The 57,671-nt window shown below is 70.0% G+C and carries 43 protein-coding genes (1 of these 43 running past the window's edge); 25 read left to right on the top strand and 18 right to left on the bottom strand.

What is annotated here, in order from left to right:
- Nucleotides 1–325: 325 nt before the first annotated feature.
- Entirely contained in the window at nucleotides 326–1,396 is a 1,071-nt protein-coding gene (locus tag OHT52_RS05225; RefSeq protein WP_443046500.1) for a hypothetical protein, read from the top strand.
- A 101-nt stretch (nucleotides 1,397–1,497) separates the two neighbouring features.
- On the opposite strand, the gene OHT52_RS05220 is transcribed toward OHT52_RS05225, so the two are convergent.
- The gene (locus OHT52_RS05220) at nucleotides 1,498–2,817 is read right to left on the bottom strand and encodes a D-arabinono-1,4-lactone oxidase (RefSeq protein WP_328718953.1); all 1,320 of its coding nucleotides are present in this window, start codon (nucleotides 2,815–2,817) and stop codon (nucleotides 1,498–1,500) included.
- Nucleotides 2,818–3,106: 289 nt separating this feature from the next.
- On the opposite strand from OHT52_RS05220, the gene OHT52_RS05215 reads away from it, so the two are divergent.
- Nucleotides 3,107–4,234, top strand: a complete 1,128-nt coding sequence (locus OHT52_RS05215) for a ferrochelatase (protein ID WP_328718952.1) — start codon at nucleotides 3,107–3,109, stop codon at nucleotides 4,232–4,234.
- 156 nt (nucleotides 4,235–4,390) lie between these two features.
- Entirely contained in the window at nucleotides 4,391–5,191 is an 801-nt protein-coding gene (locus OHT52_RS05210; protein WP_328718951.1) for an inositol monophosphatase family protein, read from the top strand.
- A gap of 178 nt (nucleotides 5,192–5,369) precedes the next feature.
- On the opposite strand, the gene OHT52_RS05205 is transcribed toward OHT52_RS05210, so the two are convergent.
- Nucleotides 5,370–5,555: a hypothetical protein gene (locus OHT52_RS05205; protein ID WP_328718950.1), complete on the bottom strand. Its 186-nt coding sequence runs from the start codon at nucleotides 5,553–5,555 to the stop codon at nucleotides 5,370–5,372.
- A 382-nt stretch (nucleotides 5,556–5,937) separates the two neighbouring features.
- On the opposite strand from OHT52_RS05205, the gene OHT52_RS05200 reads away from it, so the two are divergent.
- The 4 genes from OHT52_RS05200 to OHT52_RS05185 all read left to right on the top strand — a co-directional run bounded on the left by OHT52_RS05200 (nucleotide 5,938) and on the right by OHT52_RS05185 (nucleotide 9,522).
- Nucleotides 5,938–6,591, top strand: coding sequence for a response regulator transcription factor (locus OHT52_RS05200; protein WP_275491683.1), 654 nt, complete (start codon nucleotides 5,938–5,940; stop codon nucleotides 6,589–6,591).
- A gap of 5 nt (nucleotides 6,592–6,596) precedes the next feature.
- Nucleotides 6,597–7,838 carry a sensor histidine kinase gene (locus tag OHT52_RS05195; RefSeq protein WP_328718949.1) on the top strand — a complete coding sequence of 414 codons (1,242 nt, stop codon included), beginning with the start codon at nucleotides 6,597–6,599 and terminating at the stop codon, nucleotides 7,836–7,838.
- A 406-nt stretch (nucleotides 7,839–8,244) separates the two neighbouring features.
- Nucleotides 8,245–8,541 (top strand): DUF4193 domain-containing protein, encoded by a 297-nt coding sequence (locus OHT52_RS05190; protein ID WP_003965732.1) that lies wholly within the window; start codon nucleotides 8,245–8,247, stop codon nucleotides 8,539–8,541.
- Nucleotides 8,542–8,553: 12 nt separating this feature from the next.
- Nucleotides 8,554–9,522, top strand: a complete 969-nt coding sequence (locus OHT52_RS05185) for a hypothetical protein (RefSeq protein ID WP_328718948.1) — start codon at nucleotides 8,554–8,556, stop codon at nucleotides 9,520–9,522.
- Nucleotides 9,523–9,578: 56 nt separating this feature from the next.
- Here the strand turns inward: OHT52_RS05185 and OHT52_RS05180 are convergent, their stop codons facing one another.
- Entirely contained in the window at nucleotides 9,579–10,046 is a 468-nt protein-coding gene (locus tag OHT52_RS05180) for a DUF3093 domain-containing protein (RefSeq protein WP_328718947.1), read from the bottom strand.
- Nucleotides 10,047–10,104: 58 nt separating this feature from the next.
- Between OHT52_RS05180 and OHT52_RS05175 the strand changes: the two genes are divergently transcribed.
- From OHT52_RS05175 to OHT52_RS05125, 11 genes are all read left to right on the top strand, one after another.
- A complete protein-coding gene (locus OHT52_RS05175; protein ID WP_328718946.1) occupies nucleotides 10,105–10,689 on the top strand; it encodes a PaaI family thioesterase in 585 nt (194 codons plus the stop codon).
- Nucleotides 10,686–11,216 (top strand): dUTP diphosphatase, encoded by a 531-nt coding sequence (gene dut, locus OHT52_RS05170; protein ID WP_328718945.1) that lies wholly within the window; start codon nucleotides 10,686–10,688, stop codon nucleotides 11,214–11,216. The genes OHT52_RS05175 and dut overlap by 4 nt, the downstream gene beginning before the upstream one ends.
- Nucleotide 11,217: 1 nt before the next feature.
- A complete protein-coding gene (locus tag OHT52_RS05165; RefSeq protein ID WP_328718944.1) occupies nucleotides 11,218–11,988 on the top strand; it encodes a DUF3710 domain-containing protein in 771 nt (256 codons plus the stop codon).
- Between the two features lie 383 nt (nucleotides 11,989–12,371).
- Nucleotides 12,372–12,461, top strand: a complete 90-nt coding sequence (gene kdpF / locus OHT52_RS05160; RefSeq protein ID WP_078075662.1) for a K(+)-transporting ATPase subunit F — start codon at nucleotides 12,372–12,374, stop codon at nucleotides 12,459–12,461.
- Between the two features lie 6 nt (nucleotides 12,462–12,467).
- A complete protein-coding gene (gene kdpA, locus OHT52_RS05155; RefSeq protein ID WP_328718943.1) occupies nucleotides 12,468–14,132 on the top strand; it encodes a potassium-transporting ATPase subunit KdpA in 1,665 nt (554 codons plus the stop codon).
- Nucleotides 14,129–16,258 carry a potassium-transporting ATPase subunit KdpB gene (kdpB, locus tag OHT52_RS05150; protein ID WP_443046499.1) on the top strand — a complete coding sequence of 710 codons (2,130 nt, stop codon included), beginning with the start codon at nucleotides 14,129–14,131 and terminating at the stop codon, nucleotides 16,256–16,258. The genes kdpA and kdpB overlap by 4 nt, the downstream gene beginning before the upstream one ends.
- Before the next feature lie 5 nt (nucleotides 16,259–16,263).
- Nucleotides 16,264–16,932, top strand: a complete 669-nt coding sequence (locus OHT52_RS05145) for a potassium-transporting ATPase subunit C (RefSeq protein WP_328718942.1) — start codon at nucleotides 16,264–16,266, stop codon at nucleotides 16,930–16,932.
- A gap of 221 nt (nucleotides 16,933–17,153) precedes the next feature.
- Complete coding sequence (locus tag OHT52_RS05140; RefSeq protein ID WP_328718941.1) at nucleotides 17,154–19,697, top strand: sensor histidine kinase KdpD; 2,544 nt, start codon at nucleotides 17,154–17,156, stop codon at nucleotides 19,695–19,697.
- 106 nt (nucleotides 19,698–19,803) lie between these two features.
- Nucleotides 19,804–20,496 (top strand): response regulator, encoded by a 693-nt coding sequence (locus tag OHT52_RS05135; RefSeq protein ID WP_328718940.1) that lies wholly within the window; start codon nucleotides 19,804–19,806, stop codon nucleotides 20,494–20,496.
- Between the two features lie 175 nt (nucleotides 20,497–20,671).
- Nucleotides 20,672–21,022 (top strand): OB-fold nucleic acid binding domain-containing protein, encoded by a 351-nt coding sequence (locus OHT52_RS05130; protein ID WP_328723620.1) that lies wholly within the window; start codon nucleotides 20,672–20,674, stop codon nucleotides 21,020–21,022.
- Nucleotides 21,023–21,025: 3 nt separating this feature from the next.
- The gene (locus OHT52_RS05125) at nucleotides 21,026–21,838 is read left to right on the top strand and encodes a DUF3159 domain-containing protein (RefSeq protein ID WP_328718939.1); all 813 of its coding nucleotides are present in this window, start codon (nucleotides 21,026–21,028) and stop codon (nucleotides 21,836–21,838) included.
- An 83-nt stretch (nucleotides 21,839–21,921) separates the two neighbouring features.
- Here OHT52_RS05125 and OHT52_RS05120 read toward each other — a convergent pair whose 3' ends face one another.
- Entirely contained in the window at nucleotides 21,922–22,743 is an 822-nt protein-coding gene (locus OHT52_RS05120; protein ID WP_328723619.1) for a phytanoyl-CoA dioxygenase family protein, read from the bottom strand.
- Nucleotides 22,744–22,873: 130 nt separating this feature from the next.
- On the opposite strand from OHT52_RS05120, the gene OHT52_RS05115 reads away from it, so the two are divergent.
- A complete protein-coding gene (locus tag OHT52_RS05115) occupies nucleotides 22,874–24,046 on the top strand; it encodes a LacI family DNA-binding transcriptional regulator (RefSeq protein ID WP_328718938.1) in 1,173 nt (390 codons plus the stop codon).
- A 140-nt stretch (nucleotides 24,047–24,186) separates the two neighbouring features.
- Here the strand turns inward: OHT52_RS05115 and OHT52_RS05110 are convergent, their stop codons facing one another.
- Both OHT52_RS05110 and OHT52_RS05105 read right to left on the bottom strand, forming a co-directional pair.
- Nucleotides 24,187–24,867 carry a potassium channel family protein gene (locus OHT52_RS05110; RefSeq protein ID WP_328718937.1) on the bottom strand — a complete coding sequence of 227 codons (681 nt, stop codon included), beginning with the start codon at nucleotides 24,865–24,867 and terminating at the stop codon, nucleotides 24,187–24,189.
- On the bottom strand, nucleotides 24,867–25,535 hold the full coding sequence (locus OHT52_RS05105) for a potassium channel family protein (RefSeq protein ID WP_266709960.1): 669 nt from the start codon (nucleotides 25,533–25,535) through the stop codon (nucleotides 24,867–24,869). The genes OHT52_RS05110 and OHT52_RS05105 overlap by 1 nt, the downstream gene beginning before the upstream one ends.
- A 491-nt stretch (nucleotides 25,536–26,026) precedes the next feature.
- Here OHT52_RS05105 and OHT52_RS05100 point away from each other — a divergent pair, with 491 nt between their 5' ends.
- Both OHT52_RS05100 and OHT52_RS05095 read left to right on the top strand, forming a co-directional pair.
- The gene (locus tag OHT52_RS05100; RefSeq protein ID WP_328718936.1) at nucleotides 26,027–28,075 is read left to right on the top strand and encodes an APC family permease; all 2,049 of its coding nucleotides are present in this window, start codon (nucleotides 26,027–26,029) and stop codon (nucleotides 28,073–28,075) included.
- Nucleotides 28,076–28,310: 235 nt separating this feature from the next.
- Nucleotides 28,311–29,639: a class I SAM-dependent RNA methyltransferase gene (locus OHT52_RS05095; RefSeq protein WP_328718935.1), complete on the top strand. Its 1,329-nt coding sequence runs from the start codon at nucleotides 28,311–28,313 to the stop codon at nucleotides 29,637–29,639.
- 145 nt (nucleotides 29,640–29,784) lie between these two features.
- Here OHT52_RS05095 and OHT52_RS05090 read toward each other — a convergent pair whose 3' ends face one another.
- From OHT52_RS05090 to OHT52_RS05060, 7 genes are all read right to left on the bottom strand, one after another.
- Nucleotides 29,785–30,720, bottom strand: coding sequence for a hypothetical protein (locus tag OHT52_RS05090; protein WP_328718934.1), 936 nt, complete (start codon nucleotides 30,718–30,720; stop codon nucleotides 29,785–29,787).
- Between the two features lie 57 nt (nucleotides 30,721–30,777).
- A complete protein-coding gene (locus tag OHT52_RS05085) occupies nucleotides 30,778–31,926 on the bottom strand; it encodes an AAA family ATPase (protein ID WP_328718933.1) in 1,149 nt (382 codons plus the stop codon).
- Complete coding sequence (locus tag OHT52_RS05080) at nucleotides 31,923–33,242, bottom strand: DUF262 domain-containing protein (protein WP_328718932.1); 1,320 nt, start codon at nucleotides 33,240–33,242, stop codon at nucleotides 31,923–31,925. Before OHT52_RS05080 ends, OHT52_RS05085 begins: the two co-directional genes overlap by 4 nt.
- Nucleotides 33,243–33,571: 329 nt before the next feature.
- On the bottom strand, nucleotides 33,572–36,511 hold the full coding sequence (locus tag OHT52_RS05075; protein WP_328718931.1) for a pPIWI_RE module domain-containing protein: 2,940 nt from the start codon (nucleotides 36,509–36,511) through the stop codon (nucleotides 33,572–33,574).
- 34 nt (nucleotides 36,512–36,545) lie between these two features.
- A complete protein-coding gene (locus OHT52_RS05070) occupies nucleotides 36,546–40,154 on the bottom strand; it encodes a hypothetical protein (protein ID WP_328718930.1) in 3,609 nt (1,202 codons plus the stop codon).
- A complete protein-coding gene (locus OHT52_RS05065; protein ID WP_328718929.1) occupies nucleotides 40,147–41,304 on the bottom strand; it encodes a restriction endonuclease-related protein in 1,158 nt (385 codons plus the stop codon). Before OHT52_RS05065 ends, OHT52_RS05070 begins: the two co-directional genes overlap by 8 nt.
- Nucleotides 41,301–42,926, bottom strand: a complete 1,626-nt coding sequence (locus OHT52_RS05060; RefSeq protein WP_328718928.1) for a PD-(D/E)XK nuclease family protein — start codon at nucleotides 42,924–42,926, stop codon at nucleotides 41,301–41,303. Before OHT52_RS05060 ends, OHT52_RS05065 begins: the two co-directional genes overlap by 4 nt.
- A 157-nt stretch (nucleotides 42,927–43,083) precedes the next feature.
- Between OHT52_RS05060 and OHT52_RS05055 the strand changes: the two genes are divergently transcribed.
- Nucleotides 43,084–44,574: a serine/threonine-protein kinase gene (locus tag OHT52_RS05055; RefSeq protein WP_328718927.1), complete on the top strand. Its 1,491-nt coding sequence runs from the start codon at nucleotides 43,084–43,086 to the stop codon at nucleotides 44,572–44,574.
- Nucleotides 44,575–44,581: 7 nt separating this feature from the next.
- Here the strand turns inward: OHT52_RS05055 and OHT52_RS05050 are convergent, their stop codons facing one another.
- The 4 genes from OHT52_RS05050 to OHT52_RS05035 form a co-directional block, all read right to left on the bottom strand.
- Nucleotides 44,582–46,579, bottom strand: coding sequence for an N-6 DNA methylase (locus OHT52_RS05050; protein WP_328718926.1), 1,998 nt, complete (start codon nucleotides 46,577–46,579; stop codon nucleotides 44,582–44,584).
- A gap of 342 nt (nucleotides 46,580–46,921) precedes the next feature.
- Complete coding sequence (locus OHT52_RS05045) at nucleotides 46,922–49,060, bottom strand: UvrD-helicase domain-containing protein (protein ID WP_328718925.1); 2,139 nt, start codon at nucleotides 49,058–49,060, stop codon at nucleotides 46,922–46,924.
- A 39-nt stretch (nucleotides 49,061–49,099) separates the two neighbouring features.
- A complete protein-coding gene (locus OHT52_RS05040) occupies nucleotides 49,100–50,311 on the bottom strand; it encodes an McrC family protein (protein WP_328718924.1) in 1,212 nt (403 codons plus the stop codon).
- Nucleotides 50,308–52,149: a DUF4357 domain-containing protein gene (locus OHT52_RS05035; protein WP_328718923.1), complete on the bottom strand. Its 1,842-nt coding sequence runs from the start codon at nucleotides 52,147–52,149 to the stop codon at nucleotides 50,308–50,310. Before OHT52_RS05035 ends, OHT52_RS05040 begins: the two co-directional genes overlap by 4 nt.
- Before the next feature lie 80 nt (nucleotides 52,150–52,229).
- On the opposite strand from OHT52_RS05035, the gene OHT52_RS05030 reads away from it, so the two are divergent.
- The 3 genes from OHT52_RS05030 to OHT52_RS05020 all read left to right on the top strand — a co-directional run bounded on the left by OHT52_RS05030 (nucleotide 52,230) and on the right by OHT52_RS05020 (nucleotide 55,879).
- Nucleotides 52,230–54,530 (top strand): DUF2786 domain-containing protein, encoded by a 2,301-nt coding sequence (locus OHT52_RS05030; RefSeq protein ID WP_328718922.1) that lies wholly within the window; start codon nucleotides 52,230–52,232, stop codon nucleotides 54,528–54,530.
- Between the two features lie 327 nt (nucleotides 54,531–54,857).
- On the top strand, nucleotides 54,858–55,697 hold the full coding sequence (locus OHT52_RS05025) for a helix-turn-helix domain-containing protein (protein WP_328718921.1): 840 nt from the start codon (nucleotides 54,858–54,860) through the stop codon (nucleotides 55,695–55,697).
- Entirely contained in the window at nucleotides 55,694–55,879 is a 186-nt protein-coding gene (locus OHT52_RS05020) for a DUF397 domain-containing protein (RefSeq protein WP_328718919.1), read from the top strand. The genes OHT52_RS05025 and OHT52_RS05020 overlap by 4 nt, the downstream gene beginning before the upstream one ends.
- 57 nt (nucleotides 55,880–55,936) lie before the next feature.
- Here the strand turns inward: OHT52_RS05020 and OHT52_RS05015 are convergent, their stop codons facing one another.
- Nucleotides 55,937–57,671: the final stretch of an Eco57I restriction-modification methylase domain-containing protein gene (locus OHT52_RS05015; protein WP_328718918.1), read on the bottom strand. 2,426 nt of this gene lie beyond the right edge of the window; the window shows 1,735 of its 4,161 coding nt (coding positions 2,427–4,161); its start codon lies beyond the right edge, outside the window; its stop codon occupies nucleotides 55,937–55,939.

Genomic DNA, 57,671 nt, shown 5'->3' with positions numbered 1-57,671 from the left:
GCGATGCGTCGGCGCCGCCGGTTCGAGTGCCGCCTTCGGCCCCCTCCCGCAGGACCCGGATCACCCTTGCGGGAGTCCGGCCCCAGGGCTCGTCACAGTACTCCATTCGGGCCACCGGGGTGGACCGGCACGCCGTCCGAGTTGTCGACGGGTGTCGACGGCGACGGTGGTTGACGACGGGCATGAGGATGGGTATACCCATTCGCCGCCCTTTTGCCCGTGGGGCGTGTCCCTGTTCACAGAATCACCAGAAACGGAACTATCCGCTTCGCCCAAAGGTCTCTTCCTGGTGCAGGGTGGGAGAGATGTCAAGCAAGGGCTGGTAATGGTTCAGAAGCCGGAAAGCGACACGGAACCGAAGGAAAGGCGCATAGATCTGAATGTGCCGCAGGTCGCCGGCAGCGCCGTGGCCGCGGTCGCGGCCGCGGTGGCGGCCTCGCAACTGGGGGTCTACGGAACGATCCTGGGCGCCGGCGTGATGAGCATCGTCGCCACCTGCGGAGGCTCCGTCTTCCAGCACTTCTTCCGCCGCACGGGCGAGCAGATCCGCGAAGTCACCGTGCAGGTGACCCACCCGGGGGGCCGTCAGGTCGCCGTGCGGACCCGCGAGACGACCCGCGGACGCCGCGGCGCCACGTACTTCCCGGAAGGTGCCGACGCCGACGGCGACCGTACGCGACTGCTGGATCTCACCGGTGAACCGGCCGGACCGGCGCGGGCAGGCGTCGTGGGCACCCGGGTGATCGATCCGGACCCCCGTACGCGTCCGCTCGGCCAGGACCAGGACCGGACCAGGCTGCTGCGCGGGGTCCCCGCCCCGGCCGGAGAGCAGGACGACGCCACCCGGCTGCTGCGGATCAGCGGCCCCGGCCTGCCGCCGGCAGAGCACGGACCGGACGAAGGGTTCTCGGAGGCGACCACCCACGGCTCCGCCCGCCGCAGCCGGCGCAAGCCCGTCGTGGCGGCCGTCGTGGTCTTCGTCGTGTCGATGCTCGGGATCACCGGGTTCGAGCTGGTCTCCGGCAACGACCTCAGCGGCGGCAGCGGCACGACCGTGGGCTCCGTCGTCCGGGGCAACGACCCGGGCACGGCCGACCCGGCGCCGGAGCCGTCGACCGGCGGCGATTCCCCCACCGGCACCGAGGGCACCGACGCCACCCCGGGCACCGGCACGGGGGAGGGCGGCGCGTCCGCCCCGGCGACCACCGAGGACGGCGGCGCGGCCACCACCCCCGCCCCCACGCCGACCGGTGGCGCCACCACCCCGGCCCCCTCGCCGACGCCGACCTCCCCGGCGGCCGGTGACGGCGCGAGCACCGCGCCCGGGCAGACGTCCGACACCGGCGGCACGGTCACACCGGACCCGGCCACCAGCGGCGACACCGGCGGGGAGTGACCCGCGTCCGCACCGATAGCGGCAGGACGACGGCCCCGGCCGCCACCCCACGAGGGTGGCGGCCGGGGCCGCTGTCGTCACCGCTGCCGGAATCCGGCCGGTCAGTCGCCCAGTACCCGCCGCAGATAGTCGTTGCCGAACAGCCGGTCCGGGTCCAGCCGGTCGCGTACCGCCGTGAACTCACCGAACCGCGGGTAAACCTCCGCGAGATACCCGGCGTCCCGGGTGTGCACCTTCCCCCAGTGCGGACGCCCGCCGTGCGCCGTCATGATCCGCTCGACCGCCGTGAAGTACGCCTGGTGCGGAGTGCCCCGGTAGAGATGGACGGCGATGTAGGCGCTCTCGCGGCCGGACGCGGTGGACAGGGCGATGTCGTCGGCGGGGGCGGTACGGACCTCGACCGGGAAACTGATCCGCAGCGGCGAGGCGTCCACCATCGCTTTGAGTTCCCGCAGCGCCGCCACGGCGGCCTCGCGCGGAAGGGCGTACTCCATTTCCACGAAGCGCACCCGGCGCGGGCTGGTGAACACCTTGTAGGGGATGTCCGTGTAGGTACGGGCCGACAGGGCCCGGCTGGATACCCGGGCGATCGAGGGGATCGCAGCGGGGAAGGCACGGCCCACCGAACAGGCCAGCCGGAAGATCCCGTTGGAGAGGAGTTCGTCCTCGATCCAGCCGCTGATCCGGCCCGGCGGGGCGGAGGGACCCGCGCTGCGGTTGTTGCGCTTGGTGTTGCAGTTGCCGGTGTGCGGGAACCAGTAGAACTCGAAGTGCTCGTTCTCGGTGACCAACTCGTCGAAGCCGGCGGTCACCGCGTCGAAGGTCATCGGCTCCTCGCGGGCGGTCAGCAGGAAGACGGGCTCCACCGCGAAGGTGATCGCGGTGATCACGCCCAGCGCGCCGAGCCCGATCCGCGCGACCGCGAACACCTCCGGGTTCTCCTGTTCGGAGCAGCGCAGCACCGTGCCGTCCGCAGTGACGAGTTCCAGGGCCCGGATCTGCGCGGCTATGGACGCCGAGTCGCGGCCGGTGCCGTGGGTACCGGTGGAGGTGGCCCCGGCGACGGTCTGCTCCATGATGTCGCCCATGTTGGTGAGCGAGAGTCCCTCACGGGCGAGGGCGGCGTTGAGCCGCTTGAGCGGGGTGCCCGCCTCGACGGTGACCGTCATCGCCCCGCGGTCGATGCCGCGGATGCCGGTGAGCAGGTCGGGGCGGACGAGTACCCCGTCGGTGGCCGCCGCCGCCGTGAACGAGTGACCCGTGCCGACCGGCTTCACCCGCAGTCCGTCCTCGGCGGCCCGGCGCACCGCGTCGGAGAGTTCGTCCACGGAGGCGGGCGAGACCTCCCGTACCGGCCGGGCGGTGACGTTCCCCGCCCAGTTGCGCCACGCGCGCGCCGTCCTTGCGTCGGTGCTGGTCATCTTCCCCACGCTTTCCCGTCTGCGCCGGCCTCGCCAGCCGCCGATACCCCGGGCACACCGCGACGGCCGCGAGCGCTCCCACCACCGCGTACCGCGCCCGGTACCGGACGCGTCACGGGAGAGCGCCACGGCCAGGAACGGCAGGCTCCCGGCCAGTTGGAGGGGGATCATACTCACGGCCACGGCCCGCATCCCCGCCCGGCCGCGATACCGCCCGTACGACCCGCCCCGGCGGGCGGGACGGATGTCGGTGGCGACGCTCCCGCCGCCGGGTGGCAGGATCGGAGCCATGCCCGATCTGCGCGACCCCGCCCCCTACGACGCCCTGCTGCTCCTCTCCTTCGGTGGTCCCGAAGGCCCGGACGACGTGGTTCCGTTCCTCCGGAACGTCACCCGCGGCCGGGGCATCCCCGAAGAGCGGCTGAAGGAGGTCGGCAAGCACTACTACCTCTTCGACGGCATCAGTCCGATCAACGGCCAGAACCGGGACCTCCTGGAAGCCCTGCGCACGGACTTCGCGGGCCACGGGCTGGACCTCCCGGTGTACTGGGGCAACCGCAACTGGGCCCCGTACCTGACCGACGCCCTGCGCGAGATGACCGAAGCGGGGCACCGCCGGATCCTGACCCTCGCGACCAGCGCCTACGCCTCCTACTCGGGCTGCCGGCAGTACCGCGAGAACCTCGCGGACGCGCTGGAGACCCTGCGGGCCGAGGGCCTGACGGTGCCGCGCGTGGACAAGCTGCGCCACTACTTCAACCACCCGGGCTTCGTGACGCCCATGACCGACGGGGTGCTCGCCTCGCTCGCGAGCCTCACCGACGAGGAGCGCGCGGGAGCCCACCTGGCCTTCTGCACGCACTCGATCCCCGTGTCGGCGGCCGACACCTCCGGTCCCACGGAGTCCCACGGCGACGGCGGCGCCTACGTCGCCGAGCACCTCGACGTCGCCCGGACGATCGTCGAGGCGGTACGCGAGGAGACCGGCGTCGAGTACCCGTGGCGGCTCGTCTACCAGTCCCGCAGCGGCGCCCCGCACATCCCGTGGCTGGAACCCGACATCTGCGACCACCTGGAGAACCTGCACGGCGACGGCGTCCCGGCGGCCGTGATGGTCCCCATCGGGTTCGTCTCCGACCACATGGAGGTCCTCTACGACCTCGACACGGAGGCCACCGCCAAGGCCGCCGAGCTCGGGCTGCCCGTCCGCCGGTCGGCCACCGTCGGAGCGGACCCGCGGTTCGCCGCGGCCGTCCGCGACCTCGTGCTGGAGCGCGCCGCCACCGAGCAGGGGTACCGCGTGGACCGTTGCGCGCTCGGCGCCCTCGGCCCCTCGCACGACCTCTGCCCGGTCGGCTGCTGTCCGGCCAGGACACCGAAGCCGGCCGCCGCGGGCGCCGACAGCCCGTTCTCCTGACCGCACGGCACGGCACGGCAAGCACGGCACCGCGAGCACGGCACTGCACGGCACCGTGCGTACGGGGCACCGGCGCCGCCCGGCCGCCGGTGCCCCCGTCCTGCCCCTGACCTGCCCGACCCCCGACCTGCCCGACCCCGACTTCCTGGGAGCACCGTGACCGACCCCCTGCTCGTCGAACTCCTCGAACTCGCCCGGACCGCCGCCGCCCGCGCCGGAGCCCTGCTGCGCGACGGCCGTCCCGCCGACCTGGGGGTGGCAGCGACCAAATCGAGCCCCATCGACGTCGTCACCGAGATGGACATCGCCGCCGAGAAGCTGATCACCGGCTACCTCTCGGAGCACCGCCCGCAGGACGGCTTCCTCGGCGAGGAGGGCGCGAGCCGCGAGGGCACCAGCGGTGTCCGCTGGGTCATCGACCCGCTGGACGGGACGGTGAACTACCTCTACTCCCTGCCGACCTGGGCCGTCTCGATCGCCGCGGAGCTCGACGGGGAGCGGGTCGTGGGCGTGGTCGAGGCGCCGATGCGCGGCGAGACCTTCCACGCGGTGCGGGGCGGCGGCGCGTACGTGAACGGCACCGCTCTGCGCGTCCGGCCCGCCCCGCCGCTGGACCAGGCGCTCGTGTCGACCGGCTTCAACTACGTCGCCACCGTCCGCACCCACCAGGCCGACGTGGCCCAGCAGCTGATCCCGAGGCTCCGGGACATCCGGCGCGGGGGCTCGGCCGCCATCGACCTGTGCGACGTGGCCGCCGGCCGGCTCGATGGCTACTACGAGCGCGGACTCCACCCCTGGGACCTGGCGGCCGGCGACCTCATCGCCCGCGAGGCCGGCGCGCTCACCGGCGGACGCCCGGGGCTGCCCGCCGACGGGGACCTGACGGTGGCCGCCTCGCCGGGCGTCTTCGAGCCCCTCCAGGCGATCCTGGAGCAGCTGGGCGCCTGGCACGACTGACGCGGCCCCGGCCCGGGCACACGACATCCCGGACGTGCGGAACGCCCGCCGCGACTCCTCGGGAGTCCCGGCGGGCGTTCCGTGTGGTGCGGGCGATGCGTCGCCGCGGCTCGGTGGTGCGGCTCGGTGGTGCGGGTGGCGCACGTGCGGTGGGTGCGGTGTGCGGGTCGGGTCCGGGTCAGACGGTGGTGACTCCGGTCCCGACGCCGGTCTCGACGCCGTGTTCGGCGGCGAGGCGCAGCAGATCGTCCAGCTCGCTCTGCTCGACGTCCGCCAGGAAGTCGTCACCCGTCTCGCGTGCCCGGGTGAGGTCGGACTCGGTCGTCCTGATGCGGTACAGCAGCCCTGCGGTGAAAGCGTCCATGAAGCGCCCCCTCGGCGTGGGTCGGTGGCACGGGGGTGTGCCGGGATGTCTCGGGCCTGGTCCCGAGTGCCGTCGGTCACGCGGTTCCTCCGGGAAAAGGAACGGCAGTGGCGAGCCACGTACGTGGCGTGATCGCGGGTGTAAATCCGTCCTCCCCGGGCCGGGAGCGGGAGAAACCTCAACTCGCCCGTGAATATGCCGCCTTCCTCGTTCTCCTTCGGACCCGCGGGCCGCCGCCGGCCGCCTTACCGCCGGTTTATGGGTGTTGCGGGCAGGATGGTCGCGAACAGTCGGTCCGACGTGCCCCGGGAAGGGGGCCGTCGGGCTGCCCGCGGGACGTGCGGAACGTCCGCCGGAACCGCATCAGAGAAGGGACAGTGCCGTGCGCGTACTCGTCGTCGAGGACGAGCAGCTGCTCGCCGACGCGGTGGCCACCGGACTCCGCCGCGAGGCGATGGCCGTCGACGTGGTCTACGACGGAGCGGCCGCCCTGGAACGGGTCGAGGTCAACGACTACGACGTCGTGGTGCTCGACCGGGACCTCCCGCTCGTCCACGGGGACGACGTCTGCCGCAAGATCGTCGAGCTGGGCATGCCCACCCGGGTGCTCATGCTCACCGCGTCCGGGGACGTGTCCGACCGGGTCGAAGGACTGGAGCTGGGAGCCGACGACTACCTCCCCAAGCCCTTCGCCTTCAGCGAGCTGACCGCCCGGGTCCGCGCGCTGGGCCGGCGTACGACGGTGGCACTGCCGCCCGTCCTGGAGCGGGCCGGCATCAAGCTCGACCCCAACCGCCGCGAGGTCTTCCGGGGCGAGCAGGAGATCCAGCTCGCGCCGAAGGAGTTCGCCGTGCTGGAGGTCCTGATGCGCAGCGAGGGTGCGGTGGTCTCGGCCGAGCAGCTGCTGGAGAAGGCGTGGGACGAGAACACCGACCCCTTCACCAACGTCGTGCGGGTGACCGTCATGACGCTGCGCCGCAAACTCGGTGAGCCCCCGGTCATCGTCACCGTGCCCGGTTCCGGTTACCGGATCTGAGCGAGATGGCCACGTCCTCGGCGCCGGTGCCGGCGCCTCCGAAACCCACCTGGGACCCCAAGCAGCAGGACCTCACCTCGCCCTGGCTGCGTCCCACCATCCGGATACGGCTGACGCTCCTCTACGGCGGGATGTTCCTGATCGCGGGCATCCTGCTGCTCGCGATCATCTACATGCTGGCCGCGCAGGCCCTGCACGATGCCGGAGGCCCTGCCTTCCAGGTGTCCGGCACCAACGTCCGGATCTCCAGTACGACGTGCCCGCAGCTGGCGGCCTCGCAGAACAACGACCAGCTCAACGACGCCATCAAGGCCTGCACGGCCTCCCAGCGCCAGCACGCGCTGGACAGCCTCCTGAACCGGGCCCTGCTGGCGCTGGTGGGGCTCAGCATCATCGCCTTCGCCTTCGGCTACGCGATGGCGGGCCGCGTCCTGTCGCCGCTCGGCAAGATCACCCGTACCGCCCGCAGGGTGGCCGGGACGGATCTGTCGCGCCGGATCGAGCTGGACGGACCGGACGACGAGCTCAAAGAGCTCTCCGACACCTTCGACGAGATGCTGGACCGCCTGGAGCGCGCCTTCACCGCGCAGCAGCGGTTCGTCGGCAACGCCTCGCACGAGCTGCGGACCCCGCTGGCGATCAACCGCACCCTGCTGGAGGTGCACCTCTCGGACCCGGCGGCCCCGCCCGAGCTCCAGCAACTGGGCAAGACGCTGCTCGCCACCAACGAGCGCAGCGAGCAGCTGGTGGAGGGCCTTCTGCTGCTCGCCAGGAGCGAGAACCAGATCGTCGAGCGGAAGCCGGTCGACCTGGCCGAGGTCGCCGAGCGCGCCCTCGACCAGGCGCGCGCGGAGGCCGCCCAGAAGGGCGTGGAGATCCGCGGCGAGCGCGCGCCCGCCGTGGTCCAGGGCAACGGCGTCCTGCTGGAGAGGATCGCCCTGAACCTCGTGCAGAACGCCGTGCGCTACAACGTCCCGGAGTCGGGCTGGGTGGAGGTCACCACCCACTTCGGGCCCGGACAGGCGCTGCTGGTGGTCTCGAACACGGGTCCGGTGGTTCCCGCGTACGAGATCGACAACCTCTTCGAGCCGTTCCGGAGGCTCCGCACGGAGCGGACGGGGAGCGACAAGGGAGTCGGCCTCGGCCTGTCGATCGCGAGATCCGTGGCGCGGGCCCATGGAGGCCGTATCATCGCGGAGCCCCGAGAGGGGGGCGGTCTCGTGATGCGTGTCACTCTGCCCGTCTGAAAAGCCTCACGGCGTGAGCGGGGGGAGGGTCCATCGCTTTCGCTTTGAGCGGAATTTTCGTACTGCGTCCCCGGTTTGTCCCTGTGTGATCCATCACAGGGGTCACAGTGGACGCGTCTACTCTCCGTGAGCCTCCTTCGGGCGTAAAGCCGGGAAACGCCCGGGTTTTCGAGGGGTGGTATCACGGGAAGTACACGGGGTGGCACCCGTGGAGCAGGGCATCCGGACCGTGTACGGTCCCCTTCGCCACCCAAGACGGCCGCTCAGCGGCGGCCGGTTCGGGTGTCGATTGAGTAACAGACCTTGATGTGAGGCAAAATCTCCGCCTCAGGTCGGGCACAAGTCCGGCCTCTCACGCGTTACGTGCGCTGAGACACCCGCAGAAACCCAAGAGGGGGAGAGCGACATGGCAACGGATTACGACACCCCACGCAAGACCGACGACGACGTCGATCAGGACAGCCTGGAAGAGCTGAAGGCACGGCGGAGCGACAAGACCGCGTCCGCCGTCGACGTCGACGAGTTCGACGCCGCGGAGGGCCTTGAGCTGCCCGGCGCGGACCTGTCCAACGAAGAACTCGCCGTTCGCGTCCTGCCCAAGCAGGCCGACGAGTTCACCTGCATGAGCTGTTTCCTCGTGCACCACCGCAGCCAGCTGGCTCGCGAGAAGAACGGCCAGCCGATCTGCCGCGACTGCGACTGAGGCAGGCCCGCCGTGACAGGCGACAACCCGTTCCGGAAGCGGCGCTCACGGCGCAGTGAAGGGCCGGAGGCGAATGAGGGCGACACGGGCCCGGCAGTGGGCTCGCAAGCCCCTGACGGGCGTCACAAGGCCCCGCACGACCCCTCCGGCACGACCGACGACGAGCGGGGCCACCCGGCCTCGCTCGAAGTGGCCCCGGCGGCCGGCCTGCCGGACGGGGCCGAACAGGCCGGGGAGCCCGGTGACCAGCGGACTCCGGCACCCGAAGCGGCCCCGACCGGGCCGCTGAACGCAGTGAAACGGGGCGTGCACAAGGGCGGGGAGAGCGTCAGAGCGGTCGCCGGACATCTGGCCGACCGGATCATCGACACGGCTCCCCGTGTTCCCGTGCGCGACCTCGCCACGCTCCGCCGCCACTTTCCGGGACTCGGTCCCGAGGAGATCGCGGACCGCCTCGTCGCGGGCGCGAGCAAGGCCACCGCGGCCGTGGGCGCGGGCATCGGGGCGGCGGCCATGCTGCCCGTACCTCCCGCCATGCTCGCCGAGCTGGCGGCGGAGATCACCGGGGTGGCCGCGATCGAGCTGAAGCTCGTCGCCGAACTCCACGAGGTCTACGGCAACCGCCCCCCGGGCAACCTCACCCAGCGCACCACCGCCTACCTCGCGTCCTGGACGGAGGAGCGCGGCGTAGACGTCAGTCGCCCCGTCACGCTCAACGCGGCCCTGGGCGGCCAGATGAAACGCGAGTTGCGTCAGCAGATCATGAAGCGCATGGCGCGCGATCTGCCCAACCTCATCCCCTTGATGATCGGCGCCGCCGTGGGCGCGGCGATGAACCGCCGCGACACCCGCAAGCTGGCCGGACACATCAGGAAGGACCTGCGGAAACAGCAGGTCGCCTGGGACCGGCTCACCGGACTTCCGGCACTGGAGCAGCCCGCCGGACCGACCGTCCTCCCCCCGGAGGCGGAGGGCCGCTGAGGGGGCCGCGCGGCCCGCTCGCCCGACCCGCGCGGGCTGCCGGGCACGGGGGACGCTCAGTCCTGGGACGCCACCGGCGCGGTGGAGAGCGCGGCGATGAGCGCCTGCGGCTCGCGCGTCGAGAGGTAGAGGTAGGGCGTGGGGTCCGCGGGGTCGGTCACCTTCACCCGCACCGCCGTCGGGATGTAGCCGCGCAGCAGCATGAAGGCGCGTGCGTCGGCCTTGTACGTACGCCAGGCCCGCGCCTCCTCCGCGTCCAGCGCCTCGGCGTCCCCGAGAGCCGAGAGGGGAATCCGCGCGTCCCCGGCGACCAGGGAGTCGGCGACCACCCGGATACGGACGGAGCCGTACGAACTGACCACGACCGCCGTCGCCGCCGTGCCGCCGACCAGCCCCGCGAGCAGGAACAGGCCGCCGAGCGGCAGGAGCATCAGCGCGCAGGCCACTCCCACCCCGAAGGCGAGGAGCCACCAGGTGCGGGGTGCGGTGAGGCGTTCGTCGTAGGGCGGTACGGAAGGCTGCATGGGAACAAGCTTGGCACGGCGAGACCCGCGGTCGGGCTCGCGGGTAAGGTCTGCGCGTGTGAGTGGAACATCTGCAGCTCTGACACCCCCGGCCGACGCGGTGGCACCCGTGCGGCACCCCGAGGCGCCCGCGCCCGGTGAGCTTCTCGGCTCGCACTACGAACACTGTTTCGGCTGCGGCGGCGAGCAGCCCCACGGCCTGCACCTCGCGGCCCGCGCCGGCGAGGGCGTGAGCGTGACCGCCGAGTTCACCGTGCGTCCCGAACACCAGGGTGCGCCCGGCCTGGCGCACGGCGGCGTGCTCGCCACGGCGCTGGACGAGACGATCGGCTCGCTGAGCTGGCTGCTGCGGGTCATCGCGGTCACCGGCCGGCTGGAGACCGACTTCTCGGCGCCCGTCCCGGTCGGGACCGTGCTGCACCTTCGGGCGCGGGTCGTCGCCGTGCACGGCAGGAAGATCTACTCCACCGCCATCGGCCGGATCGGCGGCCCCGAGGGCCCTGTCGCGGTGCGGGCCGACGCCCTCTTCGTCGAGGTGAAGGTCGACCACTTCATCGACAACGGCCGCCCCGACGAGATCCGCGCGGCGATGGCCGACCCCGACCAGATCAAGCGTGCCCGAGCCTTCGAGGTGAACCCGTGACCCGTCCTCCCGTCGACGTCCTTCTCCGGCGCCTGGACCCGCAGGTCCCGGTTCCCGCGTACGGCCACCCCGGCGACGCCGGTGCCGACCTGGTGACCACCGAGGCGGCGGAGCTCGCCCCGGGGGAGCGGGCGGTGCTGCCCACCGGCGTGTCGATCGCCCTGCCGGACGGCTACGCGGCCTTCGTGCACCCCCGCTCCGGCCTCGCGGCCCGCTGCGGAGTAGCCCTCGTGAATGCCCCGGGGACGGTGGATGCCGGGTACCGTGGAGAGATCAAGGTGATCGTCGTCAACCTCGACCCGCGCGAGACCGTGCGGTTCGAGCGTTTCGACCGGATTGCCCAATTGATCGTCCAGCAGGTCGAGAAGGTGCGCTTCCACGAGGTCGCGGAACTTCCCGGCTCGGCACGGGCCGAGGGGGGATTCGGGTCCACCGGCGGTCATGCCTCGGTGGACGGCGTCGGGGGCGGTAACACCCCGGGTGGGAACAACTACGCTTCGGTCGTATCCGACCGGGAAGGACAGTGACGTGTTCGGACGTCGCAAGAAGAGTGGTTCCGCCGAGGACACGGTGGACGAAGCGCGCGAGACCGAGCAGGTCGCCGACGAGCTCGATGACGCCGACGACGCGGTGAGCGCGCGTCGGACGAACCTTCCGCCGGCCCCTCGGCCGGACGGACCCTGGGACGTCTCCGAGGTCTCCAGGCCCGGCGAGGGCCGGGTCGACCTGGGCGGCGTCTTCGTGCCCGGAGTCGAGGGCATGGAACTCCGGGTGGAGGTGGCCGGGGACGCGATCGTCGCCGCCACCGTGGTGCTGCGCGACAGCGCGATCCAGTTGCAGGCCTTCGCCGCCCCCAAGAAGGAGGGCATCTGGGGCGAGGTCCGCGAGGAGATCGCCTCGGGCATCACCAAGCAGGGCGGGATCATCGACGAGGTCGAGGGCCCGCTCGGCTGGGAGCTGCGCGCCCAGGTCCCCGTACAGCTTCCCGACGGGAAGAACGGTGTACAGCTGGTGCGCTTCGTCGGCGTCGACGGACCCCGGTGGTTCCTGCGCGGAGTGATCTCGGGCCAGGGTGCCGTGCAGCCGCAGGCCGCCGGACTCCTGGAGCAGATCTTCCGGGACACCGTGGTCGTCCGCGGCGAGGGCCCGATGGCCCCCCGTGACCCGATCGTCCTCAAGCTCCCCAACGACGCCCAGATGGTGCCCGAGGGTGTCCAGCAGGAGGACCAGGAGAGCTCCAAGTTCTCCGGCGGCATGGGCCAGCTCCAGCGCGGACCGGAGATCAGCGAGATCCGCTAGGGCGCGGTCCGTACGGACCGCGGTTCGCTCAAGGCCGGTGGGCCGCACCCCCTCACCCGGGGTGCGGCCCACCGGCCTTTCCGCGTGCCGCGCGGCCCGCGTCCGCTGGTGCCTCTCCCCGTGCGCTTACTCGTGTCTCCCGCGCCGCGTCCGGCAGCCGTCAGGGGCGCGTATCGGCGCCGTATGGGCGCCGTCAAGGGAGTGCCCGCGCACGTATGGAAGACATCAACGGCGGCCGGAAAGGCTCTGGCCGGAGGTTTGCTCAGGGGGTCCGAGAAACCGAACCTCAACTAGGAGCACACGATGGCCGACGTGGCCTTCGTCGTCACCACGATCGCGGTCTTCGCGCTGGTGGCCCTCATCGCCAGGGGGGTGGCGAAGCTGTGACTGCCGAGAACATCGTCGGCCTCGTCGTGGCCGTCGCCCTGCTGGGCTACCTCGTCCTCGCCCTTCTGTACCCGGAGAGGTTCTAGCCCGACATGAGTCCCCTCTTCGCCGGTGTGCTCCAAGTGCTCGCGCTGATCGTCGCGCTGGGCCTGGCCCACCGTCCCCTCGGCGACCACATGGCACGCGTCTACTCCTCCGACAAGCATGTGCGCGTCGAGAAGTGGATGTACCGGGCCATCGGCGCCGACCCCGGCACCCAGATGCGCTGGCCCGCCTATCTGCGCGGCGTCCTCGCGTTCTCCGCGGTGAGCCTGCTCTTCCTGTACCTCCTCCAGCGGCTGCAGGGCAGTCTGCCCGGCTCCCTCGGCTTCGTCGCGATCGACCCGGACCAGGCGTTCAACACGGCGGCGTCCTTCGTCGCCAACACCAACTGGCAGTCGTACTACGGCGAGCAGGCCATGGGCCACGTCGTGCAGACCGGCGGCCTCGCGGTGCAGAACTTCGTCTCCGCCGCCGTCGGCATGGCCGTCGCGGTGGCTCTCGTACGCGGCTTCGCCCGGTCCCGCACCGGTGAGCTCGGCAACTTCTGGGCCGACCTGGTGCGCGGCACGGTCCGCATCCTGCTCCCCATCTCGGTGCTCGGCGCTCTGATCCTGGTCGCCTGCGGCGCGATCCAGAACTTCTCCGGCATCCACGAGGTCGGCCAGTTCATGGGCGGCTCACAGCAGTGGAACGGCGGTGCGGTCGCCTCGCAGGAGGTCATCAAGGAGCTGGGCACGAACGGCGGCGGTTACTTCAACGCCAACTCCGCCCACCCCTTCGAGAACCCCGACGGCTTCACCAACCTCTTCGAAGCCTTCCTGATCCTCGTCATCCCCTTCGCGCTGACCCGCACCTTCGGCCGCATGGTCGGCTCGCTCAAGCAGGGCTACGCGATCCTCGGCACGATGGCCGCCATCTGGGTCGGCTTCATCGCCCTGATGATGTGGACCGAGTTCGCCCACCACGGCCCCGCGTTCGACATCGCGGGCGGAGCGATGGAGGGCAAGGAGAATCGATTCGGCGTCGCCGGGTCCTCGATCTTCGCCGTCACCACCACGCTCACCTCCACCGGTGCGGTCGACTCGTTCCACTCCTCCTACACCGGCTTCGGCGGCGGCATCACCATGCTGGGCATGCAGCTCGGCGAGATCGCGCCCGGTGGGGTCGGCTCCGGCCTCTACGGCATGCTGATCATGGCGATCATCGCGGTCTTCCTGGCCGGCCTGATGGTCGGGCGCACGCCGGAGTACCTGGGCAAGAAGATCGGTACCCGCGAGATCAAGCTCGCGGCCTGCTACATCCTGGTCGTCCCCGCCCTGGTGCTCGGCTTCACGGCCGTGGCGATGGCGCTGCCCACCCCGGGCGACTCCATGACGAACACGGGCGCGCACGGTTTCTCCGAGATCCTGTACGCCTACACCTCCGGCGCGAACAACAACGGCTCCGCCTTCGCGGGGCTCAACGCCGACACCCAGTGGTTCAACACCACCATCGGGCTCGCGATGCTCCTCGGACGGTTCGTCCCGATGGTCTTCGTGCTGGCCCTGGCCGGCTCGCTGGCCGAGCAGAAGCCCGTACCGGAGACCACCGGCACCCTCAGCACCCACAAGCCGCTCTTCAGCGGGCTGCTGGTCGGCGCCATCATGATCGTCACCGGTCTGACCTACTTCCCCGCCCTCGCTCTGGGCCCGCTCGCCGAGGGGCTGGCGTCATGACCACACGAACCCCGCAAGAGGACACCATGTCCACCCTCGCCCAGCCGCCCGCACCGCACGGGGACGGACCGGCCGACCCGAAGCCGGCCGCCGCCCGCGTCGGCGGAGGATTCTTCGACCCGAAGCAGCTGCTCACCTCCTTCCCGGAGGCGGTCCGCAAGCTCGACCCCCGGGTGATGGTCAAGTCCCCGGTCATGTTCGTGGTGCTGGTCGGCTCGGTCTTCACGACCGTGCTCGCGGCCACCGACCCCACCGACTGGTTCGGCTGGGCCATCGCCCTCTGGCTGTGGCTGACGACGATCTTCGCCAACCTCGCCGAGGCGGTGGCCGAGGGCCGGGGCAAGGCGCAGGCCGACACGCTGCGCAAGGCCAAGACCGACACGGTCGCCCGCCGGCTGAACGGCTCGCGCGAGGAGAGCGTCCCCGGCACCGAACTGCGCATCGGCGACCTGGTCGTCTGCGAGGCCGGGGACGTCATCCCCGGCGACGGTGACGTCGTGGAGGGTGTGGCGTCGGTGGACGAGTCCGCGATCACGGGCGAGTCCGCCCCGGTGATCCGTGAGTCCGGCGGTGACCGCAGTGCCGTCACCGGTGGCACGAAGGTCCTGTCCGACCGCGTCGTCATCAAGATCACCACCAAGCCGGGCGAGACCTTCATCGACCGGATGATCAGCCTGGTCGAGGGCGCGGCGCGGCAGAAGACGCCGAACGAGATCGCGCTGAACATCCTGCTGGCGTCGCTCACGATCGTCTTCATGCTCGCCGTGGTGACCCTCCAGCCGTTCGCGGTCTACGCGGGCAGCAAGCAGTCGATGATCGTGCTGGCCGCGTTGCTGGTCTGCCTGATCCCGACGACGATCGGGGCGCTGCTCTCGGCGATCGGTATCGCCGGCATGGACCGGCTGGTGCAGCGCAACGTGCTGGCCATGTCCGGCCGGGCCGTCGAGGCGGCCGGTGACGTGTCCACGCTGCTGCTCGACAAGACCGGCACCATCACGCTCGGCAACCGCCAGGCCGCCGAGTTCCTCCCGGTCAGGGGCACGACGGAGGCGGAACTCGCGGACGCCGCCCAGCTCTCCTCGCTCGCCGACGAGACCCCCGAGGGCCGCTCGATCGTGGTCCTCGCCAAGGGGAAGTACGGGCTGCGCGAGCGCCACCGCGGTGAGCTGGCGCACGCCGTATGGGTCGAGTTCACCGCCCAGACCCGCATGTCGGGCGTGGACGTGGACGGCCGCTGCGTCCGCAAGGGCGCGACCGGCTCGGTGGTGGCCTGGGTGAAGGAGCGCGGCGGCACCGTCGCGGACGACGCCCAGACGCTGACGGACCGGATCTCCGAGGCCGGCGGCACCCCGCTCCTCGTGGCGGTCGACGACGCCGACGGCGCCCGGGTCCTGGGTGTCGTCCACCTCAAGGACGTCGTCAAGGAGGGGATGCGGGAGCGGTTCGACGAGCTGCGCCGGATGGGCATCCGCACGGTGATGATCACCGGCGACAACCCGCTGACCGCCAAGGCCATCGCCGAGGAGGCGGGGGTCGACGACTTCCTCGCCGAGGCGACGCCCGAGGACAAGATGGCCCTCATCAAGCGGGAGCAGGCGGGCGGCAAGCTCGTCGCGATGACCGGCGACGGTACGAACGACGCCCCCGCCCTGGCCCAGGCCGACGTCGGCGTGGCGATGAACACGGGCACCTCGGCCGCCAAGGAGGCCGGGAACATGGTGGACCTGGACTCCAACCCCACCAAGCTGATCGAGATCGTCGCGATCGGCAAGCAGCTCCTGATCACCCGTGGCGCGCTCACCACGTTCTCGATCGCCAACGACGTCGCGAAGTACTTCGCGATCATCCCGGCGATGTTCGCGGTGGTCTACCCGGGCCTGGACAAGCTCAACATCATGCGGCTCGACTCCCCGCAGTCCGCGATCCTGTCCGCCGTCGTCTTCAACGCGCTGATCATCGTCGCGCTCGTACCGCTCGCTCTCAAGGGCGTCCGCTACCGGCCGGCCGGCGCGGACAGCATGCTCCGGCGCAACCTCGGGATCTACGGTCTCGGCGGCCTGGTCGCCCCGTTCATCGGCATCAAGATCATCGACCTGATCATCTCCCTCATCCCCGGAATCGGCTGATCGGCATGAACACCTCCGTAGGAAACACGACCCGGCTGCTGCTGGCCGGTCTGAGGGCCCTGCTCGTCCTCACCCTGGTCTGCGGCGTCATCTACCCGCTCGCGGTCACCGGTGTCGCCCAGGCGCTCTTCTCCCACAAGGCCAACGGCTCCGAGGTCAGCAGCGACGGCAAGGTCGTCGGCTCCGAGCTGATCGGCCAGCGCTACGACCTGCCGCTCAAGGACGGCCAGGACACGGCGGACCCGGACCTCAAGTGGTTCCAGCCCCGCCCCACCAACGGTCTCGGCAGCAACAGCGTCAACACCCAGTACAAGCTCATCCTCTCCGGGGCGACCAACCGCTCCGGCGACAACAAGGACCTGATCGACTGGGTCACCGCCGCCAAGGCGGCCGTGGTCGAGGACAACTCCGTGCCCGGCCACCCGGTCGACCCCGAGGACGTGCCGGCCGACGCCGTCACCTCCTCCGGCTCCGGCCTCGACCCCGACATCTCCCCGGAGTACGCGGAGATCCAGATCCGCCGGGTCGCCGAGAAGAACCACCTCCCGGTGGACCGGGTGAGCAAGCTCGTCGACGACAACACCAGCGGACGCATCATCGGATTCATCGGTGAACCCCGCGTCAACGTCCTCCGGCTGAACGTCGCGCTGAAGGAACTGGTCGACGCGGGCTGACACGGTCAGCGCTCCGGGGCACGGCGGAGCCCCCGGAACCGCCGCGTGTCCCGCCCGGCCCTCCTCCCCGGGCCGGACGGGACACGCGGCGTCCCGCATCAGGGTTCCGTCAATACGGACACCCGGTCCGACCGCCATCCGAAATGCCCGGATCTCCGGGAGTAGCGTCGTCAGTGGCTGCCGCACGGGCCGCAGCCCGCGCAAGAGAAGACAATGGGGCCATGGCACGCGGCAAGCTTCGTATCTACCTGGGGGCGGCACCCGGCGTCGGCAAGACCTACGCCATGCTCTCGGAGGCCCACCGGCGCATCGAACGGGGCACCGACTGCGTCGTCGCCTTCGTCGAGCACCACGACCGGCCCCGTACCGAGGTGATGCTGCACGGCCTCGAACAGATCCGGCGGCGCGAGATCGAGTACCGCTCGGCGGTCTTCACCGAGATGGACGTGGACGCCGTACTGGAGCGGGCCCCCCAGGTCGCCCTCGTGGACGAGCTCGCCCACACCAACGTCCCCGGCGCCCGCAACGCCAAACGCTGGCAGGACGTCGAGGAACTCCTCCAGGCCGGCATCGACGTCGTCTCGACCGTCAACATCCAGCACCTGGAGTCGCTCGGCGACGTGGTCGAGTCGATAACCGGCGTCCGGCAGCGCGAGACCGTCCCCGATGAGGTCGTCCGCCGCGCCGACCAGATCGAACTGGTCGACATGTCGCCCCAGGCGCTGCGCCGCCGCATGGCCCACGGCAACATCTACAAGCCCGACAAGCTCGACGCGGCCCTCTCCAACTACTTCCGCCCCGGCAACCTCACCGCCCTGCGCGAGCTGGCCCTGCTCTGGGTCGCCGACCGGGTGGACGAGTACCTCCAGCAGTACCGGGGCGAGCACAACATCAGCTCCACCTGGCAGGCCCGCGAGCGCATCGTCGTGGGCCTCACCGGCGGGCCCGAGGGCCGCACCCTCATCCGCCGCGCCTCCCGGATGGCCGCGAAGGGCTCCGGCAGCGAGATCCTCGCCGTCTACATAGCCCGCAGCGACGGCCTCACCTCGGCCTCGCCCAAGGAGCTCACCGTCCAGCGGACCCTCGTAGAGGACCTGGGCGGGACCTTCCACCACGTCATCGGCGACGACATCCCGGCCGCCCTCCTCGCCTTCGCGCGCGGGGTCAACGCCACCCAGATCGTCCTCGGCTCCAGCCGCCGCAAGACCTGGCAGTACATCTACGGCCCCGGCGTGGGCGCCACCGTCGCCCGCGAGTCCGGGACCGACCTCGACGTCCACATCGTCACCCACGACGAGGTCGCCAAGGGCAGAGGACTGCCCATCGCCCGGGGCGCCCGGCTCGGGCGCGCCCGGATCATCTGGGGCTGGCTGGTCGGCGTCGGCGGTCCCGCCCTCCTCTCCGTACTCCTGCGCAGCATGGAGGACGGCCCCGGGCTCGCCAACGACGTCCTGCTCTTCCTCTTCCTGACGGTGGCCGCCGCCCTGCTCGGCGGCCTGCTGCCGGCACTCGCGTCCGCCGCCGCCGGGTCCCTGCTGCTGAACTACTGGTTCACCCCACCGACCCACACCCTGACCGTGCAGGACCCGGAGAACATCGTCGCCATCGTGATCTTCTTCGCGGTGGCGGTGTCGGTCGCCTCCGTGGTCGACCTCGCGGCGAGACGTACCCACCAGGCCGCACGACTGCGCGCGGAGTCGGAGATCCTCTCCTTCCTGGCCGGCAGCGTGCTGCGCGGCGAGACCACCCTGGACGCCCTGCTGGAACGGGTCCGCGAGACCTTCGCCATGGAGTCCGTCGCCCTGCTGGAACGGCAGAACGACGTCGAACCGTGGACCTGCGCGGGATCGGTCGGGCCCAGCCCGGTGACCCGGCCCGACGACGCCGACGTGGACATGCCGGTCGGCGACCACATGGCGCTCGCGCTCTCCGGCCGGGTGCTGCCCGCCGAGGACCGCCGGGTGCTCGGCGCGTTCGCCGCGCAGGCGGCCGTCGTACTGGACCGCCAGCGCCTGGTCGGCGAGGCCGAGAAGGCCCGCAGGCTCGCCGAGGGCAACCGCATCAGGACCGCCCTGCTGGCCGCCGTCAGCCACGACCTGCGCACCCCGCTCGCCGCCATCAAGGCGGCCGTCAGCTCGCTGCGCTCCGACGACGTCGCCTGGTCCGAGGACGACGAGGCCGAACTCCTCGAAGGCATAGAGAACGGCGCCGACCGCCTGGACCACCTGGTCGGCAACCTGCTCGACATGTCGCGCCTCCAGACCGGGACCGTCACCCCGCTGATCCGTGAGATCGACCTCGACGAGGTCGTCCCGATGGCGCTCGGAGGCGTACCCGAAGGCAGCGTCGAGCTCGACATCCCGGAGACCCTGCCGATGGTCGCCGTCGACCCCGGTCTGCTGGAGCGGACCGTGGCCAACGTCGTGGAGAACGCCGTCAAGTACAGTCCGGACGGCACGCCCGTCACCGTGGCCGCCAGCACGCTGGGCGACCGCGTCGAGCTCCGGGTATCCGACCGGGGTCCCGGCGTCCCCGACGAGGGCAAGCGGCGGATCTTCGAGCCGTTCCAGCGGTACGGCGACGCCCCGCGCGGTGCCGGGGTCGGCCTCGGCCTGGCCGTCGCCCGGGGGTTCGCCGAATCGATGGGCGGCACCCTCGACGCGGAGGACACCCCCGGCGGCGGCATGACCATGGTGCTCACGCTCAAGACGGCGGCCGACCACGTACCCGCCAGCCCCGACCTGTCCCCGCAGGTCACCTCGTGACGCCGTGACGGCGGGGGGCGAACAGCACGCCCGAGGCCGTCACACCCCCGACATCCGGGTGCAGCAGAATCTCTTCTCCGTACAGCAGCAGAAAGGCAGGACCGCGATGACCCGGGTGCTTGTGGTCGACGACGAGCCGCAGATCGTACGCGCCCTCGTGATCAACCTGAAGGCACGGAAGTACGAGGTCGACGCCGCGCCCGACGGGGCCACGGCCCTCCAGCTCGCCGCCGCCCGCCACCCCGACGTGGTGGTGCTGGACCTCGGGCTGCCCGACATGGACGGCGTCGAGGTCATCAGGGGACTCCGGGGCTGGACCCGGGTGCCGATCCTGGTCCTCTCCGCCCGGCACACCTCCGACGAGAAGGTGGAGGCGCTCGACGCGGGCGCCGACGACTACGTGACCAAGCCCTTCGGCATGGACGAGCTGCTCGCCCGGCTGCGGGCTTCGGTCCGCCGGGCGGAGCCGGTCGGCCCGGACGCCGCCGATGACGTGGTGATCGTCGAGACCGAGGGGTTCACCGTCGACCTGGCGGCCAAGAAGGTCCACCGTGAGGGCCGTGACGTCCGCCTCACCCCCACCGAGTGGCACCTGCTGGAGGTCCTGGTCCGCAACAGCGGCCGGCTGGTCAGCCAGAAGCAGCTCCTCCAGGAGGTCTGGGGCCCCTCCTACGGCACGGAGACCAACTACCTCCGGGTCTACATGGCCCAGCTCCGCCGCAAGCTGGAGGCCGACCCCTCGCACCCCCGGCATTTCGTCACCGAGCCGGGAATGGGCTACCGGTTCGAGCGCGGCTGAGCCGTCGCGGGTCCGTCGCGCGTCGCTGCGCGCGGGGCATGGCCATGCACTCGTCCGGGTGAGTTTTCCGGACCCCGCGACCGGCTCGCGAGACCGGTACTCTTCGGGTATGAGTGCTGTTCCTCGATTCGACAGAGCCGGGAAGGCGGAGCGGTCCACCGGGCGCTTCCGCCGCATGCTCGACCGGTTGTCCAGTTCCCAGGAGGACCTGGAGTCCGAGGAGCTCCAGGAGGACGCGCACGCGTCGGGGTGCACCCGCATCTCCGAATGCTCGGACCGCCAGATCGTCAAGGTGGCTGGTACGTTGCGGACCGTCACCCTGCGACCGCGTGCCGGAGTGCCCGCTCTGGAAGCGGAGCTCTTCGACGGCACCGCGCCGCTGGACGTGGTCTGGCTCGGCCGCCGCTCCATCGTCGGCATCGAACCAGGCCGCAGGCTCATCGTCTCGGGCCGCGTCGCCATGAGCCACGGGCGCCGGGTGCTGTTCAACCCCACATACGAATTGCGACCGCTGGGCAAGGAGTAGCCGGTGACGTCCGACGACAAGCCGACGCACGACGGGGACCGTACCCCGGACACGGATCAGCAGGACGCGACGAACAGGGCGGTCACCGAGGCCGCTCTCTTCGATGCGTTCGGCGGGGTCCGGGGGATGGTGGAGACCGTCCTGCCCGGACTGCTCTTCGTCACCATCTTCACCCTCAACAAGAACCTGCACGTCTCGGCCATCGCCGCGCTGGCGGTCTCGCTGCTGCTGGTCGTCGTCCGGCTGGTCCGCAAGGACACCGTCAAGCACGCGTTCAGTGGCGTTTTTGGTGTGGCCTTCGGTGTGGTCTTCGCGATGATCACGGGCAATGCCAAGGACTTCTACCTCCCGGGCATGCTCTACACGCTCGGCCTCGCGCTGGCCTATCTGATCACCACGCTGGCGGGCGTCCCGCTGATCGGGCTCATCCTCGGCCCGGTCTTCAAGGAGAACCTCTCCTGGCGGACCAGGAACCCCGGCCGCAAGCGCGCCTACGCCAAGGCCAGCTACGCCTGGGGCCTCATCCTGCTCGCCAAGTGCGCGATCCTCTTCCCGCTCTACTGGTGGGCCGACACCGCCCAGCTCGGCTGGGTGCTCGTCGGACTGAAGATCCCGCCGTTCCTGCTCGCCGTGTACCTCACCTGGGTCTTCCTGGCCAAGGCGCCGGCCCCGATCGACGTCTTCGCCGAGATGGAGGCCGCCGAGCAGGCGGAGAAGGACCGCGAGGCGGAGCGCGCCGCGGAGCGGGCCCGCGAGGCGGAGGCCGAGAACGCCCGCGGCGCGGAGACCGCGGCGGCACGGAACTACGACGCCTGACGGCACCCGGCACTCTCGCGTTCCGGCGGCGGCGGACACCTCACGGTGTCCGCCGCCGCCGCATGCCGGGCAGGCGTCAGGCGTCAGGCGTCGCCCATGATCAGACCCTCGATGGTGTGCTTCTGCGTCACGGGCACCAGCGTGTCGACGACCGCGCAGTCGAGGTGGCGGCGGACCCGCTCGGGCAGGCCCTCCCAGTACGACCGGGTCGCGGCGGTGTCGTGCCGGTCGCCGTTCGCGGCCTCCGGGCCGTCGACCCCGAGAACCAGCACGGGCCGGGGCTTCACCGAGTGGTTCGTGGTCCCGCGGTGGACGGTCAGGGCGCTGCGGGCGGAGATGTCGCCGCGCCGCGGGTACTTGCGTACGGCCCTCTCCGCGTAGCGCGGGTAGTGGGAGCGGGGCGGGAACATGCCGTGGCCGAACTCCGGACTGTCGTCCCACTGGGTGCCCGGCGCTATCTCGAAGGGACCCATGTCCTCCTCGGTGTCGACGGCCGTCACGTTGAAGGCGAGGGAGGTCAGCCGCCGTTCGGCACGGGTCTCCTCCGGCATCGGGAAGTCCCGGTGCCACGGTTGGTCGACCGCACCCGCGAGCGGGACGTCGAAGCCCAGCTCCACGATCCGGTAGTCGGGGCCGAGCACCGCCTCGCAGACGGACCGCACCCACGGGTGCTCGACGAGATCGACGAATCCCCGCAGCTGCTCGGGGTGGATCTCGACGTAGTAGCGGTGCGGGCCGCGCCCGACCGCGCCGCCGGGCCGCCCCAGCGCCTCCTGGAACGCCACCTCGACGTCCTCGCGGAGACGGTCGGTCCACTCCGGGGTGAACGCACCCTTCCGCGCGGTGATGCCGTCCGTGTACAGGGCCTCCACGTCGGGCGTCACGTCGGCATCGAGACCGGCCAGGGCCGTCCGGGGGTGGGCGTATCGGCTCACAGGTGCCTCCTGAGGGTTGAGCGGAGTGGGCTGCCGGTAGTTTTACATCGTTGATTGCAACGTGGCAATGATGGCGGCGCACATGTGCCACGATGTGGGGGTGAGCAGCAGCCTGAAGGACGTGGCCCTCCGCGCGGGAGTCTCCCCACGCACGGTGTCGAACGTGGTCAACGGCTCCGCGGCGGTCGCGGAGCCGACCCGCCTGCGGGTGCAGGAGGCGATCGACGAACTGGGCTACCGGCCCAACCTCGCCGCGCGCAGCCTGCGCGCGGGCCGCACCGGCATCATCGGACTCGCCATCCCGGAACTGCACTCGCCCTACTTCGCCGAGCTCGCCGGGCTGCTGGTGGACGAGGCCCGGCGCCGGTCGTGGACCGTGATCATCGACCAGACCCTCGGGGACGCGGAGGCGGAACGCCGCCTGCTCACCGGTGACGGGGGCCGCGTGATGGACGGGCTCGTCATCAGCCCCTGGGCCCTGAAGGCCCGGGACCTCACGGCCACCCCCCGCGCGCTGCCGGTCGTCCTGCTCGGCGAGCGGAGCCCCGACGGGCTGGCGGACCGGGTCGCGGTGGACAACGTGGCCGCGGCCGACGAGGCCACCACCCACCTGCTGGAGTGCGGACGCCGCCGCATCGCCGCCATCGGCCTCCAGCCGCACCTGGAGAACGGTACGGCGGACCAGCGGGCGGAAGGCTACCGGCGGGCGCTGCGCCGGGCCGGTGTCGAACCCCGCCCCGCGTGGGAGCGCCCCGTGGCCTCGCTGCACCGCAGTGACGGGGCCCGTGCCATGGCGGACCTGCTCGACGGCGACGGGACCGGAGGGGGTGGCGACGCGGGAGGCCGTGACGGGACCGGACGGAGCGGCGGCGGCCCGAGAGACGGTGACGGGACCGGACGGAGCGGCGGCGGCCCGAGAGACGGTGACGGGACCGGACGGAGTGGCGGTGGCAGGGGAGGCGGCGGCGACGCCGTCCCCGACGCGGTGTTCGCGTTCAGCGACGAACTGGCTCTGGGCGCCCTGCACACGGCTCGTGCGCGGGGCGTGCGGGTGCCGGAGGACCTGGCGATCGTCGGTTTCGACGACATCGAGGACGGCCGTTTCAGCTTCCCCGGTCTCACCACGGTCTCGCCCGACAAGCACCAGATCGCCGCGCGGGCCCTGCAGTGCCTGGCCGACCGCATCTACAGCCCCCGCAACGAGCTGCCCGCCCACGACCTGACGATCCCGCACCGGCTGATCGTCCGGGGGAGCACCGTCCCCGGGGCGTGACCCCGGCGGAGAGCGGGGCCCGTGGACTCGGGGAACCCGGGCGTGGAAGAGGGCCGGGACCGAGTGCGTACCCCTCGGTCCCGGCCCTCTTCGCCGTCACGCTGCCCTGCCGGGCCGCCTCAGTCCTCGGCCGGCTCGCCTCAGTCCTCGGCCGACTCGTCCCGGCGTACCGACAGGAGGTCCTCCAGCTGCTCCTCGCGGGCCTGCGCGGCCACGAACAGCAGCTCGTCGCCGGCCTCCAGCGTCTCCTCGGGGCTCGGGGTGAGCACCCGCGTACCCCGGATGATGGTGACCAGGGAGGTGTCCTCGGGCCACTCCACCTCGCCGACCTGAGTACCGGCCACGGCCGACTCGGGGGGCAGGGTCAGCTCGACCAGGTTGGCGTCGCCGTGGCTGAAGCGCAGCAGCCGGACCAGGTCGCCGACGCTCACCGCCTCTTCCACCAGCGCCGACATCAGACGCGGGGTGGAGACCGCGACGTCGACGCCCCAGGACTCGTTGAAGAGCCACTCGTTCTTGGGGTTGTTGACGCGGGCCACGACCCTCGGCACCCCGTACTCGGTCTTCGCGAGCAGGGAGACGACCAGGTTGACCTTGTCGTCACCGGTCGCCGCGATCACGACGTTGCAGCGCTGGAGCGCCGCCTCGTCGAGCGAGGTGATCTCGCAGGCGTCGGCGAGGAGCCACTCGGCCATCGGGACCCGCTCCACCGAGATGGCGGTGGGAGCCTTGTCGACGAGCAGGACCTCGTGCCCGTTCTCCAGCAGCTCGGCCGCGATGGAACGGCCCACCGCGCCGGCTCCGGCAATCGCCACGCGCATCAGTGACCGCCTTCCTCGGGGCCCTCGGCGAAGGCCGCCTCGACCTTCGCGACCTCGTCCGTACGCATCATCACGTGGACCAGGTCACCCTCCTGCAGCACCGTCTGGGACGAGGGCAGGATCGCTTCGCCCAGGCGGGTGAGGAAAGCCACACGCACCCCGGTCTCCTCCTGGAGCGTGCTGATCTTGTGACCGATCCAGGCGGGGGTGGTGTGCACCTCGGCGAGCTGCACACCGCCGCTCGGGTCGCGCCACAGCGGCTCGGCGCCGGACGGCAGCAGCCGCCGCAGCATCTGGTCCGCCGTCCAGCGGACCGTGGCCACGGTGGGGATGCCGAGGCGCTGGTAGACCTCCGCGCGGCGGGGGTCGTAGATGCGGGCCGCGACGTTCTCGATGCTGAACATCTCGCGGGCCACCCGGGCGGCGATGATGTTCGAGTTGTCGCCGCTGCTGACCGCGGCGAAGGCACCGGCTTCCTCGATACCCGCCTCGCGGAGGGTGTCCTGGTCGAAGCCGACCCCGGTGACACGACGGCCACCGAACCCGGAACCGAGGCGTCGGAACGCCGTGGGGTCCTGATCGATCACGGCGACCGTGTGCCCCTGCTGTTCCAAGGTCTGCGCGAGAGCTGCTCCGACTCGCCCGCAGCCCATGATGACGATATGCACCCTGTGCCTACCTCGCAGTCCTGGTCGTCCGGCTGACCTGCGAAAACACTGTGCTCACAACTCTCTCTCGGCTTTCCGCGCAAAGAAACGGGGCAACCACGTCCGTCGTTGCCCGGGGATGAGCTTAAGCGGCATCCCCGTGCCCGCCTCAACCGAGTCTGCGTTCGGCCGGGCGCCTCGGCAAAGGCGGAGCGCGCCCCGGTGCAAGACGAGCGAAAGCGGCGGCAAAGGCGGAGTAAAGAGGGAGGGCGGGAAGGGCTGGGGCAGGCGCCGGAGCGCCGCTCGGGGCCGCGAGGCCCACGAGAGCCGGCGGAACCGTCACCCGCGGGTGACCCCCGGTGCCGGGACGGAAGCGCGGTGTCACACCCGTTCGGCCGGGCGCAAGGATTCCGTTAAGGTTTGCGACTCCTTTTCCGCTGATCGCAGGAGATTGGGGTGGAACGGGGTAGCGGAGGACCGCGGGCCCCCGGCCAACGCTTACGATCCTCTGCGTGTCCAAACTGACCGACGTGCCCAAACGGATCCTGATCGGACGGGCGCTGCGCAGCGACAAGCTGGGAGAAACCCTTCTCCCCAAGCGCATCGCCCTCCCCGTCTTCGCATCCGACCCGCTGTCCTCGGTGGCGTACGCCCCGGGAGAAGTTCTCCTGGTGCTCTCCATCGCGGGCGTGTCGGCGTACCACTTCAGCCCGTGGATCGCGGTCGCCGTCGTGGTCCTGATGTTCACGGTCGTCGCCTCGTACCGGCAGAACGTCCACGCCTACCCGAGCGGCGGCGGCGACTACGAGGTCGCCACCACCAACCTCGGACCCAAGGCCGGACTCACCGTCGCCAGTGCGCTGCTCGTCGACTACGTCCTCACCGTCGCCGTGTCGATCTCCTCCGGCGTGGAGAACCTCGGATCGGCGATCCCCTTCGTCATCGAGCACAAGACGCTCGCCGCCATCGCGGCGATCGTGCTGCTGACGCTGATGAACCTGCGCGGAGTGAAGGAGTCGGGGAAGCTCTTCGCCATCCCCACCTACCTCTTCGTGGTGGGCGTCTTCATCATGATCGCCTGGGGAGCCTTCCGCGGGCTGATCCTCGGTGACGACATGCACGCGCCGACCGCGGACTTCACGATCAAGCCCGAACACGGGGGACTGGCCGGTTTCGCGCTGGTCTTCCTGCTGCTGCGCGCCTTCTCCTCCGGATGTGCCGCGCTCACCGGTGTCGAGGCGATCAGCAACGGCGTACCCGCCTTCCGCAAGCCGAAGAGCAAGAACGCCGCGAACACCCTCGCGATGATGGGCCTGCTGGCCGTCACCATGTTCTGCGGGATCATCGCGCTGGCCATGGTCACCGACGTGAAGATGGCCGAGAACCCGGCGAAGGACCTGTTCCACAACGGCGCTTCCGTCGGCTCCGGCTTCACCCAGGACCCGGTGATCTCACAGGTCGCCGCAGCGGTCTTCGGGGACGGTTCCTTCCTCTTCGTCCTCCTCGCCGCGGCCACCGCCCTGGTGCTCTTCCTCGCGGCCAACACCGCGTACAACGGCTTCCCGCTGCTCGGCTCGATCCTTGCCCAGGACCGCTACCTGCCGCGCCAGCTCCACACCCGCGGCGACCGGTTGGCCTTCTCCAACGGCATCGTGCTGCTGGCCGGCGCGGCCATCCTGCTGGTCTGGATCTACGGAGCGGACTCCACCCGCCTGATCCAGCTCTACATCGTCGGCGTCTTCGTCTCGTTCACCCTCAGCCAGACCGGCATGGTCCGGCACTGGAACCGCCACCTGCGCACCGAGACGGACCCGGCCAAGCGCCGCCACATGGTCCGCTCGCGCGCCATCAACACCTTCGGCGCGTTCTTCACCGGCCTGGTGCTGGTCGTCGTCCTCGCCACCAAGTTCACCCACGGTGCCTGGGTCGCGCTGCTCGGCATGGTGATCTTCTACGGCACGATGACCGCGATCCGTAAGCACTACGACCGGGTCGCCCGCGAGATCGCCGCCGACGAGACCCCCTCCGACGAGACCGTCCGGCCCTCGCGGGTCCACGCCATCGTCCTGGTCTCCAAGCTCCACCGCCCCACCCTGCGCGCCCTCGCCTACGCCAAGCTGATCCGCACGGACCACCTGGAGGCGCTCTCCATCAGCGTGGACCCGCAGGAGACCAAGGCACTGCGCGAGGACTGGGAGCGGCGCGGCATCAACGTCCCGCTCAAGATCCTCGACTCCCCGTACCGCGAGGTGACCCGTCCGGTCATCGAGTACGTCAAGGGGCTGCGCCGGGAGAGCCCGCGCGACGTGGTGAGCGTGTACATCCCCGAGTACGTCGTCGGGCACTGGTACGAGCACCTGCTGCACAACCAGAGCGCGCTGCGCCTGAAGGGGCGGCTGCTCTTCACCCCGGGGGTCATGGTCACCTCGGTGCCGTACCAGCTGGAGTCCTCCGAGGTCGCGAAGAAGCGGGCCCGCAGGCGCGCGGAGTGGACCGCCCCGGGCTCCGTCCGGCGCGGACCGGTCGAGCGCCGGCCCAAGGAGCAGGTGAAGAAGCCCTGAGGCGGAGGTCGGGGTCGGTGAGGTCGGGCCGGCCCCGCCCCTCGGGCGCTCCATGGTGAACGGCCGGGCGACTCCCACGTAGACTGGTGGGCTGTTGTCCGGCCGTGTGCGTCGGACCGCTCGGGCCGCCGTCCGGCAGGGGCCGCGGGAGCCCGTCCACGCCCGTCGGCCCGTGCACGTCTTCTGCTCGCCTTGTTCGCTGTTCGCTTCCCCCGAATCTCTGGAGCCTCCCCTCATGCAGAACGCATCCACGTCGTCGCTGGTCGGGGAGGAGTACGAGGTCGAGGTCGGGCCCGTCGCGCACGGAGGCCACTGCATCGCCCGTACGGCCGAGGGCCGCGTGCTCTTCGTACGCCACACGCTCCCCGGCGAGAAGATCGTCGCCCGCGTCACGGACGGCGACACCGACTCCCGCTTCCTGCGCGCCGACGCCGTCACCGTCATCGAGGCGTCCAAGGACCGCGTTCCCGCACCGTGCCCGTACGCCGGCCCCGGCATGTGCGGCGGCTGCGACTGGCAGCACGCCAAGCCGGGCGCCCAGCGCCGGCTCAAGGGCGAGGTCATCGCCGAGCAGCTCCAGCGCCTCGCGGGCCTCACCCCGGAAGAGGCCGGCTGGGACGGCACCGTCATGCCCGCCGAGGGCGACAAGCTCCCCGCCGGCGAGGTGCCCGCCTGGCGCACCCGTGTCCAGTACGCCGTCGACGACGAGGGCAACGCGGGACTGCGCAAGCACCGCTCCCACGACGTCCAGCCGATCGACCACTGCATGATCGCCGCCCCCGGCGTCACCGAACTGGGCATCGAGAAGCGCAGCTGGCCGACGCTGGCCGGCGTCGAGGCGATCTCCGCCACCGGCTCCCACGACCGCCAGGTCGTCCTCACCCCGAAGCCCGGCGGCCGGCTGCCCCTGGTCGAGCTCGACAAGCCGGTCTCCGTCCTGCGCGTCGAGGAGCACGACGGCGGCATCCACCGCGTCCACGGGCGCGCCTTCGTCCGCGAGGTCGCCGACGACCGCACCTACCGTGTCGGCTCCGGCGGCTTCTGGCAGGTCCACCCGCAGGCCGCCACCACGCTGGTCCGCGCCGTCATGCAGGGCCTGCTGCCCCGCAAGAACGACACCGCCCTCGACCTCTACTGCGGCGTCGGCCTCTTCGCCGGCGCCATCGGCCAGCGCATCGGCGAGAAGGGCGCGGTCCTCGGCATCGAGTCCGGCAAGCGCGCCGTCGAGGACGCCCGCCACAACCTGAAGGACCTCGACCGGGTCCGCATCGAACACGGCAAGGTCGACCAGGTCCTGCCCCGCACCGGCATCACCGAGTGCGACCTCATCGTCCTCGACCCGCCCCGCGCCGGCGCCGGCAAGCAGGTCGTCAAGCACCTCTCGGGTCTGGGCGCCCGCAAGATCGCTTACGTCGCCTGCGACCCGGCCGCGCTCGCGCGCGACATCGCGTACTTCCGCGAGGGCGGGTACAAGGTCCGGACGCTGCGGGCGTTCGACCTGTTCCCGATGACGCACCACGTGGAGTGCGTGGCGATTCTGGAGCCGGTGAAGAAGGACGACTGACCTGCGGTTTTCCGGGTGCGCGGTATGTGCCGTGTGGGCGTTACGGGCGATATCTTGACGCTGGAACGACGCTCGTTCCGATGGGGCGTCAGGAGTCGCTGAGCGGTTCGAGCCCGGTTTCGAGATGCATCATGTCGGTGAAGGCTCAGCGTGCGCTTCTCGGCACCCCGTCCGTCAGGCGCTTACGGCCGACATAGCCGATACGGATCTTGCCTTCCTCGGTGATCAGGCGTAGGTGGATGCGTCCTGGGCTGGGGTTGAACCGGCAATGGAGGCTGAACAGCTTTTTACTGCCGTCAAAGTCCGTAAAGGTGCAGAGGCCTTGCTTGATACGGGTCTCGCTCTCGGGAACGACCTTGGCGGCCCAGGACGGTTCCGATTGCCCGGGGTGCCAGTTCTCCGCAGCGGTGTTGAGACGGAGCAGCTCCTGGCGGACGGATGGCAGGGACGCGTTGGTCAGGTCGAGGAGGTTCTGCTCCACATCGGGTACGAGCTGTAGGTGCGGGAACAGGGTCTCGCGCTGTGCCCACAGCTTCGCCCCCGTGGTCACCGCGGCCGCGGCGGTGTCGCGGATCCACTCCTCGTGCTCCACGACGTGAGCGCCCGAGGCGATGTGCCGGACATCGGCCACGCCGTGGAGGTAGCCGTTCTCGTCGACGGTCTCGTACGCGACCTTGAGCCAGGGCACTTTCCAGCAGATGCCGGTGGGGAGGCTGACGGCCGGAGAGTTCATCAGGTGGGCGGCGGCCAGGCCGAGGACGGGCGTCCCGTCGTGGCGGTAGTCGGAGTCCTGGTCGTCCGGCGGCTTCGGCAGGACACCGGCGAGAGGGGCCTTGCGCTGTAGTGTCCGGCGCATGAACTGCCAGGCGTCATGGTTGCGGGGCTCGTTGCGCCACTGCTGGAGGTAGTAGCCCGGGGCGATTTCCAGATTTTCCATGGGAACTTCGCTCACCAGCGTGGTGCCCTGATAGATCTTCCACGTGCTGCGGCAGACCTGGATGAAGTCGTGCATGGCCTCGTCGGCCTGCTCCTGTGTGATCGATGACGTACATGACTTCTCGTTGAAGAACAGCATGAGCACGCGGGCGGGTCCCCTCCCCTGGAACGTAACTGTGAACGCTTGTGACGACTCGGTCGATCAGTCCAGAAGCTGGTCGAGCGTGTGGTCGGTCTCGTCGAAGAAGCCTTCTGGCCACTCGGAGAGCATGCCGTCGTCGCCTACGGAGGGAGTGACGATTTCCACCTCCGTACCATTGCCGCGGAAGTAGTGGATGGCGGTTTCCGCAGCAGCGAGGCGACCCTGCTTGACGGCGAGACGGGTGCCGTCGAGGACGTGGTCGCTGTGTGTCTCGACGATCAGCTGGGCGCCGGCCGAGGCGGCCGCAGCGATGAGCGCCGCCATCCTGGACTGGCCGCGCGGGTGCAGATGCGCCTCCGGGTTCTCCAGGAGGATCAGGCTTCCGGGGACGGCCGACAGGCAGGCCACCACGATCGGCAGCGCGTACGTGAGTCCGAAGCCGACGTTGGTGGGTCGTCGCCGACGGGAGGAGTTCAAGCCGGATGTGCCGCCGAAGCCGTAGCTCAGGCGGACGGAGTCGACTCCAGGGATCTCGGTCGCTTCCAGACTGATGCCGGGGCAGAGCTCCTGCATCCATGCTCCGACGTGGGAGAGGAGTGTGTTGCCGTCGGCGGACGGATGGCGCAGTGGGCCATCCGGGACGACGTCCTCGGCGTGGTGGCGTAGGAAATTGACGGTGTGCTCCCCCCGAGACCCGAGGAAGCCGCGCCCGATGGCCTGGTGGTGCGATCGGGGGTAGAGAGTCGCGGGAACGATGCGATCGGCCTTGAGGTATTGGAAGCGGCGAGAGAAGAGCGGAAGGTCGGCCGATTCCTCGGAGCCGGTGGAGGAATGCCGCAGTGGCAGGACATCCAGTTCCGGGGCATATCGGGCGGACCAGACGCGCGAAGCCTGGTCCACCGCGAGGAACTCGATAGTGATGAACGGGTCGGGCTCGTCACCGTGACCTACGAAGTCCTCGTGCAGGACGTCCTGGCCGACGCCCAGCTCCACCAGCTCCCCGTTGAGGAGCAATCCACCTCGTACGTCGGTGTCGCCGTCGGTGGACCGCAGGATTCCGGAATCGTAGGACTGCCGCAAGAGGGCCAGGGACTGGAGGACTGTGCTCTTGCCGGAGGAGTTGAGGCCGGTGAGCAGGGTGACCGGGGCGAGCCGGATCTCGGCGGACCGGAAGGCCTTGAAGTTGGTCAGTGACAACTGCTCGATCACTGTTCGATGCCTCCGTGATTCATCAGGATGTCGTGGAAGAGACGGTGGATCCGCTGAAACCTGAGCGCGACCTTGGCCCGGTCACCGGTACCCACCGACACAGCACGCTCGAAGGCCCGGTCGGTCATGAGCTGTTGGAAACTTTCGATCACTTCCTCGCGGGATGCCACAAGAGCGGACCGCTCGTTGTTCGAGAGTTCGGCGAGGTTGACGGCGATTGCCTCGAAGATGGCTTTGTTGATGGGGGACCGGCGCCGCTGGTTGGGATACAGCTTGCGGAAGGCGTGACCGTCGAAAATCTGCTCAGCAGTGAGCATCGCGCGCTTGAAGTCCTCCGCGTGCGCGTCCCGTTCTTCAGGGGTGAGCCTGTTGATCTGCCGCATGGTGCGGGCGAGGAACTGGTCGAAGTCCTGGGCCCTGAAGGAGTCCGGCGGAGCGAGCCGGAAGGCCAGTGTGCGCAGCACCATCTCCCGGTCGGCCATGCGTTCGCTGTAGACGCCGTTGCCGGTCGCGGACTTGAACTCCTGCGACTCGGCGAGCGAGGACAGAAGACCCCGGGCCGGCCCCGGCACGAGGGCATGCCGGATTTCCTGGCGCGTGAGGGGGAGACCCCCCGTGTTGATGCGGGCGAAAATGTTGAACTTGACCGCTTCCGGAGTGCCGGGGCGGATCACATGGACAACGACCTGCGTCTCGTTGAGCCGGATCTGCAGCCGCCCCGAGAGGCCGTCATAGGTTGTGCCGGCGAACTCTTTGTGCAGGTACTCCAGGCCCCGCAGTCGTAGCGGCCCTTTTTCGATTCCCGTCATCCGGGCGAGAGCGTCCGGAGTGATGAACCTAGCGATCGCCGTCAAACGCTGGATGCCGTCGACGATCGCCCAGGAGCTGTCCTGCGACCAGGAACCGTCCTCCAGTTCGGCCGCGTAGAAGGAGGGGATCGGAATCCGGAGCAGAAGGGATTCGATCAGCCGGCTCTGCTGTTCGTCCGACCAGATGCCGGCGCGCCTCTGAAAGTCCGGCGCGAGGTCGATCATGCCATTACTCAACCGCGACATCAGGAGGTTGATGGTCGGGTTGAGGGTCTGAATCTCGATCTTGGAAGGGTCGTACGGTGCGGTGATCCGGTCGTCGTCAGCCTCGGTGGCGGGGAGCTCCAGCTCCACGTCGGTTCCCCTGCCGTCGGCGCCGACCTCGACTCGGAACCCTTCGTCGGCCTCCCCCGGGTCCTGGTCCTGATAGCGGCTGAACACCGACTGCTGATCCTTTGGCACAGGGAAGCGGCCACCGCTTGTGCCGGTGCTGTCCTCCAACGACATACGTCCTCGCGTTCCGGTTCATCGACGGGCGGAGTCGGATTCCTTCGGGACGATTCTGCCTGATGAGCCGCTTGAGCTGTGCTTGACGGCCGCCGACCAGCCGCGCATGAAGGCCGGCCGGTAGGTCACAGGGCTCGGATCGGGTGGGGGTCGGGTAGGTACGGGGACGGTCGACAGCCGGGACACTGATGATCCGGTACGGACCTCTGCCGCACTTGCCCGGCGGCGCCGCGAGCCGCTACCCCGGCCGCACGCTTCCCTGGGAACCGAGAGCGCGTCCTGCCCCGGCTGATTGCCCTCGCGGCGGTCCGGCTCGGCCCCCGCATCCATCAGACCTCGGTGGCACCGGCGGCACTTTCGAAGAGCGACAATTGCTCATCGCTCTCGGCTGGTTCCGGTACCCGCGCCAGCCCCGGTGCCGCGGCCACGTCTGGGTTCGTGTCCGCCGTCTGGTCCGTCTCCGCAGCCGAGTCCTCGTCCGCGCGGGTGGGGAGCACGTACTCCTGGGACAGGCCCGCGAGATGAAGTGGCAACGGCAGGCTCAGCGCGTCGGGCAGGTCAGGGGCCTGCCTCAACTGGTGGACCGCCAGGGCCAGGGCCTCGGGAACGTCGCCGTCCTGCGGATGGCAGCCGACCACCGCGAGTTCGACCAGGCCCGGATTCCAGGCGGCCTCGCCCGTGTCGATGGTCAGCTTGCCCTTGGTGTTGACCCGGGGGGCGAGTTTGTCCGCTGCCACCGACAGCTTGAAGGTCTGGGCCTTGGGCGTGGTCGACCAGAAGACACGGGCCTCTGCCGGCGGGGTGGAAGGGTCCGTCCAGAGGTGGGCCGGGAGGCCGTTCGCGCGGTCCGGGTCCGGGTTCAGGCCCCACCACTGCGGCGTCTCGCGTCCGCGCGCGCTGCGTACGCGGATGATCCGAAGGTCCGGATCGAGGCGGCGGGCGGGAGCGTGACCGCCTCGGAACTTGTCCGTGACCACCTTGCCGTCCTGCAGCCACGTCCAGTGCGAGCGCATGTTCTGGCCGTGTGCCAGCAATGCGGTGGGGGCGCCTCGCACGGAGCGCAGCACCTTCTCCAGCCACTCCTCCGCGGCCCGGCGCTGCTCCGCCATGTCCGACCACCAGGACGGAAGGCGTGCGGGCTCCTCGCCGCCACGAGGCACGGGGACGACACGGTGGGGCACCTCTGCGCGGCGGGTGAGCCGCAACAGCATGACCGGGTACGGGACCCAGGCCCTGGTCTCCTCGTCCCAGCCCTGCACCCGGGCGGAGCCTTCTCCCGACGGCTGGGGTGTGACGAGGACCGCGACGGGGACATGCCCGGCCCACCGGGTGCGGCTACGCGCGTTCTTGCGCACCATCCAGATCGCCAGATAACGCAAGTCGGGTGGCAGTTGATGGCCGAGACTGTGTTCGGGGTGTACCCGCACGCCCAGCTGCCGGAGCCCGTCGTCCCACGCCTTGGCGGCGCGAAACTCGGCGTTCTTCTCGCTGTTGTAGCCCTTGACCTTCTTCGGTACTGCCAGGAACTGCGTCAGCACCCTGGCATCGGCACACCCCAGGCGCAGCGCGAACTTCGGATCGTGGGCGGAGGAGGAGAAGTCCTTCGCACGGTCGAGCTCCACCAGGGCGAGTTCGGGTGTGGACAGGACACCGTCGCCCTTGACGAAGTCGGCGGTCTGGGCACGGCGTACACCCAGTGCGGACGTGACGGCGTCACGGGAGTGCCGTACGCCTTCGGGCAGCGGCAGGTCGCCACCGAGGATCCGGGGCAGTTTCACGCAGCGAAGCCGAACGACGAGTTCTGGCATCTGCCATTCGAGAACCACCGGATCGGTGTCGTAAGCCGTCGGAGTTTCAGGGGCGCCTCCGTCGCCCTTCAGGTCGAGATGGGCGATGAGGGCGGCGATCGCGGTGTCCCGCATCACGGGGGTCTGCCACAACAGGCGCGTCTCCAGAACGGGAATCTCGTCGGGGGCGGCTTCGGAAGTGAGGTCGCCCAGTGCGAAGGCCGTACCCTTCCGCCTGGCTTCGGCACGCCGCAGATTCGCCTCCGCCTTCTTGGCGGGATTCGAGGGGTCCTGGCGGGGGTTGGCGGGTGTGCTGCCGGAGAGACGGGTGCGGACCAGTGCCGGGGAAGGGCACATTTCTTCGGGTAGCGCTTTCTCGGCCCACTCGGTGATGGCGGAGCGCTGGTCGGACATCAGGCCCACCCCCACCTCGTGCGAACCCATGGCCGTGCTGTGCACGACGGCAGCACGCATGTCGTCCTGGAGCCACTCGGCCGGCGCGGTGAGAAGGGCTTCGGCGTCGGGGAAGGATTCCGTGAGGGAGACGTTGCGAAGCATCCCGGCGGGCCCGCCCCCCACCCAGTCGTGGTTTCCCTGGAGCCAAGCGAGACGGGCCACCGCGAACCGCTCGCTCAGCGGGGCGCCCGGCAGCCAGGGAACCCGCGGACGCAGCAGGACCGTGGTCCTACGGCCGAAAGGCAGGTGGAGCCTGCCGGACTTCGCCCCGGTCCGGGTGGCGTACCTACGGATGTGGGTGTGCAGGTGGAACCGCGGCAGCGGGTCGAAGGGGACCGTCTGGAGGGTGATGTTCAGGACCACCGAGTACCACTCCGTGCCTCGCTGGGCATCATGCGGCAAGGCCTGCGACACCAACTCGGCCCCTTGGTCCTGAGGTCCGCGCGGCATGGCCCGGAAGTGGAGACGTCCGGCTCCGAAGTCGTAAGGCTCCAGTGAGAGGATCCTGCGGGCGAGCCAGTCGGTGGTCAGCTGGAAGTGGCGGGCATCCGGAGCGGCGGTGCCACCCGCGGTCGTGGGACAGCGCAGCAGCTCCACCGCGACGTCCTCCTCCCAATGGGGCGGCTCCTCCTGGAACAGCGCCCTGACCTCGGCCACCCGTGACCGGTGCTCGGGTTCCGGTCGAAGGTCGCGGAGCCAAGCACCCAGCAGACCCTGCAGTGCCGGGCCGGGCAGCGGGTCGGGGCACGCGTGGGGTGCGTACAACCAGAAGCCGGGCCCCTCCCCCCGATACTGCGAGGGGCGCGGCCGTACCAGTAGATCGGGAGCGAAAGCCTGCATGACCTGGTCAATACGCCAGGTCGGAACCGTCTCCCAGTGCTTCTCACGGCCCACGTTGCACAGGTCGAGCAGGGCGTCGCGCCACTGCTCGGGAAACGGAAGCGCGCGGTACCGCGCGATGTGGGAGGCGTCCGGGGAGACCGGACGCCAGGAGGCGGTCCGGACGGATTCGTAACGAAGGGCCATGGCAAGTCGCCTTAATGTAAGGGGCGGAGGGGGCTCAGGAGATGTGATGGGTGATGTCGCGCAGCGCCTTGTAGAGCGGTGCGTACAGGAGCCGGGCCACCGCGGGATCGCCGGAGTCGGGGAAATCCGTAGGAGGGATCGAGGTGTCGAAGTACGGGGCAAGTACGTCCCGTAGGCCGGTCAACAGCCCGTCCTGGGAGGGAACCGGGGAAGAGAGTGATCGCGGCGACAGCGCACGAGCGGTCCGCGGGGCGAATCGTGCGTCGACGAACACCACCCTCGCGGGCACCCCGCCGCGGACGAGCCGGCCGATCACCTGCCAGATGGTGACCAGCTGGTCCCAGGTGAAGGACCGCTTCTCCCGGTCCGACAGGCGTGAGTAGATGTAGCGACGTGCCAGCAGTCTGCGCCACTCCCCTCGGGCCACATGCCGGAATGCGAGTCCGGCAGTGTCCAGGTCGGGTGCGTCGACCGCGAGCTTGCCGAAGGTGCCCTGTTCCAGGCCGGGTTCGTCCCGGACGAACCGGGACGCCCAGTCGTTGATCGCGAAGATCGCCAGTGACAGGTCGTCGGGGCGGGGGTGCGGGCGCGCGAGGAACAGGGCTGTGCCGAATGCCGCGTTGTGCTGGGCGTTGAGAATGTTGTGCCCACGCTCGACTGCCATGAGCGGCGCCACCAGTACCTCCGCACTCCGGTCCTCGGCGAAGGACGCCAGGTCTCCACGCCTCAGCACGGTCACGGCCCCCTGTCCTGATGCCCGGGCGGGGCCCGAGGTGCCTACGGCCTGTTCCAGGTCCGCGTCGTCGGCCGCGAGCACACGGACCCTCCCTCGCCAGCGGTCCTGGCCGTTCAGTACCTCCGCGACGGTGTTCGCTTCCTTGTAGCTGCCGACGAGGAGGATCGCCCTCCGGCGACGATCGTCGGCGACCTCGGCCAGCTCCTGTTCGAGAGGACTGGGCGCGCCACCCCGCCCGGGGGACCCGAGCTTGGCAGCCAGCGCGCGCGCCGCTGCCGGGCGGGTCTTGGGATCGACCCCCGACAGGCTCATGGGGCGGCCCTTGTCGTCGAAGAGGAAGTGCGTGGTGAAGACCGACTCTCCCACTGCCTGCAGTGAACGCTCCGACGGTTTGAGCACGGCGCCGACCGGTGCGAGTACGTGGGCACGCGTCGAGGTTCCCGCCCAGCTCGTCCCTGACATCAGGACCACATGGGGGCCCTTTTGGCCGGCACCGGGGTCGGCACCCACCTCGTGCAGCGAGAGCAGGAGCGAACGCCCGACACCCGCACAGCGGAAAAAGCGGAGGGTGCCGCTGTGCCGTCCGTCGTCGTCCCGCTCGCGTTCGTCGGGCAGGTACTGGAAGCCGAGGACATTGCCCATCGGTGCCTCGGGGACCAGCGGAGCGTAGTCGAGCGGGGGGCGACGGGAGAGTTCATTGCCCGTCGAGTCGAGGTGCAGCGCCGCCTCGACCTGCGGCCAGAGGAATACGAGCCGGTCAAGTCGCTGGTTCAAGGCGCTCACGAGCAGCATGAACTCCAACCGCCGCACGGTCAGATCGAGCCACTGGACGTCATCGGTACGGACCTTCGCGGGAGTGCGGGCAAGGAGTGGGCGCAGCACCGTGATGACCCGTTCCCGCGTGGAAGGAGTCGAGAGAGTGGTGAGTACGTCATGTGCGAGCCGGACCAGGTCGTCGGTCTCGTTGGCGTAGGGCCCGTCACCGCCGAGCGGGTCGTCCCGGAACGTGTCGAAAAGCGCTGTCAGCTCCTGACGCACCGCGTCGGCGACGGGTCCTGCCGATTCGGGTTCCGGGGAGTCATCCTCGTACGCCTCGTACAGCTCCGTCTCGTCCGGCACGCCGTCGGGCCCGCCGTACGGCGCGGCCGGCGCGAACCATTCGCCGAGCAGCTTCTCCTGGAGGGTCCAGGGACTGAAGTACTCGATGTCCGCCCACTCCCGGAGCTCGGCGTCCGAGATCAGCAGCTTGTACAGCCGGTCCGTCGCCGAGTGGGCCACGGTCAAAGAGGCGGACCACCGCTCGATCTCCTGATCGGTGAGGGGCAGTCGGCCCTGCTTGGAGAGTTCTTCGATCCGGTGCGTCTGCACCTGGTCCAGCCAGGAGTCGATGCCGGGGGAGACGAGGGTGGCGGAGGGAGCGAAGATCTCATCCAGCTTCATCTGTACCGAATCTGCCTCGTCCACGAAGACCATGTCACTGCGGATCAGGGCGAGTTCCAGATGCCGCAGCCGCTCGTCGCCCAGGTGCCGGGGCACCGCGGACTGTACGAGGCTTGCCGGGTTGGCTACCCAGATCAGGGCGTCCACCAGCTCACGGGCCGTGTGGTGACGCGGGCAGACATGCCACAGGGGGCAGCCGTGCGGAGCTCCGCGCAGTTCGGTCGGCCGCGTCTCGGTGAGCCGGGGGGTGGACCGGCCGGGCCGGTAGGGCTCGGGTAGCGCCGGAGCCTGGTCGACGGCTTCGGCGGGCTGCTCCGAAGGTCGCTTCTCGGGGTACAGGGAGGTGCAGGGAGCATCCGAGTAGCGCAGTGGCTCGGGAGCCTCGGTGCCCCGCAGCGCGTTGACCACACAGACGGTGCTCAGGTCGTCGAAGGCGGGTGCGTCGTGATCGAGCAGGTTCTCCAGACCACGGGCGGCGAGCCTGCGGTGCAGGCGCTGGACGTGGGTCTGTCGGGTCGTCAGGCCGAGAACGGGCGCGGCGGAGAGACCGAGGTCCCGCAGAAGCGCGGTCAGGCGCAGCTGTTCGGCCACGTCACCCACGACCAGCGTGGTACGGAGCCCCTGGCGTGCGCCCCAGACGGCCACCAGCGTCATGAGCGTCGACTTGCCGGCGCCAACCATGCCCGCCAGATGGAGCAGTCCGTCGATGCGCAGGGTGTCCGCATCGACGAACGACAGGCCGTCGCTGCTCCGGGGGGCGAAGCGCAGCTCCCGCAGACGGTCCTGCCAATGCCCGAGGTTCGCCACGTCCACGGCCCGCTCGGTCTCGTCCATCCACTGTGCCGTCAGGGAGAGTTCCGACCGCTTCAGCACGAGCGGGGCGCCGGCGCCCGGCCGTCCGAGGTCCGGCCGATGGGCGGGAACGGCTGCGGCGGCAAGCCCCGCGGGCAGTGTCACCGAGGTGGGGCGCCGCCACGCGAGGAAGGTGGAGCGTCCGGGCGGGGCGAGAGGCAGCTCTTTGCGGGCGAGCGGGGGGAGGGCCGCCAGCGCCATGTCGTACAGCGTGAACCGTTCCGAGTCGGCGGGTTCCGTGCGCACGGCCGCCGCGCCACCCTCCGGCATCTCGTAGGCGCGTAGTCGTGGCGGCAGTGCGCGATAGGTGTCGAGTGCCTGGTGCCAGGTGCGACGCCGGCGCAGCGTCCACAGAAGGTGGCGGCCCGCGGTGAGCATGATGTCGTGTTCTTCGGTCACCGAGAGCCCTCGGGCCCGGGTGAACGGATAGCCACCGAAGAGGACGTACGCGCCTCGGGGGCTCTCGTCGGGTGCGATGTGCTCCAGCAACCGGAGTGCCAGCTCGACCTGGCAGACGAGTGCGGGCCTGGTTCCGGACAGTTCCTCGGGAACGTCGCCCCACCTCTGTGTCAGTTGCTTGCTGAGCTTCGCGTGCCAGCGGTCGCGGTCACGCACCGCGTCCTCCTTCGAGTCGGGTCAGCCGTGCGTGTGCGCGCGCGGTCAGCGTGCTGTCGGTCAGCAGTGGCAGGGCACGCGCCTGCGGAGGACGGTTGCGTTCGTACGTCGCGAGGTACCCGGCGCGGTCGGACACCCGGCTCTGCGGCACCACCCAGAACGCTTCGTCGTACCGGGGCTCCTGAGGGACCGGTCGCGCCGACCGTCCAAGGAACGCCGGGTGCGCCCAGTCCTTCACGTCCACCGCCCACACCCAGCCGTCGGGGAAGGTGATGTGCAGGTCGTACGCGTCGTACGCGGGCCACATGCGTACGCGCAGGCCGAGCCGCACCAGAGCCGCCTCCAACTCGGCCTCCGCTCTGCCGGGGCCCGTGACGAACTGGCGCAACGGGCGTTCCAGCTGAAGCAGTTCACCGGCTTCCCGGCGGGCGATGATCCGGCCAACGGGCGGCGCTCCCTGGCGGCGGCAGCGGTCCCGCTCGCACCACCAGCCGCCCTCCCGAAGAGGAGTGAGCAAGGTCAGGCAACTTCCGCAGGTCGCGTACGTGTCGCCTCGCAGGTAGCTGTCGGGCACTGACTGGTAGATCCGCCTGACGAGTTCTTTCACCGGGTCGAGGACGTGGTCCACGGAGATGGAGAAGGCATCGGCCGAGGTCAGCACCGGCCGGTTCACGAGCAGGCGGCGGAACTCCGTGTAGGCGTCCTCCTCGTTGTATTCGCGGCACAGCCTGAGCGCCGCCCGGACGACTTCGCCGTCACGTTGGTCGAGGGCGCTGTGGGGAGACTTGTCGGCCCATTCGTGGCAGAGCTCGGTCGGGCGGGACGACAGCGGGTCGAGCAACAGATCGTCGGGACCGACCGCGTCGTCGGGCAGGTCCACGGGCCAGTCCGCCACCGGGCGCTCCCGGCACCAGGACACGAGGTCGGGCAGGCTCGCCGGTGGCCGCGCACCACGCTCCAGGCAGGCGAGGACGGTCCCGTCCAGGGCCCGCTGGGCCTCGGCGGGGTAGGGCAGGGTGAAGGAGTGCAGGCCCTCGGTCGCCTCGAGAGACGTGAGGGCGGAGGCGAGCGTCCGCATCAGGGCGACCCCGGCGTGGGCGGACCAGTCGGAGGCGTGCGGGGGGAGGCCGTCCGGGGCCGTGGAGTTCATCCGACGCTCACCCGGGCCTGGCCCGCCGCGCAGTGACGCAACATCTCGCATCCTCCGCAGTGGTCGCCGGTGCGCGGCTCGTACGCTTCGTCCACGGCCCAGGGGGTGGCGAGCCGGGCGATCACCTGTCTCGCTTCGGCGAGCGTGTCGGGGTCGCCCGGGTCGATCTCCTCGCAGCGCGACCCGGTCTCGTACAGGACCTCCAGCTCGACGAGTGAACGGCGCGGGTCGCCGCCGGGGACTCCGGCGGACATCAGGAGTACCGCCAGCGCGAGCTGTGGATAGGACTCCAGCAGTGGCCGGCCCTCCCAGAGAGGCTTGCCGGCTGTTTTCGTCTCGTGCCAGACCCAGCCGCCGGACCGCGTGTACAGCAGGTCCGGATCGGCCACGACCACCGTGTCCAGTTCGGGGTCGTAGGTCGTCAGACGCTTCTGGACTTCGACCTTCTCCTCCGGGCCGAGGCCGTCCAAGGGGCAGGCCAGCACGTGTGCGGCGAGCATGGCGAGCGCCGGAGCCTGTTCCTCCGGGGCCAGACCCGGAAGCTCTTCGGGCAGCGTCGCACGGGCGCAGCCCCTCCGCGCATGACTGTGGTTGAGCCAGGCGTCGACGGCGCGGCCTCTGCGGACCGGCCCGCTCTCCGGCTCGGGCGACCTCAGGTGCAGCACCCGGGTCAGGTGGAACAGGGCAGGACAGCGCTCGTACGTACGCAGGTCGGAAACCGAGACGGAGCGGCGCTTGCGGGGGCGGCGTGGCCCGGGGGCGCCGAGCAGCCCGGGGGTCTCCGGCGGGCCCGGGCAACCCGCCAGGGCTTCGCACCGGACGCACTCGGACCCGGGGTTGGTCCTCGTGCCGGTGACGACTCGGGCGAGTGCGGGACGGGCGTGTGCGGTGAACTCCCGCTGGGTCCGGGCGGCGTCCCAGTCGGCAAGCACCTCGTGCTCGCCGTCGCCGCATCCCACGCCGATGACGCGAACCTGTCGGGGGAGGGTGCTGTTCCCGGGAGCCGGACGGTGTGCGTCACCGAAGTCCGCGTGCGAGGGGGTGCCGGTCGCGAGCACCGAGGCGGCTTCGGCGATCTCGGCGGTGGGCCGGTCGCGCTTGAGGGTGTTGACGGACAGCAGCCACAGCTCCCGCTCGCCACCGTCCCGCGAGGCGTATCGCCGGCCCCACGCGGTGCGTTCGTAACGGAGGATCCCGCGTGCGTCGGGCTCCGCCAGCTCAGTCGCGGAGGTCCATTCCTCCCGGACGGCGACCGTCCCGGGGCGTCCCGCCGCGTGCCGCCCGGCTTCGGAACGGTGGCGCGCGGCCAGGTAGGCGTGTACCGCCTCGCGCGCCCAGCTGACATGTCCTGGGGAGTACTTACGGACGCGGGCAAGCCGGTCCAGGGCGGATTCCAGCGACGCGCCGTCGAGTTCCACGGCATCCAGGGCGGCCATGACCGGGCCGAGCGCGAAGTCCTCGACCGGCTTGCGGCGGGAGCGCTCGGGTGACTGCCGGACGAACGGCCGGGCGCGTACGGCCGTTCCCCGCGGGCAGTCCCGCGGGTTCTCGCGTACGAGCGGCAGGGAGGTTCGGACGAGTCTGGTGTCGCCGTCCGTTCCGGGCGGGGGTGGCTGAAGCATCACAGCGAACCTCTCGTGGGCGCCAAATCCCTTAAGGGCGGAACGTATTCGGCAAGAGAAGCATGCGTCTGTGTACTCAGTCAATCAAATTGCCGCATGTTGCTCATGAAACGCTAGGGTGTGTCACGGCAGGCACCGTGGCAGATCGGGGTGAGGTGTGGAAGCCGAGGACGTCCTCGACGACGGCCGCTTCCTGGTCGGGGAGCGTCTCGACCAAGGCGGCATGGGTAGCATCTGGAAGGCGACCGACACCAAGACCGGAGAGACGGTCGCGGTCAAGGTCCTCCGGCTGTATGCCTATACGCACGGGCGCCTCAGTCCGGGCGAGCGCGCCAGGCGCAACGCGGAGATGTACCGGCGCTTCGAACGTGAGGGCGTGATCCTCGGCGACCTCGACCATCCCGCCATCCCGCGGCTTCTGCGGCGGGGGTACTCGCGGGAGGAGCCGTACCTCGTCATGGAGTACGTCGACGGGCCCACCCTGCGCGAGTTCCTCGACCACCACAGGCCGCTTCCGTTGGCTGCGGCCTGTGCCATCGCCCTCCAGATCGCCGAAGCCCTCTCCCACGCGCACGTCCACGGGGTGGTGCATCGCGACCTCAAGCCGGGGAACATCATTCTGAGTCGCGGCGGCGGAAGGGTGAGCCTTCTCGACTTCGGGATCGCTTACCTCACGGACCCCGACGCGACGCGCTACACGGCTCTCGGGGAGACGCCGGGCAGCGTGGGGTACATCGCACCCGAGCAGTTGCGTGGCCTCCGGGAGGTGACCGCGGCCGTGGACTGGTACGCCTTTGGCTGCGTTCTGTTCGAACTGATCACGGGGCGGCGCCCGTTCGAGGACAGGCCGGACCGGAACAAGAACATGCAGCACCTGGAGGACCTGCCGCCCCGCATCCGTTCGATCAACCTCGGACTCCCGCAGGACCTCGACGACCTCGTCGCGGACCTGCTGAGCAAGGATCCCGGGGGCCGGCCCGCCCGCTTCGAGGACGTGAGGGGCGTGCTCCACGCTCTCCTGCCCGCACCCGGCGACCCCGCTCCCGAAACGGTGCTGGATCCCGATCCGACGCTGTACTACCGAATGGCAGGCGAGGCGCCCGCCGTCCCCGACGGGCAGCGGCCCGCCGCTCCTCGCCGCGCGAACCGGCGGCGGGAAAGCTGGCTGGGGCGGAGGGAATTCGCCGCCCTGCAGGCGAGAGCAAGGGCCGAACTCGAGGCAACCGACGCAGGACCGGTGTGCGAGCGCCTGGGCCGTGAACTGGTGCGGGCCTGCGACGAGTGGGGCATCGCGGACCTCGCGGTGGCGGAAGCGCACCTGACCTGTGCCGACGCGGCCCGCTTGGCCGGCAGTACGCGGCCGGCGGGATCGTTGTACGCGAAGGTGGCGGACGCCCCCGCGGGGCGGCACGCGGCCCCGGCATTCCGGATGCTCGTGCTGGAAGCGCGGATCGGGGTCGCGGAGTGCCGGGTTCCCGAGGGTGACCTGTCCGGGGCTGTGAACGAGTGGCTCCTGGCCGTGCGCGAGGTGCTCGACCTGACCGGGCCGCCCGCCCGGCTCCTCGCCCGGGGCCGCGAAGCCGGGCTCGAACTGATCGAGCGCGGCTGCGGCGACGCCGTGTCGGAACCGCTCTCACGTCTCGTGTGACGTGAGGTCACACTACGGACAGCTTTCCCGAAGCGATCAGGTCACCCAGTGACTGGGCCAACTCGGCTGCTGCGCAACCCAGTGCTCTGGCCTCTCGCTCGAACCGGACGAGCCTGCGGTGGGCCTCCCCGTACTTCTGCTGCTCACGGAGCGGAAGGCGGGGCACCTGGAGGCGACGCACGTCGATCCGGGAGGACGTGGACGCGTGTGTACCCGCCTGGCGGATGTTTGCAGGCGCGCCCAGGCAGCCCGCGAGGAACCAAGGATCGAGCAGCGCCGGGTCCGCGCGCAGGGCGTAGAGCTGTGATCCGAGCACCGAGGGCGCTTCGTCGTCGACGCGGACCTCGAAGGACCGTGCGAGGCCGACGACGACCACGTCCTGCGAGGCGGTGAGCGTCATCGAACCATCGGCCTCCCCGCGCGCGGCATCCGCTCCGTGGAGCCAGTAGCCGGCTCCCGGTGGCAAGCCCAGGGAGGTGAGCGCCGCGAGGGCGTCCTCAGGGCGTTCCCCGCGCCGTACCAGGTGCTCCGGCAGACTCTGGCCGGTAAGGATCTTCAGAGCTCCTGCGCGCTCCAGCGCGGCTACCGTGGTGGGGGTTCCCGCACCTTCGCCGTCCGTGGGGGACAACGTCGAGAGCCCTCCCGCCACGTCCTGCAGGTGCCGCAGATGCATGTCGAACCGAGTCCAGCCGCGCCGTAGCTCCACCGTGCTCGCCGCAGTGGCTCCCGGGATGTGCCGTGCGGGCGTGAGATCGACGTCGTCGTCGAGCAGCTCGATGATCGGGACGGACACACTGCCCGCAGGCTGTTCCCCCCGAAGAGCGGTCAGTGCGCTGTTTTCCACCCGGGCCCAGTCCAAGACCGGTTTGCCCACGGCGGAGACGTCGAGTCCGTGCACGGTGTCCACGAGCAACAGATCCGGGCCGACCGCCTTCGGATCAGGGGCGGCCAGTACCCACACGTGAAGGCCCACGCCGTGCGGCGGTGCCGCACCGGGCGGTAGCGCGATCACCGCGCGGAGCGCCCCGGCCCGCAGCAGTCCGGCCCGCACGCGCCTGCCCGCTCGGCGCGCGGCGACACCGGGCGGCAGCACGAGCACGGCCGTTCCCCCTGGCGCGAGCGCCGCGAGGGTGTGCTGCACCCAGGCGAGTTCGGATTCGGTGCGTGGTGGGAGGCCGTACTCCCAGCGGGTGTCGGTAGCGAGCTCGGCGTGCCCCCAGTCCCGCTCGTTCGACGGCGGATTGCACAGCACGAGGTCCGCCCGCACTTCGGCCAGGGCATCGGCACGCAGGCTGTCCGCGACGGTCACGGCTGCCGGACGTCCTGCCATCGCGAGCCGGGCCGCGGCCAATGCCGCCAGTACCGGGTCCTGGTCCTGGCCGAACAGCTTCGGTTCCACCTGCCCGGGATCCGGGTGCGCCGTCGCCAGTAGCAGAGCCCCGGTCCCGCACGCGGGGTCCAACACCGAACGTACCGGGGCGCCGTGGACCGTGGTGGCGATCCCGGCCATGAGGGAGGCCAGAGGCTTCGCGGTGACCGTTACCTGGCGCACGTGGGTGTGCAGCCAGCGTCGGTAGAGGAAATCGAAAGTGGGCTTGGATCCCTCGTCGGCGGCGACCTCGATGACCCGCGCCAGCAGCCGATTCTGATGGGCACTCAGCTCGAGCAGGGGGACGGGGACGGAAAGGCCCCCGTCTTGCAGACGGCCGAGACGCTCGCCCACGGCCGCCACCAGACAACCCATCGCGTCCCGGCCCCCCAGAGCCTCGAACTCGGGCCACAGCCGCTCCAGCGCTCCCACCGGGGCCTTGAGTTTCCCTTCGGCTCGGAGCCAGGCTTCGACCTCGGCCCAGTCGAACTGCGGGCTGACGTCGTTGCCCTCCAGCGGAGCCGGAAAGCTCTCGTGACGCCGGCGCCAGTTGCTCACCGCCGCCCTCCCGACTCCGACCATGCGGGCGATCTCCGCGAGGCTCACTGAAGCAGGCGGCCCTTGGGGCTGGGACATCAGGTCCTCCGGAGAAGTGGATGGGCAGTTGACTTAGTTTACAAACATGGGCGGCTTTCGGCCATGGGCGCGGGTGTGAGTCACACGGGCAAGCCCGGCTGGGGGGCGAATGCGTAGTCGGCCGGTAGTCCGCGCGAGGGCACTCGCCGCTACCGGCGCGGGGTTCGGTCGCCATGAGGACTCGGGTCCCTCTCGTGTGGAGATCCGTGCGACTGGCGGAGCCCAGAGCGACGCTGGCCCGCTCGGGAACGGTGCGACCATCAGGTCGTGGTGGAGACCACGAATGCTCTGGGGGTGATGTGTCGACTTATCACCGGTTCTGGGCCCGAAGATCCCGACCGGTCACCGGTCGGCCGCCCGGGGTACGAACCCGCTCGGGATCCCGGCCCAGGAGACGTGCAGGACCTCCCTGGCTCGGGTGCAGGCGACGAACAGCAGACACCGCTCACGCAGCAGATCCGATGCGTGCTGGATCGGGTCGAGCCCGGCCGGGGTCACCTCACGCGCGAACGGCAGGGCGGTCGACGTCACTCCCAGGACCGCCACGCAACGGAACTCCAGGCCCTTCATGGCGTGCATCGTGGCCAGCCGTACTCCGTCCGACCCCGGTCCGGGACTGTCCCGGACCTTCACCACGGGAATGCCCGCACCGCTCAGCCTGTCCGCCACCTTGTCCAGGAGGAGATTGAAACGGGCGCAGACGCCGATGTCGGACGGTCGGATGCCCTGCCCGATCCACTCCTCCACCTTCTCGATCAGCGTGGCGACCTCGGCGGACTCGGACCCGTGCCCCTCCACCCGGGGCCTGCGGCCGTGCAGCAGGGAGCGGTAGCCGGCGAGACTGTCCGCCCCCCGTCCGCCGAGATCCTCGATGGTCACCGGAGTGAGGACGCCCGTCGACCAGGTCAAAATCTCTTCCGTACTGCGGTAGTTGATGCGAAGCCGGTTCGACCGCCCCGTCACCGAAATCCCCAGCGAGCCGAGCGATACCTTGGCGTCGTAGATCCGCTGGTGCGGGTCGCCCGTGAGAAACAGGTCGTCGCTTCCGGGCGCGACGGCGCCGCGCAGCACCCTCCACTGCGAGGGGTGCAGGTCCTGAGCCTCGTCGACGACGACGTGGTCGTAGCCCGGGCCGGTCGACTTCAGCAGCCGGGCGGCCCGGGCACACACCTGGAGGTGAGTGCTCACCCCACGCTCGCGCAGAATCGACTCGAACAATTCGACTGCCGGCCAGAGTTGTTCCCGTCGAGCCGTGGGAAGCGCGCTGCCCCGGCCCCGCCGCGGTGACGTGCGATAGGTGTCGAGGTCGCGTATGTCCTGGGCGAGGATGACGTGCCGGTACTCCTGGGTGAGGAACCGCTCGGTCCATGGCAGGCCCAGTTTCTTGACCACCTGCTCCCACACCTGCCGCTCGTCCCGGTCCCCGACGGGTGAGGGCGCCCGGCCGTCGGCCTCCGCGACAGTGCGGTGCGCGTAGGCGTTCACCGTGGTGACGTCCACCCGGGCCAGTTGTTCGTCGTCGTCGAGCAGCAGGGCGAGGCTCTCTCGCAGCGTGGCGGCGAGAGCGTTGGTGTAGGTGGTCAGCAGGACGCGGGTGCCGGGCGAACGTGACAGCAGGTGTTTGACGCGGTGCAGTGCCACGACGGTCTTGCCCGTGCCCGGCCCGCCGGTCACCTGGACCGGGCCGGCGTACGAAACGCGATAGGCGATGCGTCGCTGCGAGGGGTGGAGAAAGACCCTCCAGGCCGCGAACGGCTTTTCCAGGATTTCGGTCAGCTCGTCCGGACCGGTGACCAGGGTGATCCGGCTCGCCGTGTTCGCGATGATCTCGGCGAGGCTTTCGTCCGGGTCCGGGCCGGCGTCCGTCGGGCGGCGTACGGCGACGACATCCCGGTAGACGTCTTCCGGACCGAACCCCTCGGCGAGGTACTGCAGCACTTCGAACTGGTCCTCCGGCAGCAGCGTCCCGAAGGCCTCCAGTTGGGGCTTGTCAATGACGGTGCGTACGGCCCGCCTCACCTGCTCGTCGATGCCGAGGTCTCGCAGAACGGTGTCGGAGTGTGCGGCGAACAGCAAGGACGGGGCGCTTGCCGCTGCTTTCTCCAGAGCTGGGGTGAGCTGCTCGATCGCGACGACGTTGCGCACTTCGAGGCCACGCGTCGCCGTGTTGGTCGTGTAGAGCCGTTTCGCCGCCCAGGTGTAGGCGTCGTCATGGGGAACGACGTTGACCAGCAGGAAGACGTCGCTGCCGTCGTCTGGTGCGAGAACGACGCCCCGCCAGAAGTCGTTGACGCGGATGGTGCGCATGCGGGGATCGCGGGCCTTTTCCACGGACTCCAGGTGCAGCCCCTTGTCCGCGTGCAACTCCGCCACGGTCAGTCGCTGGAACTTCTCCATCGCCTTGCGTACGCCGGCCTTGACGGGCTTCTCCAGGACGTCGTAGCTCTCCCAGAAGCTGTTGGCGAACGCGAGTTGCGGCACGACGTGTACTCCCATCCTGGACGGACGCTCCGTCGCCGATCATACGGATCGGCTCGCGCGCATCAGCCGGGACACCGATGCGATGTCGGACAGCAGGTCGGCGGGCGCCTGATCGAGATCCAGGGCGTGCTGGTGGATGACGATGCCCGCGTTTCGTATGCGGTGGGCCGCGTGGGGCTCATTCCCCTTCGCGTACACGAGGTGGCCTTCGGGGAGGCCGAGGGCCGTGCAGTAGGCCAGCATCTGGTAGAGGTCCGCGTCCGGGTAGCCGGCGCGCTTTTCCGCCTTGTACTTGGCGTCGACCACCGCCAGCGGTGCGCCATCCGGCTGGTACAGCACGAAATCGGGCCTCATCCGGATGGCGGCGGCCTCGTCGAGATGGTGCGCATCCTGGAGCACGCACCTCAGGTCCGTCCCGCGCAGCGATTCCCGGAGTGCGACCGTCACGAAGTCCTCGAAGAGCTTGTTCATGTTGAACAGAAAGCCGTCCATGCGCAGTCCGCCCGGCGCGTGCTCGGGGGACGCGTCGGTGAGGACGGCTCGGGCGAGGTGCAGTGCCTGCTGATAGCGCGCGTTGAGGCGGTTCGGGTGCCAGGCGGGCAAGAGTTGCCCCCGGACGAGCGGGGTGACGTCAGCGAGCCGCAGCCGGTGGTGCAGAAGCCGACGGCGTACGTCGTGGGGTACACCGGGCAGGCGGAGCAGCCGCTCCACCGCGGACCGCAGGAGACGGTTTTCCGCGATGTCCGTGGTGAATTCGTCGTACGTCACCTCGACCGGAAGCGCGGCACCGAAATGCCGCCGGATCTGGTCGGTCTCCCGTATCCGCCCCCGTACGACCAGAGCGGCCTCATCGGTCTCCTGGTACCCCTGGAGCAGTCCCTGTCGCAGTGCTCGCTCGATCTGGCGCTCCACGGCGTGGGCGAGGGCGGGGAGCAGGTCCCGGTGTTCGGCCACGTCCACCTGGCCGTCGTGCCAGGCGCCCCGTGGATCGAGGCTGTAGCCGAGTAGGAAGAACAGCCGAGTGATGAGTACCTTGGGCGCGATCCGCACGGTGACGGGGGAATCGATGCCAGGACCGCCGACGGTGACTGCCCCGACGTTGTGGCCGGCCCGCAGGAGCCAGTTGCCCGGTATGTGCGGGTCGGGGGAGGCACTCACGATCCGGGAGGTCGCGAGGGCCCGCCCCACGGCGTCCGGCAGGACGCGGCTGGTGGCGGGCTCGTGCTCGGTCAGCTCGATGCTGATGCTCACGCGGGCGGCTCCCGGAGGGACCGTCGCAGAGCGTCGAGTCCATACCGCTTCTCGACGTCGACGCCCTCGCCGTAGTGGTGCTCTTCGAGGAGGGGGAGAATCTTTGTCCGCCAGGTCCGCTCCAGACCGTTCTCCCGGTACACACCAGGCTTCATCAGGTACGAGGGGCCTATACGGAAATCGACGTCCTCGATACGGGAGTTGAGCGCGTCCAGCAGGTCGGCGGGCTCGCTGCCCCGACCCTTGGATTCGAGCCAGCGCCGGAGCAGTCCGCTGGTCGGCTCGGTCCGCGGGGACAGTTCGACGAACGCGAAACGTCGCCGCATGGCGGCGTCCACGAGCGCGATCGAACGGTCGGCCGTGTTCATGGTGCCGATGACGAAGAGGTTGGGCGGCAGCGCGAAGTCGTCGCCGGAGTAGGGCAGCTGGACACCCTTGTCCCGGTACTCCAGGAGGAAGTACAGCTCGCCGAAGACCTTCGCCAGGTTGGCCCGGTTGATCTCGTCGATGATCAGGAAGTGGGGGATGTGCCGGTTGCCCTCCTCGTTGGCGAGATCGGCCAGAACGCGGAGAGGACCCGCGGTCAGCCGGAAACTGACCTCGTGGGTCTTGGGGTTCTCCTTCGGACGGATTCCTTCGACGAAGTCCTCATAGGCGTACGACGGATGGAACTGGACCAGCTTCACCCGTTCGGGGCCGCCACCCAGGAACTCCGCCAGCTTCAGCGCGAGGAACGTCTTGCCTGTGCCTGGAGGGCCGTACAGCACCAACTGCCGGTCGTCCCAGAGGAGATCACGCATCTCGCCCAGCCACTCGCTGTCGTGCACCAAGAGCTCTTCGGCCAACGCGTCCGTCGGCTCGGGGAGCCGCAGTTCCCGCCGTACGGTGATCGCCGGAAGCTCCAGGCTGGGATCCCGCTCCGTCGTCTCGGCCTCGTCGGCCAGCTCTTCGTCGGTGAGCCCGAGCCCGTCCATAACCGCCTGGACGGCGGTGAGTTCCACGACGTCGTGCTGGAGGGACAGCTTCTGCTTCAGCTCCTCGGGGAGCTCGTCGTACGGGTGGCTGATGTCCTGCCAGGTCACCGCCCGGCGGAGATTGGACCTGCGGTCCTCGGACTCGGTCTGCTGGGCCCCACCGGTGATCTGGCCGACGTGGAGCAACCCGTCGGAGATGGTGCAGACGGTGTCGCCCTCTCCCATCCGGGACATGAAGGCGTGCACGCCGTCGCTCAGTTGCTGCTTCTGGCTGTACGTCGCCGTGGATTCGTAGTCCTCCTCCACGAAGGCGTGCACAAGCTCCTTGCTGATGCCCTGCTCGACACCCTGGCGCAACCGGGGAGCCGCCAGGGTCACCAGGCCCTCCGGCAGCCACATCCGACGCACGAGGTCGTGCCCGGCGACGTTGGAGCCCCGCACCAGCCAAGACCGCCTGCTGCCCCGGGAAGCCCCCGACAGGGCCAATCCGAGCGACCGGTTGTCCTCGGCCCTCCAGGCGAGGTAGCCGTTGACGCTGTTGCCGGTGAGGATGGAAGCGGCCCGGGACGGGGAGTTGAAGGTGATCTCCCTCGTGGTCTCCAACCAGCCGGGCCGGGTGGCCGAGGGCGCGATCGCGCCGGAGGAGATCAACTGCTCGCGCTCGCGGTGGGCGGATACCAACCGTGTCCGGAAGGAGCGAGTCACCTTGGCGCGCACGGGTTGGCGAGGCCCGACGACGAACGTCCAGCCGCCGTTCGTCCCCCTCGTCCGCCGCCCGTGCGCCACGAGGTCGCTGTTGGGCAGGCTCAGGCGGAACTCCGGATACTCCTCGGCCATGGTCACGGCCTCCCCGTCCGTAGACATTGATCCGTACGGAAGACTAGGCGGCCGCACCGACAACAGGGATCTCGCCTCCGGCGGCGGGAAGCCAGGGAAGGAATCGCATGAGCCACGAGGGACCGGAATCGCCGGCGGAGGGGGCCTTCAGGAAAAGCCGTCAGGAATGGCTGGAAGCGCGGGTCCAAGCCCTCGCCAAGGTGGTGGAGGTCGACGGAGCGCGGTTGTTCGGGCTGCTTCCCGCCGATCTCGGTGATCGGCACCGCCTGGCCGCCGCCACGATCGCGCGCGTGGCTGCGGACCGGGCGCGGGCACGGTCGGTGGCTGACACGGTTCGCTGGCTGGAGCGGCTGATCCCGGGTGGCCACCCCCACGATCTGACGGATTCGGTGCGGGAACTCCGCGCCCTTCTCGCCCCGGGTGATGAACCCGCCCTGTGGTCCTGGAACGCCGGCCCCTGGGAGGAGCTGCTGCTGTGGTGGTGGGCGCGGAACCAGAGCCGCTCGGGGGACAGCGGGCGGGACGTCGCCGCCTGGGGTTCTCGCTGGGCGGCGCAGATTCCGTGGAACGGCCCCTTCGACTCTCCCGAGCGGGCGCCGCGCGCCCACGGCCGGGAACTCCTCACCCTGGCGGAGTTCTTCACCCATGAGCCTGAACCCCTCGGCCTGCTCGCACGAGCCGTGCTCGACGCGCCGCGGACGGCGGCGACGGTCCAGGACACCGTCCTTCTGCGCGAGGAACACCTCCAGGGTGCCGGGCACCTGACGTGGCTGGCCGAACAGCAGACGTGCGCCGAGCAGGTCGAGGTCTGGCGGCGCGCGCAGCAGGCGAAGGGCTCGGAGGCGACACGCGGCTTTCTCGCGGAGCTGTCCGAGGCCGTCAAGAGGTACATGTCCGTCGTTCTCCAGCCGGTGATCGACGCGTTGTCCGGCTGCGAGCGCGCTCTCCTCAGCGACAGCCGGAGCGGTCCCCGGCGTTCCGCCGCCGATTACCTGGATGCTTTCCTCGACTTCCTCGACTGGCAGGGCGAAGCCCCGGAGGACGACGAGATCGACCGGAGGGCGGCGGAGTTCGTCGATCAGGACAGAACCACCTGGCACGGCATGGACGGCTCCCTGCCGGTCTGGTACCACATCGTCACCTCACCGCAGGAGAGAGCGGCGGCGAAGGCGTACTCGGGACGACCGGCGGCATCGGTTCTGCGCGTCAGGACCGGCGTCGAGCCCCCAGCTTCGTCTTTCGACCTCTTCCCGAGTGACGCGTGGAGCGCGTCGGGCGAGCCCGAGGACGAGTGGTACCCGGAGCCGGGCATCGACATCCACTACGACGGTGACAACGCCTTCGACCTCGGCGCGCTGCTGGTTGTCGCCCGGCTCGGCTACGCCCGCCTGGAGTTCCTCGCGGTGGGGGCGGACGGCGGGGTCCAGCGGCTACGGACGATCCTCGCCCGGGTACGGGAGGAAGACGCCCTGGCCTGGCGGCGCTGGGCGCTGGCGTCCCTCGCGGTACTCGCTCCCGAGCCGGACGACCTCGCCGACGCGATCGCCCGGCAGGACGACGACGGCGACACGGATCAGGGACGCGACGACGGAGACGACAACCCCGAGGAGCACGAGACCTCCGACGACCGCGTCGCGCGACCCGCTGCCGGCGGCCTGCCGCCCGCGCTCCTCGGGAAGGTCAGGGCCTTGCTGCGGCAGGCGGAGGACCCGAGCGTCACGGAGCAGGAGGCCCGTACGTTTCTCGGCAAGGCCACTGAGCTCATGGCCAAGTACGGCATCGAACGGGCCATGCTCGACGACGTGTCCGACCCGGGCAAGCCGCTGGACAAGGTCGTCGACGTACATCCGCCGTACGTCAAGGAGGCTCGTCGGCTGCTCAGTTGGATCGCGGCCGAAACACGGTGCAGCGCGGTGTTCCCCGGCGGGAAGGACAATCGGCACCGGGTGCACCTGTTCGGGTTCGAGGCGGATCTCCAGGCGACCGAGGTCCTGTACGCCAGCCTTCGACTCCAGATGCTGAGCGGGGCGGACACCGCCGATGCCCTGTACCGGCCGGAGGGTGAGGACGCGCGCGCGTACAAGCGGTCCTGGATGCTGGGCTTCATCCGTTCGGTCATCACGCGTATCGGTGCGGCCCAGCGGGCGGCGAAGGCCGCCGCCGACGCCGAGCAGCAGGCCGATTCGCCGGAGACGGACTTTGGTGGCCGCAGCGTGGCCCTGGTCCTCGCGGACCGTTCCGTCGTTGTCCAGGCCCAGGTATCCGCCCGCTACCCGAAGCTCGGCAAGGCACGTCCGACGAAGTTCAAGGGCACGGGCTACCGGCAAGGGATGGCCGACGGGAAGCGTGCCGAGATCGGTGAGCAGGCTTTCGCGGACGTGGAGGAGGGTGCCCGGCTCACCCCATGAGAGCGGTCGACGGGCCGTCGTCGAGAGAGATCACGGCCCCCGGTCTTCCCGCCCGGTGGGAAGGGCATGGCCCCCCACTGGGCGGCGATCCCGGACACCAGGGCCAGTCCCCGACCGCTCCCGCGGCTTCGAAGGCGCGGGGTTGAGTCTCCGTACCGTTCATGGGGACCACGGTGGGGGAAGCGCGAAGGTTCGCGAGAGCCGTTCACCCCGTACGCGAAGTCAGCGTACGAGCACAAAGCGTGGACGGTACGGAGTTCGGCCGTCACGCTGGGTGCGTCCATCGCGGGGTAGTTCTCGCGGGTGCGCACGTGGAGGTGGCTGTACATGGCGGTGCACGGCGGCGACGGGGAACGGGAGCCGGACCCGTCCGACAGTCTGCGGACGTTCGGGGCGGTCGTCCAGGCCCTGAGGGAACACGCGGGCCTGAGCCGGGCTGAGTTCGGGACCCTGATCCGGTTCTCCAGACACACCGTGGAGTCGGTGGAGCTGGGCCGCCGCATGCCGGACGAGGCGTTCGTGGAGCGGGCGGAGGACGCGCTGGGCAACACGGGGGCGTTGCGGAGGGCGGCGCGGCACCTGTCGCGGGGCGAGCCCGGCCTCGCGGCGTGGTTCAGGCGGTGGGCACGGCTGGAGCGAGTGGCGGAGAGCCTGTGCACCTACGAGTGCAGGCTGGTACCGGGGCTGTTGCAGACGGAGCATTACGCGCGAGCGGTCTTCGAGGGCACCGTCCCGCTGGTGGCGGACGAACAGGTGGAGGTGCTCGTCGCGGCGCGGCTCGAACGCCAGAAGATGCTGCGCGAACGGCAGACCGTGCCGTTCGGCTTCATCGTGGAGGAGCACGTTTTCCGGCGTCGGTTCAGTGGTGCGGAGAAGGTGCGGGAGCTGCTCGACCATGTGCTCGAACAGACCGCCCTGCGCAATGTGACGCTGCAAATCGTGCCGCAAGAGGCCGGGTTGCATGCTTGCCTGGACGGGCCGGTACGGCTGATTGAAACGCCGGAGGGGCGGCGCCTCGCGTACTCCGAAGGGCAGCAGAACGGGCGCCTGATCGGCGACCAGAAGGAGGTGGGTCTCCTCCAGCGGCGCTATGACACACTGCGCTCGCAGGCCCTGAACCACAAGGAATCGCGGGGGCTGCTGGAGCGACTGCGAGGAGAGCTATGAGTACGACGGAACGCGTCTGGTTCAAGTCAAGCTACAGCGGCAGCCAGGGGGACGACTGTGTGGAGGTCGCCGTCACGGAACAGGCCATCCACGTACGTGACTCCAAGGACCTGACGCGCCCCGCACTCGCTGTCGGTCGTAACGGCTGGACGCGGTTCGTGGGGTACGCCGCGCGCGGCTGAACCTCGTCGGCGCGGCTGGGTCCGTCCTGTGGACCCAGCCGCGCTGCTCGCCCGTGCTCAGCCGGCCTCGGGCCGGGCCGGGTGCCGGGGGCCCTGGCCCGGGGGAGGGGTGAGAGTCGACGTGTAGTTCTTGCCGTCGATCAGAGGCGCCTTCATGGTGAGACCTGCCTCTGCCATGCGGTCGTACTCGGCGAGAACGAGGCGCTTGGTGCGGTACTCGCCGTACTTGGCGATCTCGTTGTTCTTCAAGCCGCCGTTCTCGGTCTGGAAGGACTCCAGGATGTAGTCGGCGTCCTCGCGGGACACCCCGTAGAGGTGGAAGAAGTACGCGTCGAGCTCGGCGCGGAGTAGGGCTCGGCGGTCCTCCTTCCAGACGAAGGGGGCGCCGGTGTCGCCGAGGTCGATGGCCAGGGGCTCCATCTCCCAGGACGAGTAGACGAGTTCGAGCATGCGGGGGGTGATGAAGGCGGTGTGGGGGGCGAGATCGTCGGGGTGGGGGACGGGGAGCTGCTTCCAGGTCATCAGGGCCATGTGAATGCCCCCGACCTTCTGGCGGGCCACGAAGTCGAAGGCCAGAGAGCTCTGGGCAGCGACCATTGCCGCCGTGAGGTCTACAGGGCCGGCGGGGAACATAAGAGGGAAGGTGTGCCCGACAGCCACCTTCGGGAGAAACGCCGGGATGGCGGTCCGCTCATCCGTCGTCCGAGCGACGTCGCGCCAACCCAGCAGCCAGTCACGCTCCCACTTCAGGGCCTCCAGCCGGAGGCCCACGCCAGGTACGTGGATCTCCCTGTGGTTGCGGACCGTACGGACACGGCCGCTCTCTTGGACCCAGTGACGCGGTAGCGTCACGCCAAACGCGTCCCCCTTGTCCTCCAGCGAGACGCGTTCGTAATCGTCATTACCCAGTCCGTAGTACCGGTTCCAGCGGTGATCGAAGAGATGCGCCATCTTGCCCTCGTACAGAGGCAGCATGCGCTGTCCGTCCCGCACGAAGACGTTTCCCTCCAGAGCCCAGCCGTCCGCCTCCAACTGGGCGCGGCTGCGGAACAGGTCGGAGTCGTCGGTCATGTGGAACGGAGTCGGCTTGAACGTGATGTGCCATGGGTTGCCGTCGTCGACGGCCTCCTCAACGAGCACAGGAACGTCTCGCTGGATGGAGGCGGTGACATTGGCGTCACTGCGAGTGCGGAACACCGGCAACGTTCCCGTGTTCGGGTTGATGAGTGCAATCTCTTCCGGCGAGAGGGCGAATACAGCTCCGCCGTCGATGAGCTCGTCCGGATGCCCTAGGAAGAACGCGAATCGCGCGGCCTCCTCCTTCAGAGCGTGACCCGTCAACGAGATCAGAGCGAACTGGTAGCGGGAGTCGACCGCCGGGAAGAGCTTCTCCCGCTTGCCGTTCTCGAAGTCGTACAAGTGCTTCAAAGCACCTCGTCGCGTCAGGTCCTGGAAAAGGAACTGCGCACCAGCGCCCGTGGCGATCTGCGTCGGTACGACCGTGCCACATCTCCCCTGCGGCGCCGTAACGGATACAAACCGTTCCGTAAACAATTGGTCAGTCTGGAGCATTGTGACGCCCTTGACCGACAGCCCCTTCCGAAGCTGCGGGTATGCCCCCGACGATCCCAGGAACAGGAACGACGACTTCACGCGCCGGCGCGCCGCCGCGTACCTCTCCCCCTCCTCGGGGTTCTCCGCAGCCCATTCCGCGATGGCCGTACGTCGCGCCGTCCCGGAGATCTCGGCCAGCGTCGGCTCGACCACGCTGAAGTACTTCTTGTCCTCGAAG

Source organism: Streptomyces sp. NBC_00247, from assembly GCF_036188265.1.
Lineage (GTDB): Bacteria > Actinomycetota > Actinomycetes > Streptomycetales > Streptomycetaceae > Streptomyces.
The sequence above is the reverse complement of the archived record's forward strand: the minus strand, read 5'-3'. Positions and strand labels throughout refer to the sequence as shown.

Coding starts and splice junctions, on each gene's coding strand:
- OHT52_RS05225 (WP_443046500.1), top strand. CDS start 326: ATGGTTCAGAAGCCGGAAAGCGACACGGAACCGAAGGAAAGGCGCATA.
- kdpA (WP_328718943.1), top strand. CDS start 12,468: ATGAGTCCCCTCTTCGCCGGTGTGCTCCAAGTGCTCGCGCTGATCGTC.
- OHT52_RS05140 (WP_328718941.1), top strand. CDS start 17,154: ATGGCACGCGGCAAGCTTCGTATCTACCTGGGGGCGGCACCCGGCGTC.
- OHT52_RS05020 (WP_328718919.1), top strand. CDS start 55,694: ATGAGTACGACGGAACGCGTCTGGTTCAAGTCAAGCTACAGCGGCAGC.
- OHT52_RS05215 (WP_328718952.1), top strand. CDS start 3,107: ATGCCCGATCTGCGCGACCCCGCCCCCTACGACGCCCTGCTGCTCCTC.
- OHT52_RS05110 (WP_328718937.1), bottom strand. CDS start 24,867: ATGCGCGTGGCGATTGCCGGAGCCGGCGCGGTGGGCCGTTCCATCGCG.
- OHT52_RS05180 (WP_328718947.1), bottom strand. CDS start 10,046: ATGCAGCCTTCCGTACCGCCCTACGACGAACGCCTCACCGCACCCCGC.
- OHT52_RS05220 (WP_328718953.1), bottom strand. CDS start 2,817: ATGACCAGCACCGACGCAAGGACGGCGCGCGCGTGGCGCAACTGGGCG.
- OHT52_RS05075 (WP_328718931.1), bottom strand. CDS start 36,511: ATGGCCCTTCGTTACGAATCCGTCCGGACCGCCTCCTGGCGTCCGGTC.
- OHT52_RS05145 (WP_328718942.1), top strand. CDS start 16,264: ATGAACACCTCCGTAGGAAACACGACCCGGCTGCTGCTGGCCGGTCTG.
- OHT52_RS05205 (WP_328718950.1), bottom strand. CDS start 5,555: ATGGACGCTTTCACCGCAGGGCTGCTGTACCGCATCAGGACGACCGAG.
- OHT52_RS05095 (WP_328718935.1), top strand. CDS start 28,311: ATGCAGAACGCATCCACGTCGTCGCTGGTCGGGGAGGAGTACGAGGTC.
- OHT52_RS05195 (WP_328718949.1), top strand. CDS start 6,597: ATGGCCACGTCCTCGGCGCCGGTGCCGGCGCCTCCGAAACCCACCTGG.
- OHT52_RS05135 (WP_328718940.1), top strand. CDS start 19,804: ATGACCCGGGTGCTTGTGGTCGACGACGAGCCGCAGATCGTACGCGCC.
- OHT52_RS05035 (WP_328718923.1), bottom strand. CDS start 52,149: ATGTCTACGGACGGGGAGGCCGTGACCATGGCCGAGGAGTATCCGGAG.
- OHT52_RS05025 (WP_328718921.1), top strand. CDS start 54,858: ATGGCGGTGCACGGCGGCGACGGGGAACGGGAGCCGGACCCGTCCGAC.
- kdpB (WP_443046499.1), top strand. CDS start 14,129: ATGACCACACGAACCCCGCAAGAGGACACCATGTCCACCCTCGCCCAG.
- OHT52_RS05030 (WP_328718922.1), top strand. CDS start 52,230: ATGAGCCACGAGGGACCGGAATCGCCGGCGGAGGGGGCCTTCAGGAAA.
- OHT52_RS05050 (WP_328718926.1), bottom strand. CDS start 46,579: ATGTCCCAGCCCCAAGGGCCGCCTGCTTCAGTGAGCCTCGCGGAGATC.
- OHT52_RS05190 (WP_003965732.1), top strand. CDS start 8,245: ATGGCAACGGATTACGACACCCCACGCAAGACCGACGACGACGTCGAT.
- OHT52_RS05080 (WP_328718932.1), bottom strand. CDS start 33,242: ATGTCGTTGGAGGACAGCACCGGCACAAGCGGTGGCCGCTTCCCTGTG.
- OHT52_RS05065 (WP_328718929.1), bottom strand. CDS start 41,304: ATGAACTCCACGGCCCCGGACGGCCTCCCCCCGCACGCCTCCGACTGG.
- OHT52_RS05130 (WP_328723620.1), top strand. CDS start 20,672: ATGCTCGACCGGTTGTCCAGTTCCCAGGAGGACCTGGAGTCCGAGGAG.
- OHT52_RS05060 (WP_328718928.1), bottom strand. CDS start 42,926: ATGCTTCAGCCACCCCCGCCCGGAACGGACGGCGACACCAGACTCGTC.